Origin of the sequence: Streptomyces sp. PTY087I2 (assembly GCF_001687325.1) — a bacterium.
Taxonomy (GTDB): domain Bacteria; phylum Actinomycetota; class Actinomycetes; order Streptomycetales; family Streptomycetaceae; genus Streptomyces.
In genome coordinates, this window is sequence record NZ_LZRD01000005.1 from 164,305 (window position 1) to 221,975 (window position 57,671).

The 57,671-nt window shown below is 71.9% G+C and carries 45 protein-coding genes and 3 pseudogenes (1 of these 48 running past the window's edge); 18 read left to right on the plus strand and 30 right to left on the minus strand.

Annotation, left to right across the window (positions count from 1 at the left end):
- Positions 1-4,698, plus strand: a pseudogene (locus tag A3Q37_RS37680) (hypothetical protein); the annotation flags it as partial.
- A gap of 77 nt (positions 4,699-4,775) precedes the next feature.
- Positions 4,776-5,189, plus strand: coding sequence for an FKBP-type peptidyl-prolyl cis-trans isomerase (locus tag A3Q37_RS06975; protein WP_065479154.1), 414 nt, complete (start codon positions 4,776-4,778; stop codon positions 5,187-5,189).
- Here the strand turns inward: A3Q37_RS06975 and A3Q37_RS06980 are convergent.
- The 4 genes from A3Q37_RS06980 to A3Q37_RS06995 all read right to left on the minus strand — a co-directional run bounded on the left by A3Q37_RS06980 (position 5,174) and on the right by A3Q37_RS06995 (position 9,758).
- Positions 5,174-5,788, minus strand: coding sequence for a TetR/AcrR family transcriptional regulator (locus tag A3Q37_RS06980; RefSeq protein WP_065479157.1), 615 nt, complete (start codon positions 5,786-5,788; stop codon positions 5,174-5,176). The genes A3Q37_RS06975 and A3Q37_RS06980 overlap by 16 nt on opposite strands.
- A gap of 131 nt (positions 5,789-5,919) precedes the next feature.
- Positions 5,920-7,512: a succinic semialdehyde dehydrogenase gene (locus A3Q37_RS06985; RefSeq protein ID WP_065479160.1), complete on the minus strand. Its 1,593-nt coding sequence runs from the start codon at positions 7,510-7,512 to the stop codon at positions 5,920-5,922.
- A 17-nt stretch (positions 7,513-7,529) separates the two neighbouring features.
- Positions 7,530-8,456 (minus strand): acetoacetate decarboxylase family protein, encoded by a 927-nt coding sequence (locus tag A3Q37_RS06990; RefSeq protein WP_065479162.1) that lies wholly within the window; start codon positions 8,454-8,456, stop codon positions 7,530-7,532.
- A 54-nt stretch (positions 8,457-8,510) separates the two neighbouring features.
- The gene (locus A3Q37_RS06995; RefSeq protein WP_065479166.1) at positions 8,511-9,758 is read right to left on the minus strand and encodes an NADH:flavin oxidoreductase/NADH oxidase family protein; all 1,248 of its coding nucleotides are present in this window, start codon (positions 9,756-9,758) and stop codon (positions 8,511-8,513) included.
- A 207-nt stretch (positions 9,759-9,965) separates the two neighbouring features.
- Here A3Q37_RS06995 and A3Q37_RS07000 point away from each other — a divergent pair, with 207 nt between their 5' ends.
- The 5 genes from A3Q37_RS07000 to A3Q37_RS07020 all read left to right on the plus strand — a co-directional run bounded on the left by A3Q37_RS07000 (position 9,966) and on the right by A3Q37_RS07020 (position 15,025).
- Positions 9,966-11,000, plus strand: coding sequence for a DUF3533 domain-containing protein (locus A3Q37_RS07000; RefSeq protein ID WP_065479175.1), 1,035 nt, complete (start codon positions 9,966-9,968; stop codon positions 10,998-11,000).
- Positions 10,997-11,710: a type 1 glutamine amidotransferase domain-containing protein gene (locus A3Q37_RS07005; protein ID WP_065479177.1), complete on the plus strand. Its 714-nt coding sequence runs from the start codon at positions 10,997-10,999 to the stop codon at positions 11,708-11,710. The genes A3Q37_RS07000 and A3Q37_RS07005 overlap by 4 nt, the downstream gene beginning before the upstream one ends.
- A 120-nt stretch (positions 11,711-11,830) precedes the next feature.
- On the plus strand, positions 11,831-12,799 hold the full coding sequence (locus tag A3Q37_RS07010; protein WP_065479180.1) for an NAD(P)H-quinone oxidoreductase: 969 nt from the start codon (positions 11,831-11,833) through the stop codon (positions 12,797-12,799).
- Between the two features lie 208 nt (positions 12,800-13,007).
- Entirely contained in the window at positions 13,008-13,979 is a 972-nt protein-coding gene (locus tag A3Q37_RS07015; RefSeq protein WP_065479183.1) for an alpha/beta hydrolase, read from the plus strand.
- A gap of 212 nt (positions 13,980-14,191) precedes the next feature.
- Positions 14,192-15,025 carry a PIG-L family deacetylase gene (locus tag A3Q37_RS07020; RefSeq protein WP_065479539.1) on the plus strand — a complete coding sequence of 278 codons (834 nt, stop codon included), beginning with the start codon at positions 14,192-14,194 and terminating at the stop codon, positions 15,023-15,025.
- A gap of 73 nt (positions 15,026-15,098) precedes the next feature.
- Here A3Q37_RS07020 and A3Q37_RS07025 read toward each other — a convergent pair whose 3' ends face one another.
- The 3 genes from A3Q37_RS07025 to katG form a co-directional block, all read right to left on the minus strand.
- Positions 15,099-15,992 carry an oxygenase MpaB family protein gene (locus A3Q37_RS07025; RefSeq protein WP_065479186.1) on the minus strand — a complete coding sequence of 298 codons (894 nt, stop codon included), beginning with the start codon at positions 15,990-15,992 and terminating at the stop codon, positions 15,099-15,101.
- Between the two features lie 120 nt (positions 15,993-16,112).
- Positions 16,113-17,624: a DUF4246 domain-containing protein gene (locus A3Q37_RS07030; RefSeq protein ID WP_079137690.1), complete on the minus strand. Its 1,512-nt coding sequence runs from the start codon at positions 17,622-17,624 to the stop codon at positions 16,113-16,115.
- A gap of 184 nt (positions 17,625-17,808) precedes the next feature.
- Positions 17,809-20,064 (minus strand): catalase/peroxidase HPI, encoded by a 2,256-nt coding sequence (katG, locus tag A3Q37_RS07035; RefSeq protein ID WP_065479189.1) that lies wholly within the window; start codon positions 20,062-20,064, stop codon positions 17,809-17,811.
- 388 nt (positions 20,065-20,452) lie between these two features.
- On the opposite strand from katG, the gene A3Q37_RS07040 reads away from it, so the two are divergent.
- Positions 20,453-20,863, plus strand: coding sequence for a Fur family transcriptional regulator (locus A3Q37_RS07040; protein ID WP_065479192.1), 411 nt, complete (start codon positions 20,453-20,455; stop codon positions 20,861-20,863).
- Between the two features lie 61 nt (positions 20,864-20,924).
- Here the strand turns inward: A3Q37_RS07040 and A3Q37_RS07045 are convergent, their stop codons facing one another.
- The 11 genes from A3Q37_RS07045 to A3Q37_RS07095 all read right to left on the minus strand — a co-directional run bounded on the left by A3Q37_RS07045 (position 20,925) and on the right by A3Q37_RS07095 (position 33,515).
- Positions 20,925-21,821, minus strand: coding sequence for a sucrase ferredoxin (locus A3Q37_RS07045; protein WP_065479197.1), 897 nt, complete (start codon positions 21,819-21,821; stop codon positions 20,925-20,927).
- Positions 21,818-23,047, minus strand: a complete 1,230-nt coding sequence (locus A3Q37_RS07050; RefSeq protein WP_065479204.1) for a cupin domain-containing protein — start codon at positions 23,045-23,047, stop codon at positions 21,818-21,820. Before A3Q37_RS07050 ends, A3Q37_RS07045 begins: the two co-directional genes overlap by 4 nt.
- The gene (locus tag A3Q37_RS07055) at positions 23,044-23,457 is read right to left on the minus strand and encodes a BatC protein (protein WP_218064545.1); all 414 of its coding nucleotides are present in this window, start codon (positions 23,455-23,457) and stop codon (positions 23,044-23,046) included. Before A3Q37_RS07055 ends, A3Q37_RS07050 begins: the two co-directional genes overlap by 4 nt.
- Before the next feature lie 156 nt (positions 23,458-23,613).
- Positions 23,614-24,552 carry an SAM-dependent methyltransferase gene (locus tag A3Q37_RS07060; RefSeq protein WP_065479210.1) on the minus strand — a complete coding sequence of 313 codons (939 nt, stop codon included), beginning with the start codon at positions 24,550-24,552 and terminating at the stop codon, positions 23,614-23,616.
- A 72-nt stretch (positions 24,553-24,624) separates the two neighbouring features.
- Positions 24,625-25,713: an NAD(P)-dependent alcohol dehydrogenase gene (locus A3Q37_RS07065; protein WP_065479214.1), complete on the minus strand. Its 1,089-nt coding sequence runs from the start codon at positions 25,711-25,713 to the stop codon at positions 24,625-24,627.
- On the minus strand, positions 25,710-27,059 hold the full coding sequence (locus A3Q37_RS07070; RefSeq protein ID WP_065479217.1) for an aldehyde dehydrogenase family protein: 1,350 nt from the start codon (positions 27,057-27,059) through the stop codon (positions 25,710-25,712). The genes A3Q37_RS07065 and A3Q37_RS07070 overlap by 4 nt, the downstream gene beginning before the upstream one ends.
- Positions 27,060-27,067: 8 nt before the next feature.
- The gene (locus A3Q37_RS07075; protein ID WP_065479220.1) at positions 27,068-27,820 is read right to left on the minus strand and encodes a (5-formylfuran-3-yl)methyl phosphate synthase; all 753 of its coding nucleotides are present in this window, start codon (positions 27,818-27,820) and stop codon (positions 27,068-27,070) included.
- 179 nt (positions 27,821-27,999) lie between these two features.
- On the minus strand, positions 28,000-28,713 hold the full coding sequence (araD, locus tag A3Q37_RS07080) for an L-ribulose-5-phosphate 4-epimerase AraD (protein WP_065479223.1): 714 nt from the start codon (positions 28,711-28,713) through the stop codon (positions 28,000-28,002).
- 50 nt (positions 28,714-28,763) lie between these two features.
- Positions 28,764-30,290 carry an L-arabinose isomerase gene (gene araA / locus A3Q37_RS07085; protein ID WP_065479227.1) on the minus strand — a complete coding sequence of 509 codons (1,527 nt, stop codon included), beginning with the start codon at positions 30,288-30,290 and terminating at the stop codon, positions 28,764-28,766.
- Positions 30,291-30,352: 62 nt separating this feature from the next.
- Entirely contained in the window at positions 30,353-32,065 is a 1,713-nt protein-coding gene (gene araB / locus A3Q37_RS07090) for a ribulokinase (protein ID WP_065479232.1), read from the minus strand.
- 403 nt (positions 32,066-32,468) lie between these two features.
- A complete protein-coding gene (locus A3Q37_RS07095; protein WP_065479235.1) occupies positions 32,469-33,515 on the minus strand; it encodes a LacI family DNA-binding transcriptional regulator in 1,047 nt (348 codons plus the stop codon).
- A 276-nt stretch (positions 33,516-33,791) separates the two neighbouring features.
- Here A3Q37_RS07095 and chvE point away from each other — a divergent pair, with 276 nt between their 5' ends.
- The 4 genes from chvE to A3Q37_RS07115 all read left to right on the plus strand — a co-directional run bounded on the left by chvE (position 33,792) and on the right by A3Q37_RS07115 (position 39,867).
- The gene (chvE, locus tag A3Q37_RS07100) at positions 33,792-34,901 is read left to right on the plus strand and encodes a multiple monosaccharide ABC transporter substrate-binding protein (protein ID WP_065479238.1); all 1,110 of its coding nucleotides are present in this window, start codon (positions 33,792-33,794) and stop codon (positions 34,899-34,901) included.
- Between the two features lie 65 nt (positions 34,902-34,966).
- Positions 34,967-36,538 carry a multiple monosaccharide ABC transporter ATP-binding protein gene (gene mmsA / locus A3Q37_RS07105; protein ID WP_218064546.1) on the plus strand — a complete coding sequence of 524 codons (1,572 nt, stop codon included), beginning with the start codon at positions 34,967-34,969 and terminating at the stop codon, positions 36,536-36,538.
- A complete protein-coding gene (mmsB, locus tag A3Q37_RS07110) occupies positions 36,528-37,766 on the plus strand; it encodes a multiple monosaccharide ABC transporter permease (protein WP_065479244.1) in 1,239 nt (412 codons plus the stop codon). The genes mmsA and mmsB overlap by 11 nt, the downstream gene beginning before the upstream one ends.
- 133 nt (positions 37,767-37,899) lie before the next feature.
- Positions 37,900-39,867, plus strand: a complete 1,968-nt coding sequence (locus A3Q37_RS07115) for an acyl-CoA dehydrogenase (RefSeq protein ID WP_065479248.1) — start codon at positions 37,900-37,902, stop codon at positions 39,865-39,867.
- A gap of 71 nt (positions 39,868-39,938) precedes the next feature.
- On the opposite strand, the gene A3Q37_RS37160 is transcribed toward A3Q37_RS07115, so the two are convergent.
- From A3Q37_RS37160 to A3Q37_RS35485, 3 genes and pseudogenes are all read right to left on the minus strand, one after another.
- A complete protein-coding gene (locus tag A3Q37_RS37160; protein ID WP_176711365.1) occupies positions 39,939-40,091 on the minus strand; it encodes a hypothetical protein in 153 nt (50 codons plus the stop codon).
- Positions 40,060-41,421 carry an OFA family MFS transporter gene (locus A3Q37_RS07120; RefSeq protein WP_065479252.1) on the minus strand — a complete coding sequence of 454 codons (1,362 nt, stop codon included), beginning with the start codon at positions 41,419-41,421 and terminating at the stop codon, positions 40,060-40,062. The genes A3Q37_RS37160 and A3Q37_RS07120 overlap by 32 nt, the downstream gene beginning before the upstream one ends.
- A gap of 112 nt (positions 41,422-41,533) precedes the next feature.
- Positions 41,534-41,918, minus strand: a pseudogene (locus A3Q37_RS35485) (TetR/AcrR family transcriptional regulator); the annotation flags it as partial.
- Here A3Q37_RS35485 and A3Q37_RS35490 point away from each other — a divergent pair.
- A pseudogene (locus A3Q37_RS35490) lies at positions 41,878-42,142 on the plus strand (oxygenase MpaB family protein); the annotation flags it as partial. The pseudogenes A3Q37_RS35485 and A3Q37_RS35490 overlap by 41 nt on opposite strands.
- A gap of 180 nt (positions 42,143-42,322) precedes the next feature.
- The gene (locus A3Q37_RS07125; protein ID WP_065479255.1) at positions 42,323-44,599 is read left to right on the plus strand and encodes a protein kinase domain-containing protein; all 2,277 of its coding nucleotides are present in this window, start codon (positions 42,323-42,325) and stop codon (positions 44,597-44,599) included.
- Positions 44,600-44,835: 236 nt separating this feature from the next.
- Here A3Q37_RS07125 and A3Q37_RS07130 read toward each other — a convergent pair whose 3' ends face one another.
- Together A3Q37_RS07130 and A3Q37_RS07135 are read right to left on the minus strand one after the other, a co-directional pair.
- Positions 44,836-46,602, minus strand: coding sequence for a siderophore-interacting protein (locus A3Q37_RS07130; protein ID WP_065479258.1), 1,767 nt, complete (start codon positions 46,600-46,602; stop codon positions 44,836-44,838).
- Complete coding sequence (locus A3Q37_RS07135; protein ID WP_065479261.1) at positions 46,602-47,588, minus strand: ABC transporter substrate-binding protein; 987 nt, start codon at positions 47,586-47,588, stop codon at positions 46,602-46,604. The genes A3Q37_RS07130 and A3Q37_RS07135 overlap by 1 nt, the downstream gene beginning before the upstream one ends.
- 137 nt (positions 47,589-47,725) lie before the next feature.
- On the opposite strand from A3Q37_RS07135, the gene A3Q37_RS07140 reads away from it, so the two are divergent.
- From A3Q37_RS07140 to A3Q37_RS07150, 3 genes are all read left to right on the plus strand, one after another.
- A complete protein-coding gene (locus A3Q37_RS07140; RefSeq protein WP_065479264.1) occupies positions 47,726-48,469 on the plus strand; it encodes an AraC family transcriptional regulator in 744 nt (247 codons plus the stop codon).
- Positions 48,470-48,573: 104 nt separating this feature from the next.
- Positions 48,574-49,632 (plus strand): iron chelate uptake ABC transporter family permease subunit, encoded by a 1,059-nt coding sequence (locus tag A3Q37_RS07145; RefSeq protein ID WP_065479267.1) that lies wholly within the window; start codon positions 48,574-48,576, stop codon positions 49,630-49,632.
- Positions 49,629-50,663 carry an iron chelate uptake ABC transporter family permease subunit gene (locus A3Q37_RS07150; protein WP_065479270.1) on the plus strand — a complete coding sequence of 345 codons (1,035 nt, stop codon included), beginning with the start codon at positions 49,629-49,631 and terminating at the stop codon, positions 50,661-50,663. Before A3Q37_RS07145 ends, A3Q37_RS07150 begins: the two co-directional genes overlap by 4 nt.
- A gap of 58 nt (positions 50,664-50,721) precedes the next feature.
- On the opposite strand, the gene A3Q37_RS07155 is transcribed toward A3Q37_RS07150, so the two are convergent.
- The 3 genes from A3Q37_RS07155 to A3Q37_RS07165 form a co-directional block, all read right to left on the minus strand.
- Entirely contained in the window at positions 50,722-51,249 is a 528-nt protein-coding gene (locus tag A3Q37_RS07155; protein ID WP_065479273.1) for a GNAT family N-acetyltransferase, read from the minus strand.
- A 94-nt stretch (positions 51,250-51,343) separates the two neighbouring features.
- Entirely contained in the window at positions 51,344-52,861 is a 1,518-nt protein-coding gene (glpK, locus tag A3Q37_RS07160; protein WP_065479276.1) for a glycerol kinase GlpK, read from the minus strand.
- A 28-nt stretch (positions 52,862-52,889) separates the two neighbouring features.
- Positions 52,890-53,735: an MIP/aquaporin family protein gene (locus tag A3Q37_RS07165; RefSeq protein WP_065479279.1), complete on the minus strand. Its 846-nt coding sequence runs from the start codon at positions 53,733-53,735 to the stop codon at positions 52,890-52,892.
- 323 nt (positions 53,736-54,058) lie between these two features.
- Between A3Q37_RS07165 and A3Q37_RS07170 the strand changes: the two genes are divergently transcribed.
- On the plus strand, positions 54,059-54,982 hold the full coding sequence (locus A3Q37_RS07170) for an AEC family transporter (RefSeq protein ID WP_065479281.1): 924 nt from the start codon (positions 54,059-54,061) through the stop codon (positions 54,980-54,982).
- 12 nt (positions 54,983-54,994) lie between these two features.
- Here A3Q37_RS07170 and A3Q37_RS07175 read toward each other — a convergent pair whose 3' ends face one another.
- The 4 genes in view from A3Q37_RS07175 to A3Q37_RS07190 are tightly spaced (at most 58 nt apart) and all read right to left on the minus strand, a layout consistent with a single transcriptional unit that may run on beyond the window.
- Positions 54,995-55,927 (minus strand): ABC transporter substrate-binding protein, encoded by a 933-nt coding sequence (locus tag A3Q37_RS07175; RefSeq protein WP_065479549.1) that lies wholly within the window; start codon positions 55,925-55,927, stop codon positions 54,995-54,997.
- Positions 55,928-55,985: 58 nt separating this feature from the next.
- Positions 55,986-56,657 (minus strand): ABC transporter permease, encoded by a 672-nt coding sequence (locus A3Q37_RS07180; protein ID WP_065479284.1) that lies wholly within the window; start codon positions 56,655-56,657, stop codon positions 55,986-55,988.
- 3 nt (positions 56,658-56,660) lie between these two features.
- On the minus strand, positions 56,661-57,311 hold the full coding sequence (locus A3Q37_RS07185) for an ABC transporter permease (RefSeq protein ID WP_065479287.1): 651 nt from the start codon (positions 57,309-57,311) through the stop codon (positions 56,661-56,663).
- On the minus strand, positions 57,308-57,671 hold the 3' end of the coding sequence (locus A3Q37_RS07190; RefSeq protein ID WP_065479551.1) for an ABC transporter ATP-binding protein. The gene runs 704 nt beyond the window's last position; only the last 364 of its 1,068 coding nucleotides appear in the window; the start codon falls outside the window, past its right edge — the gene reads right to left on this strand; it ends in the stop codon at positions 57,308-57,310. Before A3Q37_RS07190 ends, A3Q37_RS07185 begins: the two co-directional genes overlap by 4 nt.

Genomic DNA, 57,671 nt, shown 5'->3' on the forward strand with positions numbered 1-57,671 from the left:
GAGCCGCCCGTCCACCGCAGCCACGCCACCCCGCCCTGGCTGCCGCCCGCCGATGCCGACGGCCCGCGCTACCGCCTGGACCGCGACGGCCTCCTCACCGCACCCGACGGCGCCACCTACACCCAGGGCGCCCCGGCGGGCCGGGGCAACGGCTTCTTCGCCGCGCTCTCCACGGCTCTGCGCCACGCCGCCGAACAGCCCGGCCGCGACCCGCGCGCGGCGGCCCGACTCCGGACCCGCGCCGGGGCGTCGCCCACGCAGCTGATGCGGCTGAACGGGCTCCCCGGCGAACGGGCGGAGCGCGACGCGCTGTTCTCGCCCCCGCCGCCGCCGGAACGAGCGGGCGAGCCCGCCCCGAGCCAGGACGCCCGCGACGGCCGGCTGCGCCGCCACCTCGCCCACGCCCCCTGGGGCCCGGACGCCGACCGCGCGGTGGCCGAGTGGGCGGCAAGGGCGACCGGCGCCACGGTCACCCTGATCGAGGAGAACGGCACCGCCCACACCTACGCGGGCCCCTCCGCCGACGCGCCCGTCCTCCGACTCCGCCGCCGGGGCGGGGACTTCGTACCGCTGCTGCTCCGGACTCCGGCCCCGGCCCCGGCCCCGAAGCCGAAGGTGCCCACGGACAGCGATGTCCCAGGGCTGCCCGGAGAAGAAGAGGCGTACGAACTCAGCACGCTGTCCGGCGCGGAGCCCCAGCCCCAGCCCCACGACAACACGGGCAGCCACTCCGACTCCGACTCCGAGGACGAGCAGGACACCCCGATCTGGGCCGACCCCGAGTGGCTGACGGCCGTCTTCGGGCCGCAGTGGAACAGGGCCCCGCGCACCCGGCTCCAGGAGACCTCCGAAGCCCTCTACGCGCTGGTCGAGGAGGCGGCGGGCGGCCGTCCGACCCGCGACGGGCTGGCCGATCTCATCCGGCACGTCCTGCATCTGCCGCACCGGGCCCGGGTGACCAACCAGGACGTCCTGGACCTGGGAGCGCTGGCGCTGGAGGCATCGTCGGACGACCTGGCGACCGCCGACGACCTCGCCGGGTACTTCGTCGACCGGCAGATCGAGACCCGGCGGGACGCCCTCGCCGAAGAGACTCTGCTGCGTACGGCGGAACGGACCCCGGCGGGACGGGACTTCACCGGAGCGGACCGGGGGCTGCCAGCCCCGGACTCGTACCTCGCCGAGCGTTCCGGCCGGGCGGCCGGGCAGAGCGCGCCGTGGCGGAACCCGTACCTGTTCGTCGCCGAGGCGGCGGAGGGCGGCGGCGTCGAGATCGTCACGCCGTGGCGCACCTTCGTCGTCCGTGACGCCGAGGAGATGGCCCGGATCATCTCGTACGACTCGCGGCGGCCGGGCGGTGCGGACATCGTCCTCGCCCTGCCCCCGGCGTTCGCCGCGCGCGTCGCCGACCTGGTCGCCGGTACGACGGCCCGCCCGGTCTGGTATCCGCTGGGACCGGCCGAGGTGGCCACCCACCCCACCACCGGGGTCGCCCACCTCGTGGTGCACCGGCGGGCCGGGGAGACCGGGCCGGACTGGACCACGCCCCCGCCACCGCAGGAGCCCGGTCTGCCCGGCGCCCGCGACCTCAGCAGTGACAGTGACAGCGAGGGCGAGAGCGACAGCGGCTCCACCAGCGACGGCGACGCGGAGTTCGACCGGCTCGCCGACCGGGCACAGTGGGAACGCCGCATCGACGCGCTACGCGCCCGCCCTTTGGTCACCCGCGATTACGAAGTCGTCGACGACGGCGGCACCGGAACGCTGTTCACCGAGCCCGGCCCCCGGACGGTCGGCGAAGTCCGCACGGGATCGGGCGCCGAAGAACCCGCGCTGGTCCTGCCTCATCAGAGCCAGGACACCGTCCCCGCCAGCGCCCGGCCGCCGCTGCACATCTCCGAAGACCGGACCGTCGCGCTGCTCTCGGCCGGGGACGACACCACCGGACGCGGTCGGCAGGTGTACGCCACCCGGGCGGCGATCGCGTCCTCCTCGGCCCGCCTGGCCGCCGCCGGAGCCGGGGTGCGGCTGGCGGCCGACCCGTCGGTGCGGGTGGTGCTCGCGCGGGAGGACGGTACGCCCGGCGAACCGCTCTTCCGGGTGGAGCCCCGGTTCCTCACCGCCTCCGGTGCATCCGAGTACGCCTTCACCCGGGACTTCGCCCGGACCGTCGCCGGAACGGATGCCGCGCCGCTCTCCCACCTCGCCTTCCGAGCCCCCGGCGGTACGGTCGCCACGGCTCCGGTCAACGGGCTGCACGGCCGGGAGGTCACCGGCACCCACCACCTGGCCCAGGCGCTGACGGAGGTCGCCGACGGCACCCGTACCGCCACCGATGTCACCCCGGGCTGGGCGGCCCGGCAGGCGGGCCGGGACCCGCGCTTCACCGGCGGAGTGGTGGGCGCGCCCACCCCGGGCGAGGCGTACGGGCAGGCCCTCAGCCACACCCAGGACAACGCGCTGCGCGGGCCGTTGACCCGGGCCGCCGCCCGGACCGGGGTCAACGAGTACGCCTGGGCGGAGGTCGGCGAGGGCTATCTGATCCAGTCGGTCAGCACCACCAACGACGGCGGCGCCCAGCTCTTCACCCACAACCACGCCAAGCCCGGCGACCCGGTCGGCCCGCACGCCCCGTACCACTTCGCGCAGGTGGTGCTGGCAAGCGAGGACGGCAGCCACCAGATCACCCTGGAGAACGAGACCCACTCCCGTACACCGATCTCCACGGACCAGCTCGACGCGGTCGTCGACGAAAACCTCGACCGCTACGACGAAGACCAACTGAACGAGCTGGCAAGGGAGTCCGAAGAGCGCGCCGAGACCGCCCGGCGCGATGGCGCTGCCCCGGCGGAGATCGCCCGCCTTGACGGCTTCGCCCGCGCGGCCCGGGCCCTGGCCGCCGTACACGAAGCCGAGCACGTCCGGTGGTACTTCACCGACGACCGCCCCGAACACGCCCTGGCCCAGCGCGAGGTGGACCAGGCCCGCACCCGCGCCCGGGACGCCGTACGGGCGGCCGCACCGGTCCTGGACGACAAGGACCAGTGGTTCTTCCGGGCCTACAGCAAGCGCCCCGGTGAGTCCGCCCACGAGGTCAACGCGGCACTGTTGTCGGAGCGTTCGCCCGCCGTGTCCAATCCGCTCACCACGGTCGCCCTGCACGGCCACGCGCCCCGCCCGGACCGGAGGACCGTACGGTTCGCCGAGCAGCAGCACACCCCGTCGGCGGACGCGGACGAGAACCTGGACGCCCTGGCCCTGTCCCTGGCCCGGGCCGGCCTGTGGAACCACGCCAACGGCCTGCCCCTGCCCACGGTCACCGTCACCGGGCACGGCAACCGCTCCCGGGCCAGCGGCCAGAAGCGGGCCGAGGCGGTCGGCAAGGCGCTCGGGGACCGGCTGGCCCGGCTGCTGAGGACCTTCCAGGACGGCGCCCCGGGCCCGCACGTCCGGCTCTCCGACTTCACGCTCACCCTGGACGCCCAGCGGGTCCGCAGCGCCACCGACCCGGACCGGGGGCGGGTGGTGACGGTGGACATCGACGACCACCGGAACACTTCGTCACCTGTACCTGGCCGCCCCGGACCAGCTGGGGAGCCGTTCCGCACCGAACCGCCCGCGCCGCCCCGCCCGACGGCCGAGCCCGCCGTGCCCGGGATGTCACGGCCCGCCGGTACGCACCGCCGGTCCGCGACGCCCAGCCCCGACCGTGGCGCACCGGTGCCCGCGTGGGTCCAGGCCCGCATCCGGTACGCCGAGGAGTCCGTGGCCTTCGAGCGGCGACTGGCCGAACATCTCGCCGAGAACGAGGCGGTGACGGAGGAGTTCCGCAAGATGGCGCGCGCCGCGTGGGACCGGGCGCGGCAGCAGTACCCGCGCGCCCTCGCCACCTTCGGCAGCGAGAACCCGAGCATGCCCGGGACGGTCGGAACCAGCAGGCCCGCCCTCCAGCAGGTGCTGCGGACCGGCAACCTGAGGGAGCTGGTGACCTTCCTGTTCCAGGGCATCTCCAGCGACCTGGTGCCCGAGATGCTGGGCGGCAGGGAGGCCCCGAACCCGGAGATCGAGCGGGAGCGGCCCAGCCGCCGACAGGCGGAGGCCCGCGCCGAACTGGAGCGTCTGGCAGCGCAGTTGAACCTGGACGACGCCCTCTCCGTACCGGAGAAGCAGGCGGCGCTCGCGCGCGCCACCCGGGAGCACACGGTCCGGACCGACCCCGACGACGTACGCCCGCCGCTGAGCCGGGCCGAGCTGCCCTTCGCGGTGAACGACCTCGGACTCACCTGGATGCCCGCGTCCTCCGTCTACGACCTCGCCATGAGCACCGGCCTCCAGGGGGCGTCCGAGGACACGGGAGGCCTGGTGCTGACCGGCACCGCCGGTTCGACGTACCGCTTCCTGGTGCACGCGGCCCGGATGCGGGACCAGTGGGGGATCGACCTGGATCTCGGGCTGATCCGGGCCGGGATGATCGCCATGTCGCTGTCGGCGGGCCACCACTCGTTCCACGAGGTCATGCGCGGCGCCCAGTTGGCGCTGAACTCCCTGCCCGGCCATGACCCGGCGCTGGACTACCAGGACAACTGGGGCCGGTACTGGAAGATCCACCCGCTCACCGAACAGGAGCTGCGCGAGCACGTCGCCCGGGACGGCCTCTTCCCCGACGAGCACGCCCGGGCCCTGCTCGACGTAACGTGACCTCCTGCCGCATGGAAGGACCGTGCGGATCCGGTCGGCCCGTGCGCGGGGTTCCGGAGGCGAGCGAGGGAACCGTGATGAGCGAACTGACGAAGCCGGTGGTCGAGGTTCCGGAGGGGGACGCGCCCACCGAGCTGACGATCCGCGACCTTGTGGTCGGGGACGGGCCCGAGGCGCTCCCGGGCAGGGTCGTCCGGGTTCACTACGTCGGCGTGACGTTCGCGTCCGGGCGCGAGTTCGACTCGTCCTGGGAGGAGGACCGGCCGTTCAAGTTCGCCGTGGGCGGCGGCCGGGCCATCAAGGGCTGGGACCGGGGGATCAGGGGCATGAGGGTCGGGGGCAGGCGCGAGATCATCGTTCCCCCGCGCCTCGGTTACGGCAAGCAGTCGCCCTCCGCGCTGATCCCGCCGGGCTCGACGCTGATCTTCGTCGTGGACCTGCTGACGGTGGTGGGCGGCCCGCAGGCGACAGCCGCTCAGACCCCTGGCTGAGCGGCCGCAGCCGTGCCGGACATCGCCGGGGCGGCGTCGAACAGCGCGCGGACGGCGGAGGTGACCTGGGCGGCGACGATCTCGGGGGTGGAGGAGTCGAGCTTGCCGTCGAGGTGCAGGAACGCGAGGCCGTGGACGAGGGCCCACACCGTGGTCGACAGGGCGTCCGCGTCCACGCCGGGGAAGGTCGCCTTGACGATGGTGCGGACGTACTCCGAGATGGCGGCGGTCGCGGCGACGCGTTCCTCGCTCGTGGGGTCGCAGGGCTCCGCGAACATCGCCCGGAACAGGGCCGGGTGCTCCAGTGCGAACCGTACGTACGCGACGGCGACCGCGGCGAGTTCATCGGGTGTCGAGGGCGCGGGATGGGCCTGCGCCAGGTGGGTGGCGAGCTCGCGGTACCCCTCGGCGGCCACCGCTGAGACCAGGGCCTCGCGGTCGGCGTAGTGACGGTAGGGGGCCGTCGCCGAGACCCCGGCCCTCCGGGCGACCGCGCGCAGCGAGAGCCCGGCGCTGCCGTCCTCCTCCAGGAGCTCACGCGCGGCACGCAGGCAGGCGGCGCGCAGATCGCCGTGGTGGTACGTACTGCTCGGGGCCATGGGGTGCGCTCCTTATGTTTGCCATGTCCACATCTCCTCCCTGATGTGAACGTTGTATACATCTTAGGTGATCGGAAAGGGAGAGGGAAACGAGGGGAGGGGACAGCCGGTGCTGGTGCCGCTGCCGCTGTTCAGCGCATGCCGATGGTTTTCATGGTTTTGAGGGCGCGGGTGAGGAGGTCGGCCCAGGTTTCGGGGGTGATGTGGGTCGGGGGGTAGAAGCCTTGGATGCGTTGGTGGGCGATGGTTTGGGGTTCGGTGTATTTGAGGATGCCGTCGGCGCCGTGGCGGCGGCCGAGGCCGGAGTCGCCCATGCCGCCCATGGGGGCGTCGATGCTGCCCCAGGCGGCGGCGAAGGCTTCGTTGACGTTGACGGTTCCGGCGTGGATGCGGGCGGCGACGGCGCGGCCGCGGGTTCCGTTGCGGGTCCAGACGCTGGCGTTGAGGCCGTAGGGGGTGGCGTTGGCGAGGGTGACGGCTTCGTCGACGTCGCGGTAGGTGTAGATGGAGACGACCGGGCCGAAGGTTTCGTGGTCGTGGAGGGTCATGTCGGGGGTGACGTCGGTGAGGATGGTGGGTTCGTGGAAGAGGGGGCCGAGGTCGGGGCGTGCGTTGCCGCCGGCGAGGACGGTGGCGCCCTTGGTGACGGCGTCGTCGATGTGCTCGGTGACGGTTTTGAGCTGGGAGGGTGTGGTGAGGCTGCCGACGTCCACGCTGTAGTCGTAGGCCGCGCCGATGCTGAGCTTCTTCGTGCGCGCGGTGAATGCGGCGATGAATTCGTCGCGGATGGATTCGGGGATGTAGAGGCGTTCGACGGAGACGCAGAGCTGTCCGGCGGAGGGGAAGCAGGCGTTGACGGCGCCTTCGGCGGCTTTGTCGATGTCGGCGTCGTCGAGGACGATCATGGGGTTCTTGCCGCCGAGTTCGAGGGAGGCGCCGATGAGGCGCTTGCCCGCGTCGGAGGCGATCTGGCGGCCGGTGGCGGTGGAGCCGGTGAACATCATGTAGTCGGCGTTGTCCATCAGCGGGGTGCCGATGGAGCTGCCGCGGCCGATGACCATCTGCCAGACGTCGCGGGGGAGTCCGGCTTCGTGCATGAGGTCCATGGACCACAGGGCGGTCAGCGCGGTCTGGGTGTCGGGCTTCTGGACGACCGCGTTTCCGGCCATCAACGCGGCGATGGTGTCGCTGGCCGCCATGCTGAGCGGGTAGTTCCAGGGGGAGATGACGGTGACGACGCCCTTGGGGTGACGCAGCTCGGTCGTGTGCGTGAGCAGGGGTATCGCACCGCGGCGGCGCTTGGGGGCCAGGTACTTGGCGGCGTTGCGGGCGTAGTAGCGCGAGACGATGCCGATGTCGACGACTTCGAGGTGGGCGTCGCGGCGGGTCTTGCCGTTCTCGGCCTGCATGAGGTCGAGGGCTTCTTCCCGGCGGTTGAGGACGAGGTCGTGGTAGCGCAGCAGGATCCTCTTCCGTTCGCTCAGTGGGGTGGCGGCCCACGCCTTCTGCGCGATGCGGGCGCGGGCGAAAGCCGCCTCGACCTCTTCCGGCGTCGAGACCGGGAGGTCGGCCAGGGGGAGGCCGGTGTAGGGGGCGGTGGTGGTGACGCGTGCGGCGTCCGGCGCGGCCGAGACGAGTGCGGTCAGGCGCCTGAGCAGGGCCGGAGTGATGGACGCGGGCAGAGCCGGGCTGTTGGGGGCGGTGGTGGTGTGTTCGGTGGCCATGGCACGGGCTCCTTTGCTTACTTCTTCCGGGGCGGAACGGAGGTGGGGACGGGCATGTGGAGGGCGGCCTGGCCTTCGGTCATGACGTCGAACTGGATGGTCCGCTTCGGCTTCAGCGAGCGCAGGTCGTCCGACATGCGGCCTTCGCCGAGCTGGAGGGTGACGCCGCGGGTGTTGCGCGTTGTTCCGGCGTTGAGGACGTTGGTCTGGTTGAGGGTGGAGTGCCAGCCGCCGTTGATCTTCGTGTAGGAGGTGAGCGAGCCGACGCGTTCCCCGCTGACGTACGCCTTCTGGGTGGGGGTGGGTGCGGAGAGGGTGAGGTCGGCTCCGCCGGTGTCGTTGGCGACGCGGGCGGTGGTGCGGAGGTCGTTGATGTCGACGTCGAGGTCGGTGACCCACTTGGGGAAGCCGTAGCCGTCGTGGCCGCGGACCTGCGCGATGTCCGAGTTGACGGGCAGGGACAGGACGTAGGCGTCGAGGTGTTCGTTCTTCAGGCCGGTGACGAGGTCGAAGAAGCCGAGCTTGCCGTGCCGGGCGGGCTTCACGGCGATGCCGACGGTGGCCTCGGTGTAGAAGTCGATGTCGCACACGTCGTAGCGGAAGAACATCACCGAGACGAGCCCGAGTCCGGGCACGATCTCCAGCGGGGAGAGCTCCCCGGGCAGGCGGGTGCGGATCGCCTTGGAGGGGGCGAGCATCGTGAGGCGGGCGGTGGACATCGTGTAGTAGAAGTTCGGGGTGAGCGTCGGACCGATCGGGGAGTCGACCTTGATCTTGGGCAGCCGCCGGAAGAAGTCCACGCCGCTGACGCGCGGGTCGCGGGCGATCGCGTCCAGGTCGGGGTTCATCCGGTACCGGTCGTACAGGCCGCCCTTCGGGACGGTGACCTCACGGCCGCCCAGATCGACCTTGACGGTGTCCTGGTTCTTCGGTGTGGAAGACATGGTGCGGGTTCCTCTCATGTTTGCGATGTCTGCATTGCGGTAGGGGGCGGTCGCTCAGGCCCTGGTGCCCCGGGGCTCGGCGAGCCACGTGCGGTAGCGGCGCAGGGCGGTGCGCTGCTTGCGTTGTTCGGCGACGAGGGCGAGTGCGGGGTGGGTGCCGGGCCGGGTCCTGCTGCCGCGGGCGAGGCGGCGCATCTGGTGGCGGACCTGCGCCATGCTGGCGGCGGAGGCGAGGGCCTTGTCGGACCAGGTGACCGCGCGCATCCGCCGGTCCGCCTCACGGCCGCCGCGCCAGCGGTCGGGCAGGTCGGGGGTGACGGCGAGGGCGGTCCCCATGCCGATGACCGCCACACCGCTGTCGAGGACCTTCTGCGCGGTCGCGCGCCGGGTGATGCCGCCGGTGAGCATCAGCGGGATCGGGCTGGTGATGACCAGATCCCTGGCCAGGTCCAGGAAGTACGCCTCACGGGCCCGGGTGCGGGTGTCAGTGGAACGGCCGGTCATCGCCGGGCTCTCGTAGCTGCCGCCGGAGAGTTCGACGAGGTCGACGCCGAGGGGTTCGAGCATCTCGATGACCTGGCGGGCGTCCTCGGCGTCGAACCCGCCGCGCTGGAAGTCGGCGGAGTTCAGCTTGACCGCGACCGCGAACGACGGTGAGACGGCGGCGCGTACGGCGCTGACGATGTCGAGGAGCATGCGGGCGCGGTTCTCCAGGGGTCCGCCCCACTGGTCGGTGCGCTTGTTGACCAGCGGTGAGAGGAACTGCGACAGCAGGTAGCCGTGTGCGGCGTGGATCTCTACGCCGTCGAAGCCGGCCTTCTCGGCCCGGTGGGCGGTCACCGCGTACCGGGTGACGGTGTCGTGGATCTGCTGGGCGGTCATGGCGGTGGGCTTGCCGAACCGGCTGCTGTGCTTGCCCAGGCTGACGCCGATGTCGGACGGGCCCCAGACGACTCCGGGCATGTCGGAGGCGACCTGGCGGCCGGGGTGGTTGATCTGCATCCAGATCGACCCGCCACCGGACTTGCCCGCCTGTGCCCACTCGGCGAACGGCTCCAGCGGGGCGTGCTCGTCCAGGACGACACCTGCGGGGCCGGTCAGGGCCTCGGCGTGGACCATGACGTTTCCGGTGATCAGCAGGCCGGTCCCGCCGGCCGCCCACTGCCGGTACAGCGTGAACAACTGCTCGTCGGGCAGCTGGCCGTCGCCGGCCATGTTCTCCTCCATCGCCGCCTTCGCGATCCGGTTCCTCACCACCTGCCCCGAACGCAGATGCAGCGGTGAGAACAGCTCGCCGGTCATATCGGATCCCTCTTCCTTCGTGATCACCTACGATGTGTACACCACTCACATTAGCCCAAGAATGTAATCACCGTAAACATGGGGTGGTGTGGGGTACGTCGCACCGGTCGGCGGCCGACGGTCGGCGGACGGGTGTGGAGGGCGGGTCACCAGCCGTTCGGGCGCTTCCCGCCTGCGGGGCCGCCGGTCGTCCCGGACTGTGGAGCCATGAAACAGAGCACCTTGTCCGAGGTGAAGAGCGCCGTCACCCCCCGGGCCACGCTCCTGGTGATCGGGGTCGTCGCCCTCCAGCTGTTGTTCGTCGTCTCCTATGTGGGCGCGCTGCACGAGCCCAAGCTCAGAGACGTCGCCTTCGGAGTGGTGGCCCCGCCGGCCGCGGCCGAGCGGACGGTGCAGCGCCTGGACGAGCTGCCCGGCTCGCCGCTGGACCCGCGCGCCCTGCCCGACGAGGCGGCGGCGCGGAAGCAGATCGAGAACCGGGACATCGACGGCGCGCTCGTGGTGAACCCCGGCGGTACCACCGACACCCTGCTCGTCGCCTCGGGCAGCGGCAGGGCCCTGGCCATCGCGCTGGGCTCGCTCACCGACACCGTGCTGGAGGCCCAGGGACGTACCGCGCGGACGGTCGACGTGGCTCCCGCGTCCCCGCACGATTTCAACGGGCTGTCCTCGTTCTACCTGGTCATCGGCCTGTGCGTCGGCGCCTATCTGTGTGCGTCGATCCTCGCGATCAGCGCCGGTGCCCGCCCGGCCAACCCGACGCGCGCGGCCACCCGTCTCGGCACCATGGTGCTGGTCGCCCTGGCCGGCGGACTCGGCGGCGCGATCATCGTCGGACCGATCCTGGGCGCTCTGCCGGGCAGTGTGTGGGCGTTGTGGGGGCTCGGCGCGCTGCTCGTCTTCGCCGTCGGTGCCACGACGCTCGCCCTGCAAGGACTCTTCGGCGTCATCGGCATCGGCCTGGCGATCCTGATCGTCGTGATCATGGGGAACCCGAGCGCGGGCGGGGCCTTCCCCGCGCCGATGCTGCCACCGTTCTGGGAGGCGATCGGCCCGGCCCTGCCACCGGGAGCGGGCACCTGGGCGGCCCGCTCGATCTCCTACTTCGACGGCAACAACATGACCTCGGCCCTGCTGGTGCTGTCGGCCTGGGCGGTCGCCGGAGTCGCCGTCACCATGCTCGCCTCTGTACTGCGGCAGCGTCGCGCCACGGAGCCGAGCATGCCCGAGGAGGCGTCATGACGAAGGTGCTGTTCGTCGTGTCGGCGGCCGATCGCTGGACGCTGCGGGACGGAGAGGTCCATCCCTCGGGGTTCTGGGGTGAGGAGCTGGCGATGCCGCACAAGATCTTCACCGAGGCGGGCTGGGAGACCACCGTCGCGACGCCCGGCGGGAAGATCCCGACGCTCGACCGGCTGAGCATGTCGAGGACGGCGGGGTGGCCGTCGAAGCTGCGCGAGGTGGCCGCGTATCTGGACGCCATCGACGCGCAGCTCAAGCACCCCCGGGTGCTGAGCGAGATCGATCCGGACGCGTTCGACGTCGTGTTCTATCCGGGCGGGCACGGCCCGATGGAGGATCTGCCGGTCGACCCGGTCTCCGGCGCCCTCCTGACCCGGGTCCTCGCCTCGGGCAAGCCGCTCGCGCTGCTGTGCCACGCACCGGCGGCGGCGTTCGCCGCGAAGAACGAGGACGGGTCGTGGCCCTTCGCGGGATACCGCATGACGGGCCTTTCGAACCTGGAGGAGAAGTTCAACAGCTTCGGCCGCAAGGCGATCTGGCTGCTGGAGGACCGCCTGCGGGAGAGCGGGGCGGAGTACTCCAAGGCGCGTCTGCCGCTGCGGCCGTACATCGTCGTCGACCGCAACCTGTACACGGGGCAGAACCCGCCGTCCTCCGAGCGCCTCGCCCACCGCATCGTCGCCGATGTGAACGCGGCCGCGGTGCGCTAGAGGGCAACTGGTCCGCTGTCCGGGCCACCCCTCGATGTTGACAGTGCACACTCCTCGACGTAATGTGAGCATCGTAAACATCGTGTGCGATGCGCACGGCTCACGCGAAGGAGAAGCGCCGTGAAGGCTGTATCGATCAAGGAACCGGGTGGTCCCGAGGTGCTGGAATGGGTGGAGGTCGAGGACCCCGCGCCCGCGCCCGGCGAGGTGGTCATCGATGTGGTGGCAGGCGCACTGAACCGGGCTGATGTCATGCAGCGGATGGGGCTCTACCCGCTCGCGCCGGGCACCTCGCCCTATCCGGGCCTGGAGGTCTCCGGTCGCATCAGCGCCCTCGGCGAAGGGGTCACCGGATGGCGGGTGGGTGACGAGGTCTGCGCCCTGCTGACCGGCGGCGGTTACGCGCAGAAGGTCGCCGTCCCCGCCGGGCAGCTGCTCACCGTCCCCGAGGGGATCGGTCTGGTGGAGGCGGCCGGACTTCCCGAGATCACCGCCACGGTCTGGTCCAACCTCGTCATGACCGCCGGCCTGAAGGCGGGCGAGACGGTCCTCGTGCACGGCGGTGCGGGCGGCGTGGGCACGATGGCGATCCAGGTCGCCAAGGCGCTCGGCGCCCGTGTCGTCACCACGGTCGGCGGCCCGGAGAAGGTCGCCCGGGCGCGCGAGCTGGGTGCCGACGAGGCGATCGACTACCGGACCGAGGACTTCGCCGACCGCGGGCCCTACGACGTGATCCTCGATGTCATCGGCGGCGACTACCTCGAACGCAACGTCCGTTCGCTGGCCGCCGACGGCCGCCTGGTCGTCATCGGTCTCCAGAAGGGCCTGGAGGGCTCGCTCAACCTGGCCGAGATCGTCTTCAAGCGGGCGTCCGTGTACGGCACCACGCTGCGCACCCGGTCGAAGGAGCAGAAGGCCGAGATCGTCGCCCAGGTGCAGCGGAACGTCTGGCCCCTGATCGAGAACGGCTCCGTGCGGCTGGTCGTCGACCGGACCGTACCCATGGCCGACGCGGCCGAAGGTCATCGCCTCATGGAGGCCGGCGGCCATGTCGGCAAGATCCTCCTGGTCAACGACGAGACCGAGTGATGAGGGGCGGGCCGCCGCTGACGGGGTCCACCGGGGGATGAGCGCCTGACCGGGTTCCGTGCCGGTTGCGGGGGATGAATGGGGCGCAAAGGATGGAACCGCTCATTGCCGTCCGGGGTGCGCATCGCTTCGACGGCCGGCACTTCAGCGGGCGGCCGACGGGGCCGCGCGCACCGGGCACACGGCGTGCCCACGACAGGGAGTCGACATGACCGAGCTACCCCCTCCGATCACCCCCTACCTGGAACCGGCGGCGAAGGAGCTGTGCGAGGCCACGGACCCGCATCCGCGGATCTACGAGGTCCCCCCGGAGAAGGGCCGCGACATCCTGCTCGGCCTCCAGAGCGACGCGAGCGTGCCCCGCCCGGACGTCGACGAGGAGTGGGTCGACGTGGACGCCGGCCAATGGGGCACGGTCCGCACCCGGATCATCCGGCCCAAGGGGGCCACCGGGCCGCTGCCGGTGGTCTTCTACATCCACGGCGCCGGCTGGGTCTTCGGCGACGACAAGACCCACGACCGCCTCTTCCGCGAACTCGCCGTCGGCGCCGGGGCCGCCGGGGTCTTCCCCGTCTACGACCGGGCGCCCGAGGCCAAGTACCCCACCCAGGTCGAGCAGAACTACGCCGTGGGCCAGTGGGTCCTGGAACACGGCGCGGAACACGGACTGGACACCTCACGGATCGCGGTCACCGGCGAATCGGTCGGCGGCTGCATGTCAGCGGTCTTCGCGCTGATGAACAAGGAGCGCGGAGGCATCGACCTCAAGGCCCAGGTCCTGCTCTACCCGGTCACCGACGCCGACTTCAACACTCCGTCCTACCTCCAGTTCGCCGAGGGCTACTACCTCACCCGCGACGCCATGAAGTGGTTCTGGGACGCCTACATCGGCAACCCCGCCCACCGCACCGAGGTGTACGCCGCGCCGCTCCACGCCACCCTGGACCAGCTCCGGGGTCTGCCGACCACGCTGGTCATCACCGACGAGGCCGACGTCCTGCGCGACGAGGGCGAGAAGTACGCCAACCGGCTGCGCGAGGCCGGCGTGGACGTGACCTCCGTACGGGTCGCGGGCATGGTCCACGACTTCCTCCTCCTGGACAGCCTGCGCGACACCCGCGCCGCGAACGTCGCCCGCACCCTCGCCGTCGACGCCCTCAAGAAGGTCCTCCACGACTGAGCGTCATGAGGGCAGTGACGAACGGCTGGGGCGCGTACGAAGGGATCGTCGCGGCGGGGTCGGAGTCGGAGTAGTCGGAGTCGAAGCCGGGCCCCGGGAACAGCGGGCCCGGCGGGCGCAGTTACCTCCTGCGAGGGGCCGAGCCCGAGAAGTGCGGTATGCCCGCCGCGAACTCGGACCACCCCGACCCGACTCCGTGGAAGGACCTCTTCATGACCGACCGGCCCCTGACGCTCATGGCCGTGCACGCCCACCCCGACGACGAGGCCACGGGAACCGGAGGAGTGCTCGCCCGGTATGCGGCGGAAGGCATCCGCACGGTTCTCGTGACCTGTACCGACGGCGGTTGCGGAGACGGGCCGGGAGGCGTCAAGCCCGGCGACCCCGGGCACGACCCGGCGGCCGTCGCCGCGATACGCCGTCAGGAACTCCGCGCGAGCTGTGACGTCCTGGGCGTGAGCGATCTGGAGACGCTGGACTACGCGGACTCCGGGATGATCGGCTGGCCGAGCAACGACGCCCCCGGATCCTTCTGGCGGACCCCCGTGGAGGAGGGCGCCGCCCGGCTCGCGGAGCTCATCCGGCACTACCGGCCCGATGTGGTCGTCACCTACGACGAGAACGGCTTCTACGGTCACCCCGACCACATCCAGGCCCACCGCATCACGATGGCGGCGCTGGAGATGACCACGCTGACGCCGAAGGTGTACTGGACGACGATGCCCCATTCGGCGATGCGCACGTTCGAGAAGACCATGCGCGAGTTCCATGAGGACATGCCGGAGCCGGACCCCGCCGAGGCCGCCGCGATGGCCGAGATCGGTCTCCCCGACGACGAGGTCACCACCTGGGTGGACACCACCGCGTTCAGCGGCCAGAAGTTCGACGCGCTGGCCGCGCACGCCAGTCAGGGCGAGAACATCTTCTTCCTCAGGATGGGCAAGGAGAGGTTCGGCGAGTTGATGGGCACGGAGACCTTCGTCCGGGTCAAGGACACGACGGGCGCGGCCCTGCCCGAGAGGGACCTCTTCGCCGGACTCCGCTGACCCGCCGCCCGCCGGGGCCCGTACGTACGGCATCCGCCGGGGCCTGTACGTAGGGCAGGGGCGTACGTCCTCGTCACTCCTGCCGCGTCCCCGCCAGCCGCCCCCGTGCCGCCGCCTGGATCTGGGACGGGCCGAGCCCCCACTCCAGGGTGCGTCCGACGGCCGTCGCCAGGGGCCGGTCCCAGCAGACGCGGACGGGGGCCGGGCGGCGGATGGAGAGTTCGGTGCGGGCCCAGTCGGGGAGGAGCCCGGTCGAGGCGTTGGTGAGCAGCCGGACGGCCAGCCGCTCCCGTGGCGTACGTCCGAAGCCGCGGAGGAACCGCACCGAGTCCAGCGCGGCCGGGGTGGCGTGGAGTCGGGGACGCATACGGGTCAGATAGCTCTCCACCTCGGACACGGTACGCGGCACCTCCCGCGCCCCCAACTCCTCTGCCACGGGGGCGGCCTGGCGGTAGTACGTGTCGCACTCGGCGCGGGTGAGTCGCTGCGGCCGGGGCGCGTAGGCCTGGTGGCCGGCGAGGAAGCTGCGCACCTCGGCGGTGTGCACCCAGGTGAGCAGATCGGGATCGTCCGCGCGGTACGGCCTCCCGTCGGGGGCCGTACCGCGCACCCGGGTGTGGATGCGCCGGACGAGACCGATCACCTCGCGGGCGGCGGGCGAGGAGCCGAAGGTGGTCGTGGTGATGAACCGTACGGTTCCGTTCAGCCGCCCGACCGGATCGGCGCGGAAGTCCGAGTGCTGGTCCACCCCGGCCATGGCCAGCGGATGCAGCGACTGGAGCATCAGGGCGGCGAACCCGCCGGTGAGCATCCCGGTGGCCTGCCCGTGCACCCGCCACAACGGGTCCGCCGGGATGATCCCGAACAGCCCCGGATCGCCGGGCGGAGCCGCGTACCGCTCCAGCTTGAGATCACCGCCGTGCAGGGCCGCCGTGAGCTCCGCCGCGATCCGGTCCCGCAGTCCCACCGACGCCTCCCGGTTCCCGACTCCCGCTACCTGTGTCCCTCGGCCGAGGGTACCGAGCCGCCCAGCCCCACCCGCTCCCGGACGCCGGGCAAGGCGCCACGGCGACCATGCCCACGGCGTTCAGTGCTCGCAGAGCGAGAACTCGCGTTCGTAGAGCTGCTCGTTGTGTTCGTCGACGAAGAACTTGCGTTCCCGCATGAGCTCTTCGCGATAGCCTTCGGCCTGCTCGCGCGTCATGGTCGACGTGGCGAACCCCGGCTGCTGCGGCGGTACGTCGGAGGTCGAGACGATCTTCTTCGACGGGTCGACCAGGAAGAACGCGAGGATCTTGCGATGGCCCGGACGGGTGGGGTCCGCGAGGCGGAACGAGCCGACGCGGTGCTGGAGGATGTTCGGGAACGCCAGGCACCGGCCCGCGGGGGTGGCCGCCGACCCCAGCGTCTGGTTCAGCGCCTCCTCGTCCTCCAGGCCGTAGACCTCCCGCATGCCGTTGTCGTCGTTCTGCTCGTAAGTCGGGTAGTCGAGGGCCGTACGGAAGCTCAGCCGGCTCTCCGTGATGTTCTCGCTGTCCCAGTAATAGATGCCGGTCGAGACGATCCGCTCGTTCAGCATGCCCTCGACATGCCAGGAGCCGCCCGCGTACTCCGGCCTGTCCGGGGTGAGGTGGATCGTGGCGAGCTTGACGATGACCTGGAGGCGGCGGCCGCGCAGGTCCACCCGGGCCGACGCGTCGGGTATCGGGAGCGGGGCGAACTCCGGGGCGTCCGGGATGACCGGGCGGCGGTTCTCCCACCACTCGTCCTGGGCCGCCCCCCAGTCGCGCAGGGCCTCCTGGTAGGCCGCGTCATCGGCGTACGACGCCTTGTCCGGGTACTCCGGCTCCGAGTCGTACCACCCGAAGGGATCGGGCTCGATCCGCAGGGGCCGCGGATGGCGCAGATCGGTGAGCACGTTCTCCAGCAGAGGACGCATGCGCGTGAACACGTCCGGCAGGACAGCGGCCAGTTCGCGATGGGTCTCGGGGTGGACGTTGTTGACGTACGAACGGAACACCGCGTCTCCGCCGGCGGTGACCTCGACGTCCGTGGGCAGCCACTGGAACTTCTCGGAGAACTCGTAGGCCGCGTAGCGGTTGTCGGTCTCGTTCCGCCAGGCCCGCTCGGGCGCCTCGCTCACCCCTCGTACCAGACAGAACAGCGAGGGATGCACCAGGTCCAGCACCTGCCCGTCGGAACCGGGATGCCAGTCCCGCTCCGCCGCGGGGACCTCTTCCAGGACTCGGACCGCCTCGCGCAGCCGGGACCTGAGCGCGTCGTCGACCAGGGTGTCCGACTGCCACACCCCGTCGACCGCGGACACCTCGATCCCCGTCCCGGCGTCCCGCAGCGCGGCGTAATGCGCGAGCTCGGCCAGCACGTAACGCACCTGCGCCTCGGTGAGACCCTGCTCGACCGCTTCCCGCGTCCACCTGGCGACGATCCCGGCATCGTTCATCTTGTCGAACCAGCCGGGCTTCGCCCTGAGGTGCGCGCTGCATCGGATCATCTCCAGCTCCCGCAGCGTCCGCGGTGTCGCGAGCGCCGGGGAACGGGAGGTGTGAAAGGGCAACGGGAAAGCAGACAGGCCGGTCAACGTTCGTGATCCTCCGCGTCGGTGGGTGGTGGCCGGAAGACTACGTCAGCGGACTGACACCCCCGCCGCGGTCCCCATCGGCGCCGACCGGAACCGGAACCGGCGGTGGGGCCGGTGCGCGAACGCACCGGCCCCACCTATGGGGCAACCCGGCCACGCCCGGAGCAGGCGTGGCCGGAGGCTGTCAGACCAGGTCGTACCGGTCGAGGTCCATGACCTTGGCCCAGGCCGCGACGAAGTCCGTCACGAACTTCTGGCGCGCGTCGTCGCTCGCGTAGACCTCGGCGAGGGCGCGGAGCTCGGAGTTGGAGCCGAAGACCAGGTCGGCGCGGGTGCCGGTCCACCTGACCTTGCCGGAGGCGTCGCGGGCCTCGAACTCGTCCTGCGTCGACGACGTCGACTTCCAGGTGATGCCCAGGTCGAGCAGGTTCACGAAGAAGTCGTTGGTCAGCGTGCCCGGACGGTCGGTGAGGACGCCGTGCTTCGAGCCGCCGGTGTTGGCGCCCAGCACCCGCAGACCGCCGACCAGCACCGTCGTCTCCGGGGCGCTCAGCGTCAGCAGGTTCGCCCGGTCCAGGAGCAGGTACTCGGCGGGCAGCCGGGCCGCCTTGCCGGTGTAGTTGCGGAAGCCGTCGTACGCGGGCTCCAGCGCGGCGAAGGACTCGACGTCCGTCTGCTCCTGCGTGGCGTCGACGCGGCCCGGGGTGAACGGCACCTCCACCTCGACACCGGCGTCCTTGGCCGCCTGCTCGACCGCCGCGCTGCCCGCGAGGACGATCAGGTCGGCCAGCGAGACCTGCTTGCCGCCCTTGGCGTTGAAGGACTCCTGGATGCCTTCGAGGGCGCGCAGGACCTGGGCCAGCTCGTCCGGGTTGTTCACTTCCCAGCCGCGCTGCGGCTCCAGACGGACCCGGGCGCCGTTGGCGCCGCCCCGCTTGTCGCTGCCCCGGAAGGACGCGGCCGAGGCCCAGGCGGCCGAGACCAGCTGCGCCACCGTCAGGTCCGTGCCCAGCACCTGCTCCTTGAGCGCGGCGATGTCCGCCGCGTCCAGCACCTCACCGGTGCGCGCGGGCAGCGGGTCCTGCCACAGCAGCACCTCGGAGGGCACCTCGGGGCCCAGGTAGCGCTGGATCGGGCCCATGTCACGGTGCGTCAGCTTGTACCAGGCACGGGCGAAGGCGTCCGCGAACTCCTCCGGGTTCTCCTGGAAGCGCCGCGAGATCTGCTCGTACGCCGGGTCGAAGCGCAGCGACAGGTCGGTGGTGAGCATCTGCGGCTTGTGCTTCTTCGACGCGTCGTGCGCGTCCGGGATCGTCGCCTCGGCGTCCTTGGCGACCCACTGGTGCGCGCCGGCCGGGGACTTGGTCAGCTCGTACTCGTACGCGAAGAGGTTGTGGAAGAACTCGTTGCCCCACTTCGTCGGCGTGCTGGTCCAGGTCACCTCCAGACCGCTGGTGATGGCGTCCCCGCCCTTGCCCGACCCGTACGAGCTGCGCCAGCCGAGGCCCTGCTCCTCCAGCGGGGCGCCCTCGGGGTCCGCGCCGACGCTCTCGGCCGGGCCCGCGCCGTGCGTCTTGCCGAAGGTGTGGCCACCGGCGATGAGGGCGACGGTCTCCTCGTCGTTCATCGCCATCCGGCGGAAGGTCTCGCGGATGTCGCGGGCGGCGGCGATCGGGTCCGGGTTGCCGTTGGGGCCCTCGGGGTTGACGTAGATCAGACCCATCTGGACCGCGCCGAGCGGGTTCTCCAGCTCACGGTCGCCGGTGTAGCGCTCGTCGTCGAGCCAGGTGGTCTCCGGGCCCCAGTAGACGTCCTCCTCCGACTCCCAGACGTCCTCGCGGCCGCCGGCGAAGCCGAAGGTCTTCAGGCCCATGGTCTCCAGGGCGACGTTGCCGGTGAGGATCAGCAGGTCGGCCCAGGACAGCGCCTGGCCGTACTTCTTCTTGACCGGCCACAGCAGCCGGCGGGCCTTGTCCAGGTTGCCGTTGTCCGGCCAGCTGTTCAGCGGGGCGAACCGCTGCTGACCGGCGCCCGCGCCACCGCGGCCGTCGCTGATGCGGTACGTGCCGGCGCTGTGCCAGGCCATCCGGATCATCAGGGGCCCGTAGTTGCCGAAGTCGGCCGGCCACCAGTCCTGCGAGGTGGTGAGCACCTCGGCGATGTCCCGTTTCACCGCGGGCAGGTCCAGCGCCTCGAACGCGGCCTTGTAGTCGAACTCCTCGCCCAGCGGGTTCGCCACGGCGGGGTTCTTGGCCAGGATCTTCAGGTTGAGGCGGTCCGGCCACCACTGGCGGTTACCGCCGCCCTGCGTGGGGTGCGGCGCGCGGCCGTGCGCCACGGGGCAGCCGCCCGCCTGCGCCTCGGGCACCTCCGGGACGGCCGTCTCGGGCGAATCCGGGGTGACGGGGTCGAAGACGTGAGACTCGTTGTTCTCGGTCATGGGGCAATCCTTCCGGACCCGGCGGGTCGTGGGGCGCTGAACGGGGGAGGAGGATTCGGGCCGTACAGAAGGGGCACGCTGATGTCGGGTCCCGTCGCGGGGCGCCCGAGCGCTTCGCGGACCACCGCACCCGGCGATCCCGGGCGGTGCGACGACGACGGCGCTGGGCCGACGGGCGGCATCGCGCGGTCGACCGGTGATGTCGCGTCGCGTGTCTCTGCTGCCGTACCGGAGTCTTCCTGTCTCTTGGATGTCGCCGGGATCGATCCTACGATGGACTTCGTCCAAGTCAAGAAGCAAGCTAAAACCATAACGACAGGGGCGTGGCGTCGGCGGATTCTTTGCCCGGGCCGCCCGCCCCTCCGGCGAGCGGAGCAGGTGAAACGAGATGAGCGACCTCCTTGGGCGGCTGCGGGGCCGTGGCTGGCGCATGACCTCCCAGCGGCGTGTCGTCGCGGAGGTCCTCGACGGCGACCACGTCCACCTGACGGCCGACGAGGTGCATCTGCGGGCCGCCGAGCGCCTGCCCGAGATCTCCCGCGCGACCGTCTACAACACGCTGGGCGAGCTCGTCGCGCTCGGCGAGGTGCTGGAGGTCTCCACCGTGGGCCGCGCCAAGCGCTACGACCCGAACGCGCGCAACCCCCACCAGCACCTGGTCTGCTCCGGCTGCGGCACGGTCCGCGACGTCCATCCCGTCGGCAACGCCATCGGCGATCTGCCCGAGGAGGAGCGGTTCGGGTTCGCGGTCGGCTCGGTGGAGATCACCTACCGCGGGCTGTGCCCGGCCTGCGCCTGACCGGGGCGGGGTCGGCCTGCGCTTCACCGGGGCGGGGCCGGCCTCGGGAGCGGGGCGTCCGTCAGCGGTCGCGGATCGACGTCACGTCGTAGACGAGGGCGGAGCTGTTCGCAGGGCCGCGGCAGGTCAGTTGGCGGGCCCGCGTGCGCCGGGCCCGTACCTCGACGTCGAGCAGCCTCGCGTGCGGTGCCCGGCCGCTGACGCGGACGCGCCAGCCGTCACCCTCGGCGACCGTCGCGGTGACCGCGTAGTCGTGCCTGCCCGCCGGGCCGAAGCGCCGGAGCACCGCGGCCACCGCCGCCTGCTGCGGCGGGCGGAGGGTGGTGTAGCCCCGCAGATGGTCGGCGCGGATACGGTCGGCGAGGTGGTCCTCGACCACGGTCACCGCCGACCGGGCGTCGAGATTGCCGTAGTAGACCCCGTCGGGCACGACGACGACATTGGCGGCGAACCGGTCGCCGCCCACATGCGTGCACTCCCACACCAGGTCCGGCCAGCGCGCGCCGAGGGCCTGGCCCACGGGCCGGCCGCGCACCGCGCAGCAGGCGTCGTGCAGGCCGTGGGCACAGACGAGGACGACGGGGGCGAGGCCCGGCTCCCCCGGGGCGTCCAGGGCGGTCACGATCCGCGCCAGGTCCTGGTCGCGGTGCCAGCTGCCCCACCGCTGGCGCAGCGCGCCCGAGCCGTCGTGATGCAGCACCGCCCACCGGTCGCTCCCCTCAAGGCGGCGGCGTCCGTGCCGCCTGACGAGGAGGATCCGGGCCCGGTTCGCCCGGGCCGCGGCGAACACCAGGGTCTTGGTCTCCGGATCCAGGTCGAGTCCGTCGAAACCGTTGGCGGGCCAGGCACGCCGGTACTCGATGAGGACCCAGACGGAGCCGAAGGGAGCCGTGCCGACGAACGGGTCGCGGCGGGCCCTGGCCGCGTCGGCGCAGAAGAACCGGTCCGGCGGGATCACCGGTCCGCGGGCACCAGGACGCCCGCCCGCAGCAGCCGCCCGGCGAGCGCGAGGCCCAGGTCACCGGCGGTGCGCACCCGGCCGTCCAGCAGCCGCGCCACGGGTACGAGATCGGGCGCCGGGAAATCGAGGTGCCCGACGCGGGTGTGCAGGCGTGACCCCTCCAACCGGGGCTCCAGCGCCTTCCGCAGCCGTACGGGTGAGGTCGTCCCGAGGCCGGTCAGCGCGGCGAGCTGGGCCACCGGACCCAGCGGCGCCGGGCGCGCCTGGGACCGTTGGGCGCGGTGGAACAGCGGGGCGGGATCAGCCTCGGCGACGGCGGCCAGCAGGCGCTCACGGACCAGGCCGAGGACGTCGTCCGGACCGATCCCGCTACCTGGCTCGTTCGGGTCCGCCAGAGGAAGCGACCGGCGCATGGACGGGTCGTCGCCCAGTGCGGCGAGGGCGGCCCGGGTCAGCTGTTCGGCCAGCGCGTAACGGGTCCAGGCGTGGACCCCCAGCGTCAGATGGATCGAGACCTCCCCCTGGGCCTGCGCCGAGTGCAGCCAGCCGCGCGGCAGGTACAACACATCGCCGGGGCGGAGCATCGTGTCCAGATGGGGCGTGCTGTGCGCGGCCCGGTCGGCCACGGCCGCACGGTGATCGGTCCACGGCTGGTCGCGCAGCGGGTCCGGCAGCACGGGCTCGTGGATCACCCACCGCTTCGCCCCCTCGATCTGGAGGACGAACACGTCGTGCACGTCGTAGTGCGCGTCGAACCCCCGGTTCTGCGGCGGGGTGACATAGGCGTTCGCCTGTACGGGATGACCCAGCTCCGTACTCAGTCCGGAGACCAGGTCCGCCACCGGCTCCCAGGTGCGGTGCAGCGCCTGAAGTACGAGCGTGGCGCCGTCGGCGAACGCACGCCACAGGGCCGTGTCGTCGAGCTGGTCGGCGACGGTCGCCCCGACTCCGGCGGGTGCGGTGAAGGACGAGGAGGGCAGCGTGGCGCCGTCCTTGGCGACCCGGAGGAACGGGGTACGCAGCCCGCGGCGGGAGATCAGCTCGTCCACGGCGGACGGGGAGAAGACGTCGGAGAAGTCGCTCGCCCGCCGCGTCAGCGACGCTGTGCGTCCCCAGACGTCACGGGCGAATTCCTCGCGGCTGAGCCCGGTCAGCCGCGATTCCAGGACCCCGGCGCTTTCACGCGCGCCGGAATCCTGGAGCTCGGTGCGGGGCAGGCTCAAGAGCGGCTGCCGGCCCCGCCGTCGGCGCCACCGTCGGCTCCTCCGTCGTGGACGCCGGGGGTACCGGCCGCGCCACCGTCCGCAGGCCCTTCGGCGCCGCCGTCGGCTCCTCCGTCGTGGACGCCGGGGGTACCGGCCGCGCCACCGTCCGCAGGCCCTTCGGCGCCGCCGTCGGCTCCTCCGTCGTGGACGCCCGGGGTGCCGGCCGCGCCGCCGTCGGCGGGCCCTTCGGCTCCGCCGTCCGCGCCGCCGTCCGCCCCGCCGTCGTGGACGCCGGGCGTACCCGCCGCGCCGCCGTCCGCAGGCCCCTCCGCTCCGCCGTCCGCGCCGCCGTCATGGACCCCGGGCGTACCCGCCGCTCCGCCGTCCGCAGGTCCCTCGGCTCCGCTCGCGTCGTGCTCGGTCATCATTCCTCCTGGGATCACACCATGGGGACGATGGTTTTCCGCTGTCCGGAAACCCGGTCGCCGGGACGTCGATCTGGGCCAAAATGGCCAGTAATCACCGTATCTCTGCGGCTGGAAAACATCGATTCGAGCGGTGCGAGGTGGTCCGAATGCCGGACCTCACACCCCGGGTCCGCCACCCGCGGGGTGTGGCTTCTCGGCGAACACCCACCGGTTGCCCGCCAGGGCGTCGTTCGGCTCGGGCAGGGGGCCGCGTCCGTGCAGGCGGGTGAAGTCGAAGGGGGTGTGGACCGAGGTGGACCAGCCCCGGTCCGCCAGGCGGCCCGCCGAATCGGGGCGGGGCGCCAGATCGAACAGGTCCAGCAGGTCGATGCCGATCTGCTCCCTGGTGGCCGTGTACAGCGGGCTGTCGCGGTACTCCAGCAGGTCCTTCTCCACCTTGACCTCGAATGCCAGCGCGCTTCCCCCGGTACTCAGCCCCTCCACCGTGTCGATGAGGTAGGTCTCGGCGGCCGGCGGCAGGTAGAACAGCAGCCCTTCGACCAGCCAGACGCTGGGCGCTGCCGGGTCGAAGCCGACGCGGGGCAGCGCGTCGGCCCAGTCGGCGCGGAGATCCATCGCGACCGGGACGCGCGCCGCCTTCGGGGTGGCCGGAAGACCGCCGAGCACCCGGTGCTTGAAGGCCAGCACCTCCTGCCGGTCGATCTCGAAGACCACACAGCCGGCGGGCCAGTCGAGCCGGAACGCCCGTGTGTCCAACCCCGCCCCGACCAGGACCACTTGGCGGGCGCCCCCGACGCGTACCGACCGGAGGAGGAAGTCGTCCAGGACCCGGGTCCGCAGGCCGAAGTACCGGGCGAACCGGCCCCACAGCGGGTTCGCGTCCCCGCCCTCGACCTCCCTCGGGTGGACCGGCCAGTCGGCGGAGGCCGGGGCCGCGCGTACGAAGTGCTCCGCGTGGACGTCCCGGGCCAGGCTGTCGGGGCGGTGGGTCTCGAGCGCCCGCGCCGCCGCGACCAGGAGAGCGGTCACACCGACCCCTCCCGCCACGCCCTCCACGCCCGTGTCGTCGGTGTTCCGATGTGCTGTGTCGACCATGTGCACTCCTTTGATGCGCGCAGGTGATACGCGTGGGATGCGTGGGACTTGTCGTACGTGGAAGGGGCGGGCTTACGGAATCAGTACCGGTTTCACCACACGGCCCGCCTCGCAGTCCGCCTCGGCCTCGTTGATGTCGGTGAGCGGGTACGTACGGATCAGCTGGTCGAAGGGGAACCGCCCGGCCTGCCACAGCCCGGTCAGCCGGGGGATCATCAGAGCCGGGACCGCGTCCCCCTCGCAGATGTGGGAGATCCTCCGACCCCGGTCCAAGGTCCCCTTTTCCAGCGGGAGTTCGTCGTTCAGTCGGGCCACCAGGCCGAGGTGGCCCCTCGGGCGCAGCGACCGGAGCGCGTCGTTGATCAGCCGGGCGGAGCCCGTGGTGTCGAGGGCGTACTGCGCGCCGCCGTCGGTGAGCCGCCGGACGCGGCCGGGCAGATCGTCCGAGGCGGCGGGCAGCGGGATCGCGTTCAACTTCTCGGCCAGGGCCAGCCGTTCGGGGTGCCGGTCGACCGCCACCGCGACGGCCCCGGCGGCGGTGGCCGCCATGACCGCCGCCAGGCCCACCGCTCCGGCGCCGAAGACCGCGACGGTATCGCCGGGGCTCGCGCCGAAGGAGTTGAGGACCGCCCCGGCCCCCGTGAGAAAGCCGCAGCCGAGCGGCCCGAGCAGTTCGAGGGGGAGCGAGGGGTCGACCCGTACGGCGTTACGGGCCGGGACCATCGCGTACGCGGCGAACGAGGACTGGCCGAACCACCGGGGCGCCAGCCCGCCCCCGGCCGCGTCGGTGAACCGTGCCGCGTTCTCGGCGCGTCCCCCGAAGAGGTTGAGCGCGGCGAACTCGTCGCAGTAGGCGGGGGCCGCGCCGAGACAACTCCGGCAGTGCCCGCAGGAGTCGAAGCTCAGCACGACGTGGTCGCCGGGGCTCAGGGCGGTGGCCGGGCCGCCCGTCTCGACCACCACTCCGGCCCCCTCGTGGCCGAGCACCGCGGGCAGCGGGGAGCGGCCCGCCGAGCGCCGGACGGCGAGATCGGTCCGGCACATGCCGCACCCCGCGATGCGGACCAGGACCTCACCGTCGCCCGGACCCGCGTTCAGGGTCACCTCCTCGACGGCGAACGGGTCCTCGTACGAACGCAGCACCGCGGCATCGAACCTCATGGCCGGGCCTCCTGGGGGCGGTGTACGCCAAAGGGGCTGAGGTTGCCGTACAGCCCCCACGGTCCGCCCGCGACGCCGACGCCGCTCTCCTTCACCCCGGCGAAGGGCTGGGCGAGGGAGAGTTCGGCGTGGTGGTTGATCCAGGCCGTCCCGCACTCCAGCCGGCCGGCCACCGCCTCGGCCCGGTCCAGGTCGGTGCCCCACACCGAGCCGCCCAGCCCGAAGCGGGTGGCGTTGGCCGCGTCGACACTCCCGTACGGCAGCACCGGCAGGACCGGACCGAACTGCTCCTCCGCCACCACCGGGCTGTCGGGCGGGACATCGGTCAGGACGGTCGGGGCGTGGAACCAGCCCGGCCGGTCCAGCCGGTGGCCCCCGGCCACAGCCCTGGCCCCGTCCGCGAGGGCCCGCGCCGTGTACCGCTCCACCCGGGCCGGCTGGGCGGCGTGGTTGAGCGGCCCCAGCTCCGTACCCTCGTCGAGATCCGCCCCCACGACCACCGCCTTCGCCCGTTCCGCCAGGGCCTCCACCACCCGGGCATGGAGACGGGCCGGGGCGTAGACGCGTTTGACCGCCATGCAGACCTGCCCGCAGTTGCGGAACGCCGCCCGGAACAGCCGGTCCGCGATCCGCTCCACGTCCACGTCGTCCAGCAGGATCGCCGCGTCGTTGCCGCCCGGCTCCAGGGTGACCCGGGCGAGGCCGGACGCCGCGCCCGCCGCGACCGCCCGCCCGGTCGGCACCGAACCCGTGAACGTCACATGGCGGATCCCCGGGTGGGAGGCGAGGAGCGCGCCGAGAGGTTCGCGGCCGGTGATGATCGTCAGCACGCCCTCGGGCAGGGCGGCGGACATGACGGACCCCAGCAGCCGGGTCGCCAGCGGTGTGAACGGGGAGGGCTTGAGCACCACCGTGTTGCCCGCGGCGAGCGCGGGCGCGAACTTCGCCGAGGCGAGCTGGAGCGGGAAGTTCCACGGGACGATGGCGGCGACGGGCCCGAGCGACCGCCGGCGGGCCGACGCGGCGAACCACCGCAGCCGGGCCGCCGTGCGGGCGACTTCCGCGTACGACTCGGTCAGAGGTTTGCCCTGCTCACGGGTGAGCAGGGGCGCGAGCTGTGCCCCGGCCGCCTCCACGGCGTCGGCCGACGCGAGCAGCGCGGCCGCGCGGGCGGTGGGGTCGGACCGCCAGCTCCGCCAGGCCTCGTACGCCCGGTCGACCACCGCGTCCAGCTCCTCCGCCCGCTGGTCGGGAGCCTCGTCGAAGACCTCGCCCGTCGCCGGGTCGAGCACGGTGAAGCGCTCACCGGGGGCCGCCGGGGCCGGGCCCGGCTGATGCGGCGCCACGCCGGCGGTCAGCTCGCGGCCGGGGTCGCCGCGTGGTCCCGGGCGTGCCGGTCCATCTCCGCCCGGAAATCGGCCACCAGCCGCGGCTGGATCCGCCCCGCGTTGCGGTCGCCCCCATCGCAGACCGCCCCGCGTACGCCGACGATGTCCGTCCCTATCCGGGTCAGCAGGGCGAGATCCTCCCGCTTCACACTGCCCGCGAGCGCGGCGAGCAGCCCCGCGTCATGGGCCAGCCGGACGAACTCCCCGCAGGCTTCCGCCGGCACATGGTCGAACAGCCGGGTCCCGTCCTTGATCGCGGTGTCGAGCATCGCCGCGTCGGAGCCGGAGCGGCGGGCGATGTCGGGCAGCGCGAGCGGGCTCACACAGCCGATCCGGTGGGCGTCGGCATAGCCCGAGGCGACGACGAACGCGTCCGGCCGGAAGTCCTTCACGGCCCGGACCACTCCCCGCATCACCTCGATGGCCTGGTCGGGCGTCGTGCACCCGTAGAGGCCGACCTTGATGTACGTGGCTCCGGAGACCGCCGCGCCGAGTGCCGCCTGCGCCACCGTGCCCGGCTTGTACGGGACGTCCCCGACCGTCGCCGACACCGGCTTGTCCGCCGGGACCGCCCCGCGGATCTCCCGGATGACCCAGGGGAAGTTCGCACCGAGCGAGCCCTCGTCGGGCTTCTTCACATCGACGATGTCGAGATGGTCCGCCGCCTTCGCGCACGCGAGGGCTTCCTCGACGCCGTCCGGGGAGATGAGCAGCAGCAACGTGGATTCCTTCCACCGCGGGACACCCCCTGGGAGGTGCCTTGCCGATCAGGTCCGGCTCATCCTCGCCGCGCCACCCGACCCCTGGCAGGGCGCGAGGGATGGCGAACGGAGCACTGCTCCGACGCCCTCACGCCCCCCGCGCGACGCGCCGTTCACCTCAGCCTCTGCCCCTCGGGTCACACGGCACCCGGGTTGCCGTAATAGGCCCCCGCGCCGTGCTTACGGGTGTAGTGACGGTCCAGCAGATGCCGAGGTGGCTCCGCTGCCCCCAGGGCGAGGGTGTGCAGCGCCATCTCCGCGACCGCCTCGCAGATCACCGCGTGCTCCAGCGAGGCGTCGGCGTCCGCGCCCCAGGTGAAGGGCCCGTGGTGCGCGACGAGGGCGGCGGGCACGGCCCGGGCCCGTTCGTCGTCGCCTTCGAGCAGCTCCACGATGACCTGCCCGGTGTTGAACTCGTAGTCGGCCGCGCACTGTTCGGCGCTGAGCGGCTCGGTGACCGGCACCGGTCCGTCGAACGTGTCCGCGTGCGTCGTGCCGAGCACCGGGATCGGACGGCGGGCCTGGGCGAAGGCCACGGCGTGCGGGGAGTGGGTGTGCGTGATCCCCCCGATGGACGGGAAGGCCCGGTAGAGGCTCCGATGCGTCTCGGTGTCGGTCGAGGGGCGCAGATCCCCCTCGACCACCCGGCCGTCGTCCAGGGCCACGACGACGAGATGCTCCTCGCGCAGCCGGTCGTACGGCACCCCCGACGGCTTGATGACGAACACGCCGGCCTCCCGGTCGACCCCGCTCACGTTGCCCCAGGTCAGGGTGGCCAGACCCGCTCCCGGAATGCGCAGATTGGCGGCCAGGACCTCGCCGCGCAGCGACGCGAAAGCGGAGCGGGACATGGCGGGGCCTCCTGGCCGGGGTGAGGGAGCGGTCGCTCGGGCGGTGCCGCTCACAGGGCGTCGGCCAGTCGGTGGTAGGCCTGGTTCCAGCGGAGTTCCTGCGCGAACCGGCGTACGGTCGTGTCGGCGTCGATGAACGCGAGCTCCACGGCCAGCATGTCGGCCAGATCCTCGAACTCCTCGCGGCCCAGGGCCGTCGTGAGCACCGTGTGGTGCGGAGCCCCTGCGGTCAGCCACGCCTCCGTGGACGTACGCAGATCGGGTTCCGGGCGCCAGACCGCGCGGGCCACGGGCAGCAGGGGCAGTGGTTCGGGCGGCCCGACCACATCGATCCGGTTGGCGACCAGCCGGAACCGGGAGCCCATGTCGGCCAGCCCCACGACGACTCCGGGGGCGGGGGCCGCGTCGAACACCAGGCGGACCGGGTCCTCACGCCCGCCGATGCTCAGCGGGTGGATCTCGCAGGAGGGCGTGGCGGCGGCGAGGGACGGGCACACCTCCAACATATGGGCCCCCAGGACGAGTCCGCTGTCCGGAGCGAGGTCGTAGGTGTAGTCCTCCATGAAGGAGGTGCCGCCCGGCAGGCCGTACGCCATGGCCTTCGTCGCCCGCAGCAGCGCCGAGGTCTTCCAGTCGCCCTCGCCCCCGAAGCCGTAACCGTCGGCCATCAGCCGCTGGACCGCGAGACCGGGCAACTGCCGCAGGCCGCCCAGGTCTTCGAAGTTGGTGGTGAACGCGGTGAAGCCGCCGTCGGTGAGGAAGCCGCGCAGTCCGGCCTCGATCCGGGCCGCGTACCGCAGGGACGCGTGGCGCTCCTTGCCGGGAAGCAGCTCGGGAGCCAGGGCGTAGAGGTCGGCGTACTCCTCGGTGAGCGCCGCGACGGCGCTGTCGTCCACGGCGTCCACGGCCGCCACCAACTCGTTGACGCCGTACGTGTTGACGGACGTGCCGAACCTGAACTGGGCCTCGACCTTGTCCCCTTCGGTGACCGCGACATCCCGCATGTTGTCCCCGAAGCGGGCGAGGCGCAGCCGGGCGAACTCGGCGCGTCCGACGGCGGCCCGCGTCCAGGCCGCGATGCGGTGGGCCACATCGGGGGAGGAGACGTGCCCCGTCACGGTCTTGCGGGCGACACCGATACGCGACTGGATGTGGCCGAACTCGCGGTCCCCGTGAGCCGCTTGGTTCAGATTCATGAAGTCCATGTCGATCGTGGACCAGGGGAGACGGCGGTTCGCCTGGGTGTGCAGATGAAGGAGGGGCTTGCGGAGGGAGGCGAGGCCGGTGATCCACATCTTGGCGGGGGAGAAGGTGTGCATCCAGGCGATGAGACCGATGCAGCGGTCGTCCGCCTCGGCGTCCAGACACAGTCGGCGGATCGCGTCCGCCTCCGTCAGAACGGGCTTCCACACGATGCGCACGGCCGGACCGGCAGCCCCGCCGGCATGGACATCGGCGGCGATCGTCTCGCATATCTGCCGTGACTGGGCGGCCACTTGGGCGAGGGTGTCCTCGCCGTAGAGTGACTGACTACCAGTCAGGAACCAGATTTCGCTGTCGGTGGGGGCGAGAGGCATGGGCATACTCCCTGGTCGGGGGCGGGGCGGAGTGTGTGGGGTGGTGCGAGGTTCGCGGGAGGTCAGCGCGCGGTCCCGTGGGCCCTGGCGCGGTTGCGGAGCCTGCGCAGCCGGTGCAGCAGGAGGTCGCCGCCGGTGCCGAAGTGGTCGTGCAGCGCACGGTATTCGGCGTACAGCTCGTCGTAGACGTCGGCGTTGTCCGGGTCGGGGACATACGCGTTCCGTTCGACGCCACCCATGCGGGCGGCGGCCGCGCGGACGTCCGGGTACGCCCCGGCCGCCACCGCCGCGTGGATCGCCGAACCGAGCGCGGGACCCTGGTCGGAGGTGGCGAGCGACACGGGGCGGCGCAGGACGTCGGCGTAGACCCGCATGAGCAGCGGGTTCTTCTTGAGCCCGCCCGCCGCGATGAACTCCGTGACGGGCACCCCGTGTTCCTCCAGGGCCTCGACGATCACGCGGGTGCCGAAGGCGGTCGCCTCCAGCAGGGCGCGGTAGACGTCCTCGGGGCGGGTGTCGAGCGTGAGGCCGACCAGGACCCCGGAGAGATGGTGGTCGACGAGCGTGGAACGGTTGCCGTTCATCCAGTCGAGCGCGACCAGACCGTGTGCCCCGACCGGCTGCCCGGCGCTGAGCCGGGACAGATGCTCGTGCAGATCCTCACCGGCGGCCTCGGCTGCGGCGCGGTAGTCGTCGGGCACGCCCTGGCGCAGCCACCAGGCGAAGATGTCGCCCACCCCGCTCTGCCCGGCCTCGTAGCCGTACGCGCCCGCGACGATGCCCCCCTCGACCACCCCGCAGACCCCGGGGACGTCGGCCAACTCGTCGCTGTTCACGACATGGCAGGTGGAGGTGCCCATGATGGCGAGCAGATGCCCGTTCTCCACCGCCCCGGCCGCCGGGGCCGTGACATGCGCGTCGACGTTCCCCACCGCGACCGGGGTGCCCGGCCTGAGCCCGGTGCGGGCCGCGGCCTCTGCGGTCACGGTCCCGGCGAGGGAGCCGAGGGGGAGCAGCGGATGGTCGAGCCGGGTGGCGGGGAAGTCCGCGAAGTCCGGGTGGAGTTCGGAGAGATACGCGGGCGAGGGGTACGCGCCGTCCTGGTGGATGCCCTTGTAGCCCGCGGTGCACGTGTTGCGGGACTCGGTGCCGGTCAGCTGCCAGACGATCCAGTCGGCCGCCTCGATCCAGCGGGCGCAGGCGGCGTACACCCGGGGATCCTCTTCGAGGACCTGGAGCGCTTTCGCGTACTGCCACTCGGCGGAGATCCGGCCGCCGTACCGCCGGATCCAGGGCTCGCCCCGCTGATGCGCCAGGGCGTTGATGCGGTCGGCCTGGTCCTGGGCGGCGTGGTGCTTCCAGAGCTTCGGCCAGGCGTGGGGGCGGTCCGCCCAGGCGGGCTGCTCGGCCAGCGGCACGCCGTCCGCGGTGGTCGGCAGCACTGTGCAGGAGGTGAAGTCGGTCCCGATGCCGATGACTTGGGACGGGTCGACGCCCGCCGCCGCGAGCGCTTCCGGTACGGCGGTGTTCAGCGCCTCCCGCCAGTCGCGCGGGTCCTGGAGGGCCCAGTCCGGGGGCAGGGGGGTGTCCGAGCCCGGGAGGCTCCGGTCGATGACGCCGTTGCGGTAGGTGTGCACGGCGGAGCCGAGCTCCGCACCGTCGCGGACACGGACCACCACGGCACGCGCCGAGAGCGTGCCGAAGTCGACGCCGACCGTGCAGGCGTCGGGCGACCGGTCGAGAGGGCTGCCGGGGGAATCGGGCTGAGGGGTCACGAGCGAGACTCTCTGCTGCGGGAGTGGGTGCGGGGAGCGTCACCGCCCCCTGATTGTTAGCGCTCACAATCACTGGAGGCAAGAGGCCCGGGCTTGCGAAGTGGCGTGATCCTGGACTTTCGGGGTCGCGCGAGCCGTGACTTCGGATTGGCGCGAGCCGGGACTTGCAGGGGGCGCGTGCCGTACGGATTCCGGAGCGGCATACGGCGCGGAATCCGGGAGCGATGTCCCGTGGGATTCCGGGGGTGGCGCGCCGAACGGGCTCCGGGCTCCTGCGCCGTACGGATCGAGGCGCTGCGTACGGGACGGATTCCGGTAGCGGCGTGCCGTGGAATTCCGGGGGTGGCGCGCCGAACAGATTCCCGGGCTCCTGCGCCGTACGGATCGAGGCGCGGCGTACGGCTCAGGCGCCGTCCTGCGACCGGGTGCTGGCCCGGACGATCAGCTGCGGTTCCACCACGATGTGTTCCACGCCGCCCGCCGTGCCCTCGATGTGCTCCAGCAGCAGCTGGATGCTCCGGCGGCCGATGGCCGTGAAGTCCTGGCGCACGGTCGTCAGCGGGGGAGGGAAGAACCCCGCCTCCGGGATGTCGTCGAAACCCGCCACGGCCACCTGCTGCGGCGTGCGGATCCCCGCCTCCCGCAGCGCGCGCAGCACCCCCAGCGCCATCTGGTCGTTGGCGACGAAGGCCGCCGTCACCGGGGCCGCGCCCCGGCCCGCCAGGGCCAGCCCCGCCAGCTCCTGCCCCGCGTGGTAGCCGGACAGCGGGCTCCAGTCGCCCCGCAGCACGCGCGGCGGGCGGATCCCGTGCTCCTCCAGCACGGCGCGCCAGCCCTCGGTGCGGGCGGCGCTCTCCAGCCAGTCCTCGGGCCCCGCCACATGCCAGACCGTCTTGTGACCCGTGGCCAGGAGGTGTTCGGTGACGAGGCGGGCGCCCAGCTCCTGGTCGAGGGAGACGCCGGGGATGTCGAGCCCGTGGCTGCCCTCGACCGTGACGACGGGAAAGGGCGGGGTCAGCCGGGCCAGGGCCTGCACGCTGGAGCGCTGGGGGGTGATGGCGACGGCGCCCTCCACGCCCCAGGCCGCCAGATGGTCGAGCGCGTCCTCCAGGGCGTGGCCGCCGCCGCTGCGCAGGGTGACGGTCGAGACCAGGTACCCCTCGTCGCGGGCGGCCTCCTGGAGGCCGGCCAGGGTGCTCGCGGGCCCGTAGAGCGTCGGGTCGACCGCGATCACGCCGATGGTCCGCGAACGCCGGGTGACCAGCGCCCGGGCCGCGGAGTTGCGGCGGTAGCCGAGCCGTTCGATGGCGGCCGTCACCTGCTCCCGGGTGCTGGCCCGGACATTGGGATGGCCGCTGAGCACCCGGGACACGGTCTGGTGGGAGACCCCGGCCTCCCGGGCGACGTCCGCCATCGTCGGTGGGCGGAGGGCCTCGGTGGGGCGGGTCATGCCTTGCTTCCTCCGGACGAAGGGCGCGGCCCGGTCCGGCCGCGGGACGCCCCGCGAGGGCGACGGGCCCACCTCGAATTCGAGAAACAGCTTAACGCCTCTTGCCCCCAACGTGTGTGAGCGCTAACAATCCAGTGGCCGGTGGGCGGATCCTCGGCCGACGGCGCCCGCGCGCCGCGACGACGGGGCGCCCGCCGGCTTCTCACCCCTGCCCGGAGCCACCCCGACACCCCGCCCCCAGAGCCGCCCCAACGACGGGAATGCCAGGTAACGACCATGACGAACCGACGAGCCGCTCTTCCCCTCCTCGCCGCCGCGACCGCGTGCGCCCTCCTGCTGACCGCCTGCGGTCAGAACAGCGAGGGCGGAAGCCGTGAGAAGTCCGGGGACGACGCCCGGACCATCGGCATCGCGATGCCCACCAAGTCGTCCGAACGCTGGATAGCCGACGGCAGGAACATGACCGCCAGCCTGAAGAAGGCGGGCTTCCGCACCACCCTCCAGTACGGCGAGGACGACCCCGACCAACAGGTCTCCCAGATCGAGAACATGATCACCCAAGGGGTGGACGCCCTGGTCATCGCCGCGATCAACGGCGAGGCCCTCTCCAACGTCCTCCGGCAGGCCGCCGACGCCGACATCCCCGTCATCTCCTACGACCGGCTGATCCTCGGCTCCGACCACGTCGACTACTACGCCTCGTTCGACAACGAGAAGGTCGGGGAGCTCCAGGCGGGCTACATCGTCGACAAGCTCGAACTCAAGGACTGGCCGGACGAGGGCCCCTTCAACATCGAGCTGTTCGCGGGGTCCAACGACGACAACAACACCAAGTACTTCTTCAACGGCGCCATGAAGGTGCTCAAGCCCTACATCGACGACAAGCGCCTCGTCGTCCGCTCCGGGCAGACCCGCCTCAACCAGGTCACCACCCTGCGCTGGGACGGCGGCACCGCCCAGAAGCGCATGGACGACCTGCTCACCTCCACGTACTCCAGCGCCCGGGTCGACGCGGTCCTCTCCCCGTACGACGGCATCTCCATCGGCATCCTCTCCGCTCTCAAGTCCGACGACTACGGCAGCTCCGCCAAGCCCCTGCCGGTCGTCACCGGACAGGACGCGGAAGCCGCCTCCGTGAAGTCGATCATCGCGGGCGAGCAGACCCAGACCGTCTACAAGGACACCCGCGCCCTCGCCCAGGTGGCGTCCGACATGGTCGAAGCGGTCCTGGACGGGAAGAAGCCGGAGACCAACGACACCACGACGTACGACAACGGCAAGAAGGTCGTCCCCGCGCATCTGCTGCCGCCGGTCAGCGTGGACAAGTCCAACTACCAGTCCGTGCTCGTCGACTCCGGCTACCTGAAGGCCGAGGACCTGCGGTGACACCGAAGGCCCCGACCACCGGCCCGGGCCCGGAGCGGGACGCGTCCGGCGGCCTCGTGCTCGACATGCGGTCCATCAGCAAGACGTTCCCCGGCGTGAAGGCGCTCAGCGAGGTGAACCTGCGGGTGCGCCGCGGCGAGGTCCACGCGCTGTGCGGCGAGAACGGCGCGGGCAAGTCCACACTGATGAAGGTCCTCTCCGGGGTTCACCCGCACGGCAGTTACGAGGGAGAGATCCGTTACGAGGGCGAGGAGTGCCGGTTCCGCGACATCCGCGCCAGCGAGCGGTCCGGCATCGTGATCATCCATCAGGAGCTGGCCCTCGTGCCCCAGCTCTCGATCGCCGAGAACATCTTCCTCGGCCACGAGCCCGCCCGGCGCGGCGTCATCGCCTGGCCACAGACTCTGCGCCGGGCCGCCGGACTCCTGCGCCGGGTGGGGCTCGACGAGCATCCGCAGACCCGGGTCGCCGACATCGGGGTGAGCAAGCAGCAACTGGTCGAGATCGCCAAGGCGCTGGCCAAGGACGTCGGACTGCTGATCCTCGACGAGCCGACCGCCGCGCTGAACGACGAGGACAGCGCCCAACTGCTGCGGCTCATCGGCGAACTGAAGCACCAGGGCATCACCTCGATCATCATCTCGCACAAGCTGGGCGAGATCGCCCAGGTCGCCGACACCGTCACCGTCCTCCGCGACGGCCGCACGGTGGAGACCCTCGACCTCAAGGACCCGGGGACCACGGAGGAGCGCATCATCCGCTCCATGGTGGGCCGGAGCCTCGACAGCCGCTTCCCCGACCGCACCCCCTGCGCGGCCCCGCCCGCCTCCGCCCCGGCCCTGGAGATCCGCGACTGGACCGTGGGCCACCCCGTCGACCACCAGCGCAAGGTCGTCGACGGGGTGTCGCTGCGGGTGGAGCGCGGCGAGATCGTGGGCATCGCCGGGCTGATGGGCGCCGGCCGCACCGAACTCGCCATGAGCGTCTTCGGCCGCTCCTACGGGCGCCACCTCTCCGGAACGGTGCTCAGGGACGGGGCCGAGGCCCGGACCCGTACCGTGCCGGAGGTCGTCGACGCGGGCATCGCCTATGTGACGGAGGACCGCAAGCACTACGGGCTCAACCTCCAGGACTCCGTCAGCCGGAACATCTCCCTCGCCTCGCTGTCCCGGCTGGCCCGGCGCGGGGTGGTCGACGCCCACCAGGAGCGCGTCGTCGCCGAGGAGTTCCGCCGCACCATGAACATCCGGGCCCGCACGGTCTTCGAGCAGGTCGGCCGGCTGTCCGGCGGGAACCAGCAGAAGGTCGTCCTGAGCAAGTGGATCCTCGCCGGGCCCGAGGTCCTCATCCTGGACGAACCGACCCGGGGCGTCGACGTCGGCGCCAAGTACGAGATCTACACGGTGATCGACCGGCTCGCCGCCGAGGGCAAGGCGGTCCTGATGATCTCGTCCGAGCTGCCCGAACTCCTCGGCATGTGCGACCGCGTCTACACGATGGCGGCCGGCCGGATCACCGGCGAGAGCTCCCGCGCCGAGGCCGACCAGGAACTGCTGATGCGGTACATGACGCACGACCCCGCCGTCCCCGCGCCCCGGCATCCCGCACCCCACGAAGGACTCACCGATGAGCACTGACCTCAGCCCCACCCCTCCGGCCGCCGCGGACCCCGGGTCACGCGGGGCCGCCCCGGCGGTGGCACGCCTGCTGGTGGACAGCGTCCGGCGCAACAGCCGGCAGTACGGGATGCTGTTCGCGCTGGGGCTCATCGTGCTGCTCTTCCAGATCTGGACGGGCGGCGACCTGCTCCTGCCGCGCAACGTCTCCAATCTCGTCCTACAGAACAGCTACATCCTGATCCTCGCCATCGGCATGATGATCGTCATCATCTCCGGCCATATCGACCTCTCCGTGGGATCACTGACGGCCCTGGTCGGCGCGGTCGCCGCCGTCCTGATGGTGCAGCACCAGCTCTCCTGGCCGATCGCCGTGGTGGTGACCCTGCTCATCGGCGCGGCCGCGGGAGCGGTCCAGGGCTTCTTCATCGCGTACGTCGGCATCCCCTCGTTCATCGTGACCCTGGCCGGCATGCTGCTGTTCCGGGGGCTGACGGAGATCTTCCTCCAGGGACAGACCCTGGGCCCCTTCCCCGAGGGGCTTCAGAAGGTGGCGAACGGCTTCCTGCCGGAGGTCGGCCCCGTCACCAACTACCACAACCTGACCCTGCTGCTGGGGCTCGGAGTGATCGCCCTGGTGGTCAACCAGGAGATCCGCAACCGCGCCCGGCAGGCGGAGTTCGACCTGACGCCCCTGCCGAAGAACCTGTTCGTCCTGAAACTCGTGGCCCTGATCGCCGCCATCACGGTCGCCACGCTCCTGCTCGCCAGCTACAAGGGCGCGCCCGTCGTCCTGATCGTCCTCGCGGTCCTGCTGGTCTGCTTCGGTTACGTGATGCGCAACGTGGTGATCGGACGCCACGTGTACGCCATCGGCGGCAACCTGCCCGCGGCCAAGCTGTCGGGCGTCAAGGACCGCAAGGTGACCTTCGCGGTCTTCCTGAACATGGGGATGCTGGCGGCCCTGGCCGGGCTGGTGTTCGCGGCGCGGTTCAACGCGGCCTCGCCCAAGGCGGGCATCAACTTCGAACTGGAGGCCATCGCCGCGGCCTTCATCGGAGGGGCGTCGATGAGCGGCGGCGTGGGCACGGTGCTGGGCGCCGTCATCGGCGGGCTGGTCCTCGGCGTCCTCAACAACGGGATGAACCTCGTGGGCATCGGCACCGACTGGCAGCAGGTGATCAAGGGCCTGGCGCTGCTGGCCGCGGTCGGCTTCGACGTCTGGAACAAGCGCCGGGCGGGCTCCTGACCGGGGCCGGCGGGTTCCTGACCGGGCCCGGCAGGCTCCTGGCCGGAGCCGCGCGAGCTTCTGACCAGGGCCGGACAGGGCTGACCGGGGCAGCGGACCGCTTGATCGTCTCCGGGCGGGGTAGCGAAACGGTATGACCACTGACAGAACATCGCCCGCGACCGGCGGGTACGTGCGGCCGGAGATCGACGTCCGGGCGCTGACCGAGGTGCTCGACGGCGAGTACGCGGATGTCCGTGACCTCGTCCGGACCAACCTGGTGACGCACGCTTCCGTGCTGGACGAGGCCGACGAGCTCGGCATCGACGCGTACCGCGAGCGGGTGCGCGAGCTCGTGGTCGAGATGGCGGCGACGGGCCAGACCGGCATGGGCTTCCCGAAGCGGTACGGCGGGGGCGGCGACGTCGGGGCCTCGATCGCCGCGTTCGAGACGCTCGCCTTCGGCGATCTGTCGGTGCTCGTGAAGGTCGGGGTGCAGTTCGGGCTCTTCGGCGGCGCGATCCTGCATCTCGGGACCGAGCGCCACCACGACGCCTACCTCCCCGGTCTGATCACCGGGGAGCTGATGGGCTGCTTCGCGATGACGGAGACCGGGCACGGCTCCAACGTCCAGGCGCTCGGCACCGTCGCACGCTACGACGCCGACGCCCAGGAGTTCGTCATCACCACCGAGGGCGACCAGGCGCGCAAGGACTACATCGGCAACGCGGCCCGCCACGGCGAACTGGCGGTCGTCTTCGCCCAGCTGGAAGTGGGCGGCGAGTCCCAGGGGGTGCACGCGTTCGTCGTGCCGATCCGGGTCGGCGGCGAGTCGGCGCCCGGGGTCCACATCGAGGACGACGGCCGCAAGATGGGCCTCAACGGCGTGGACAACGGGCGCATCCGGTTCGACGACGTGCGGGTGCCACGCGAGGCGCTGCTCAACCGCTTCGCCGACGTCACCCCCGAGGGCGTCTACGAGAGCACGATCGACAACCCGAACCGTCGCTTCTTCACCATGCTCGGCACCCTGGTCCAGGGCCGGGTCAGCGTCGGCGGCGCGGGGGTCGGCGCCGCCAAGGTCGCCCTCGCGATCGCCACGAAGTACGCCCTGCGGCGACGGCAGTTCGCGGCCGGCCCCCAGGGGGAGGAGCAGTTGCTCCTCGACTACGGGCTGCACCAGCGGCGTCTGCTGCCGCTCATCGCCCGTACGTACGCACTGCACTTCGCCCAGGACGTCGTCCGCAACCGGCTCCACGACGTCTTCTCCGGCCCGGAGGACGACCCGCAGGCGCGCCGCCTGCTGGAGGCCCGGGCCGCCGGGACCAAGGCGCTCGCCACCTGGCACGCCACCCGGGTGATCCAGGAGTGCCGCGAGGCGTGCGGCGGGGCGGGCTATCTCGCCGTCAACCGGTTCGCCGCGCTCAAGGCCGACAGCGACATCTTCACCACCTTCGAGGGCGACAACCACGTCCTGCTCCAGCTCGTCGCCAAGGGCCTGCTCACCGACTACGCGAGCGAGTTCGAGGACCTGGACCAGCTCGGCATGGTCCGTTACGTCACCAACCTCGCCGTCGAGACGGTCATCGAGAAGACCTCCGCCCACAAGCTGCTCGAACGGGTCCGCGACCTGCTGCCGGGCGGCGACGAGTGGGACCAGGAGGCCGGACTGCTCGACTCGGAGTACCAGCTCGCCATGGTCCGCTACCGCGAGGAGCACATGCTCGCCGGGGTGGCCCGCAGGCTCAAGGCCGGCATCGACCGCAAGCGCGATCCGGGCGCTGTCTTCTCCGAGGTGCAGGACCACGTCATCGCCGTCGCCCGTGCCCATATGGAGCGGCTGGTGCTGGAGGCGTTCGTCGAGAAGATGCGTACGCTGCCCGAAGGCGGCAACAAGGTCGCGCTCGGCCTGCTGTGCGACCTGTACGCCCTGTCGACGATCGAGGCGGACCGGGCGTGGTTCATGGAGCACGGCCGGCTGACCGTCCAGCGCTCCAAGGCGATCAGCCGCGAGGTGAACGACCTCTGCCGCAAGATCCGGCCGCTCGCTGCCGACCTCGTCGACGCCTGGGGGATCCCGGACGCCATGCTGCGCGCCCCGGACCTGGTGGGCGGGGCCTGAAACCCTGCGGTGACCGTGACCCCGGGCCCGTCGGGTCCGGGGTCGGTCGCTGAACGTCGGCCGGTGAACCGTCAGCCGGTGAACAACTGGGTGGCCTTGCGGATGAGTTCGTACAGCCCGTAGGCGAGCGGGGCGCCCACCCACAGCCAGGTGAGGGCGATCAGCGGCCGCCGGTCCTTCCCCGCGGCGGCGTCAGGCGGACTCTGACTGCTGCTGTCGGACATCGGGCGCTCCCTTCTGCGCGGTCACGGCGGCGAGATGGTGGGACGGGTGGACCGGGCGGACCAGTTCGTTGGCCACGAAGCCGATGACGAGCAGGGCCATCATGATGAGGAGCGACGTCCCGTACAGATCCGCGCCGTCCTTCCCGGCCTCCTCCTGCCGGTCGGCGATCCAGTTCACGATCAGCGGGCCCAGGACCCCGGCGGTGGACCAGGCGGTGAGCAGACGGCCGTGGATCGCGCCCACCTGGTACGTACCGAACAGGTCCTTGAGATAGGCGGGGATCGTCGCGAAGCCGCCGCCGTAGAAGGAGAGGATGACCAGCGCGCACAGCACGAACAGCGGCTTGGACGAGTCGCCGACCAGGGCGATGAGCGCGTACATGAGCGTGCCCGCACCGAGATAGACGCGGTAGATGTTCTTGCGCCCGATCAGGTCGGAGGTCGAGGACCAGCCGATCCGGCCGGCCATGTTGGCGGCGGACAGCAGCGCGACGAACCCGGCGGCCGCGGTCACCGACACGGGCGTGGAGGTGTCCGCGAAGAAGTCCGTGATCATCGGCGCGGCCTTCTCCAGGATGCCGATGCCGGCCGTCACGTTCATGCAGAGCACGACCCACAGCAGCCAGAACTGCGGGGTGCGCAGCGCCTGACGCGCCGACACCTGAGGCCCGGCGGCGGTGGTGGCGGCGATGACGGGGCCGCCGTCCGCCCGCTGTTGCTCCGTACGCGGACGCGGCACCCGTACCAGCAGGACGCCGAGCAGCATGAAGACGGCGTAGGACAGGCCGTGCACCAGGAAGGCGAGGGCGATGCCCTTGCTGTCGCTGCCGAAGGACTCCAGCATCTGCGCCGACCAGGGCGAGGCGATCAGAGCGCCGCCGCCGAATCCCATGATGGCGATGCCGGTGGCCATGCCCGGACGGTCGGGGAACCACTTGATGAGCGTCGACACGGGCGAGATGTAGCCGATGCCGAGACCGATGCCCCCGACGAAGCCGTACCCCAGGACGATCAGCCAGAACTGCTGGGTCGCCGCGCCGAGCGCGGAGAGCAGGAAGCCGGAGGAGAAGCAGACGAGGGCGACGGTCATGGCCCACCGGGGCCCGCGGCGTTCGACGAGCGTGCCGCCGAAGGCGGCGGAGAGGCCGAGCATGACGATACCGAGCTGGAAGGGCAGGGCGCTCTGCGTGCCGCTGAGGCCGAGCGCGTCCTCCAGCGGTGGCTTGAACACGGACCAGGCATAGGCCTGGCCGATGGAGAGGTGGATCGAGAGGGCGGCGGGCGGTACCAGCCAGCGACTCCAGCCCACGGGGGCGATGGGGGGACTCATGGGTCCATCACCGTAGTGAGGGGGAATCCGGTTGAGAAGCCTGTTGGTTAAACTTTCACCTTGTTCGATTCGGGTGATGGGTGTGCGTGTCGGCGACACGTGCCGGGGACGGCTACTTCCCGGACGTGGACGTGGTCGCCGCGAGTACCAGCTCCACGCAGTGCGCCTCCAGCCGCTCGCGCGGTACGTCGAGCGTGCCGTGCAGCCACCCCGCGAAGAGGTTCGCCAGACCGCCGAGGAGGTGGGTGAACACCGGCATGAGCAGATGGCTGCGGGCCCCCAGCACCGGATCGGCGAAGGGCTCCAGGAGCAGCAGACGGCCCTTGTGCGGCGCGTCCAGGACCAGGGCGACGAAGGCGGAGACGGCGGCCCGGGCCCGGCAGATCGTCGCGGCCGGTGAAGCTCTCGTAGAAATAGCGGTCCGTCAGACGCGCCTCGCGGCAGACGGACCGGACCGTGACGGCCGCGCACTCACGCTTCTTCGAGGAGCGCTGGGAGCGCCTCTTCCGCTCGCTGTACCCGATCGGGGGAGTGGTGTACGACGGCCTGCTCGTCGCCCGTACTCTTCGGCGAGCACGTCCGCTGGTACGCGCTGTACGGCCTCTCGATGAAGCCCGTCCCCGGCAGCTGGGAGGAGTTCCAGCGGTACGGGGACCACATGTGCGCCGACGTTCTGGAGGACAACCGGCCGACCCGGGACGTCCTGAACATGCGGCGCATCGCCGGGGCGGGCTGGGACCGCGACTGAGGCGGCCTCCGGGCGAGCCCCGAAGCGTCCCGCTCCCTGTCGGTCACCCGCTTCGCTCCGCCGTACCGCCCTGCGGCTAGTTTGGGTGCAGCACAGATGAGCAGGCCCGTGGCGGCAGAGACGGACGCACGGGGGGACGGGAGGTCGGGGAGAGTGTCGCTGCGCGGAGGTGATCCAGCCGAGATCGGCGGTTATCCGCTGGAGGAACGGCTCGGTTCGGGTGGCATGGGCACGGTCTTCCTGGCCCGGACGAGCTCCGGCCGGCCCGTCGCGATCAAGCTGATCCACCAGCATTTCGCGGGGGACGACGAGTTCCGCATCCGGTTCCGGCAGGAGGTGGCCGCCGCACGCCGGGTAAGCGGAGCGTTCACCGCCGCCGTGGTCGACGCCGCCCCCGAGGCCGACCAGCCGTGGATGGCGACGACCTACATCGAGGGGCCCACGCTCGCCCAGCGCATCACCGACGACGGCCCCCTGGACGGGCCGGAGCTGCGGAGCCTCGCCATCGGTCTCGCGGAGGCGCTGCGCGACATCCACCGGGTGGGCGTCGTCCACCGCGACCTGAAGCCCTCGAACGTCGTGCTCTCGGCCGAAGGGCCCCGCGTCATCGACTTCGGCATCTCCCGCGCCGTGGACCAGGAGACGCTGACGATGACCGGGCGGGTCATCGGTACGCCGCCCTTCATGTCGCCCGAGCAGTTGCAGGCGCCGCGCGGTGTGGGGCCGCGCTCCGATGTCTTCTCGCTGGGGACGCTCCTGGTGTACGCGGCGACGGGTCACGGGCCCTTCGACGCGGACAGCCCCTATATAACGGCGTACCAAGTGGTGCACGAGGAGCCGTCGTTGGGCGCGGTGCCGGACGCCCTGCGCGCGGTCGTCGAACCGTGCCTGGACAAGGAGCCCGAGGGGCGTCCCTCGGCGGACGAACTCCTCGTGCTGCTGCGGGATCTGCCGGCCGACCTGGGCGGGGCCGCCACCGGCGGGCCCGGGGCGGGCCGGACCCGCGACATGCTCACCCAGCACCACCTGATGACCCCGGAGACCCCACCGCCGACGACCCCCGCACCGGCAGCTCAGATCACGCCTGCCGCTCCCGACGCGGGCAGCACCGGCACCGCGATCGGCGGCCGACTGCGGCGCCGGTGGCGGCCCGTGCTGGCGGCGGCGGTCGCGGTGGCGGCGATCGGCGGGGGAGTCGCGGCGCTGACGACGAGCGGTGCCGACGGGAACGGCGACGGCACGGATGGCCGAGGCGGCACGGAGACCGGGCGGAGCGTCGCCGCGCCCGGCGGCACCCTCCCGGACGGCTTCGAGCCGTGGCGCACGACCGTACCGGGCGGCCGCGAGGACATCCCCGACGAGCTGCGCTGTGTCGCCCGCGACGACGCGCTGTTCTGCGGGGGAGGCGGCGTCATCGCGACCCGGGTGAACCCCGCGGACGGTTCGCCGGTGTGGACCGCGAAGAGCCCGGGCGTCCCCGCCCAGGGCATGCACATGGTGGGCGCCACCGACGACACCGTGATCGGCTACCGCATCGCCGACCAGGACGCCCCCGAGGGCCCGCCCACCGAGGTCGTGGCGCTCGACGCGGACAGCGGCGAGGAGTTGTGGTCCACGCCGTCCGGCTCCCAGTCGACGGCCGTCACCGGCCGGACCCGGGACGCCGTCGTGGCCGGCTCCGCCGTGGTGACGGTCGACGCCTCCAACTCCCGCTTCGAGGCCCGGGACGCCCACAGCGGCGAGGTCGCCTGGACGGCGCCGTTTCCCGCCGGCACCCAGTGCGCGCCCGTCCCGGTGGGACCCCGGCTCCTCGCGATGTGCGCGACCGACGCGGAGGTCGACGCCCTCGAACCGCGCAGCCCCACCCTGCGTACGCTCGCCCTCGACTCCGGGGAGCTGGGCAGCCCCATCGAGGTCGAAGGACCCGTCGTGCCGGTCGGTGACGCCGACGGCTCCCTCGTACTCCTCTCCCAGTACCACGAGGGAACCGCGCGGGCCGGGTACGACGGGGTGGCCCGCGTCGACCCGGCCACGGGGAAGGTGACGCACTCCCGGCTCGACAAGGCGTACGACGGCACGCCCGGCATGGCGGACGGCACCCTCTACATCAGCGGGCAGACCGGTCTCCTCACGGCGTTCGACCCCGCGACCGGCCGGAAGAAGTGGGAGCGGCAGACGGGTGTGGAAGGCGCGTCCGGGCCCGCGACGGGTGACGGCGCGGTGTACTTCAGCTCGGCCACCGGCCGGGTGGTCGCGCTGTCGCCGAAGGACGGGAAGACGCTGTGGTCGACGGACCCGCAGGCCGACGGGCTGACGGGCCAGGAGGGCGCGAGCTCGCGCGTGACCGTCGCAGGACGCGCGCTGTTCGTGGCCGCGGCGAAGAACACCCTCTTCGCCTTCGACGCGGGGAAGCCGCCGAGGTCGAGCTGACCCCCGGCTTTTCGCCTCGACGCGCGGATGCCGCCGAGGTCGGATTGCTTCCGGCTCTTTGCCTTCGACGCGCGGATGCCGCCGAGGTCGGATTGCTTCCGGCTCTTTGCCTTCGACGCGCGGAAGCCGCCGGTGGTCGGGCTGACCCCGGCTCCTCGCCTGTGACGCACGGAAGCCGCCGAGGCCGGACTGCCCCGGCGGCTTCCCCGCCCGCCCCACCCCCGTGGGGGCGGTGTTCAGGCCCGGCGCAGGACCGTGGCCTCCGCGCCCCAGCCGAGTGCGACGGTCCGCTCGACCCGCCAGCCCGAGCGCTCCGCGAGAACGGCGAGCGCGGCGGAGTCGCGCAGCGGGCTGCCGGTCGCGGTGAACGCGTGCAGCGCCGCCTCGGCCGCGTGCGGGCTCAGTCCGTCCGGGCGCGAGGCCTCCACGAGCACCGCCGTGCCCGTCCACTCGGCCAGCCGCGCCAGGAGCCGTACGGCCTCCTCGTCGGTGCGGTACGCCAGTGCCTTCGCGGCGACCGCGACGTCCGCGGGCCCGGCCGTCCAGTCGATCCGGTCCGGCGCCGGAACGTGTCCGCGCAGCACCTCGGTCGGTACGCCCTCCTCCGCGATCCGCAGCCGCGGCCGCCGTCCGGCGTCGTCGAGGGCGGCGACCATCGAGGCGCTGCCCGGACCGGTCAGGAGGCAGGTCCCGACGCCGTCCCAGAGGGGATCGGCCGTCAGGCCGGTGAGCAGGAACACCAACTGCTCGCACTCCTCGACCAGTTCGCCGTAGCGTTCCGCGTCGTGGGCCACCGTGTCGTGCAGCGTGGCACCCGAGGCGAGCCGCCACGGCGATGTGCCGTCCCGGAGCGCGGGGGCGAGGTGCGCGAGGGCGAGCAGCAACTCGGCCTCGTGGCCGGTGTACTCCTCGCGCTCGTGGTCGTCGAGAAGTTCCTCGCCCGCCGCGCCGAGCCGCAGCCCACCGGCGTCGGCGTCGACGACCACGTCGTACGCGGAGAGCAGCGGCAGCTGGACCGCGATCCCCGGACCGGGCACGCCCAGCCGGGCCGCGAGGGCGTCGGCGGAGAGCCCCGGCGTGTCGGCCACCGCGTCGACGACACCGAGCTGCAACGCGGCCCGGGCGACCAGCCACGGCAGCGGCGACGGAATCCCGGCAGGGGCCGCCGTGGCGGCGCCCGCGTCGGCCGCGGCCTCCGGCGCGGCGGGCTCCTCGTGGTGCCAGTAACCCGTGATGTTCACCCGGTCCTTGGGGAGCTTGCGCTCCCGCTGGAGATACCGGCGTACGGGAAGGAGCGCACGGCTCTCCGCCGCCGCCCAGACGTACCCCTCGCCCGGCGGCACCGGCAGTGCGCGCACGGCGGACTCCAGCGCCGCAGCGTCCCCCGGCTCCGCGAGCACCCAGGTGACCGAGTCACCGTCGCGCAGGGCCAGTTCCTGGCGTGCCACGTCGTCCGAGACGGTCACCAGGACGTGCGCCGGGACGTCGAGAGGGCGTTCGTCGAGGAAGCGGCCGATCGCGGGCAGCGCCGTCTCGTCGCCGACGAGCTGGATCCAGTCCAGCCGTTCGGGCAGCCGGAGCGAGGACTTGGGGCCGACGAACCACAGCTCGTCGCCCTCCCGGGCCGCGGCGGACCAGGACTCGGCGGGCCCGTCGCCGTGCACCACGAAGTCGAGGTGGAGCTCTCCCGCGTCGAGGTCCACCCGGCGGGGCGTGTAGTCGCGGGTCAGCCGGTGTTCGGCCGGGGTCCACTCGATGCCGTGCGGCAACTGGGCCGGGAGCGCCGCCCGGACGTCCCCGTCGGCGGCCATGATGAGCTTGATGTGGTCGTCGAACCCGGGCGCGGCGAAGCCGGGATGGTCGATCCCGTCACGGGTGAACGCCGCGAGGTCCGCGCCGCCGAGGACGACGCGCCGCATCCGGGGGGTCACCTCCTCGACGCGGCGCACGGTGACCCGGCGCAGGACGAGGGGGTGCGTCGTGTACGCGCGCCGGCCGGCCATCAGGAGAACTGCTTCTCGACGATGTCGAGCAGGGCCATCGACTCGTCGTAGTCGCCGCGCAGCACCCAGTGCGGCAGGTCGTAGGCGCGGTTCGCCTTGAAGGCGGGCAGCGCCTTGTAGACGGGGTTCTTCTTCAGGGTGGCGACGTCGGTCGTGTCGGCGTTGAAGCCCATCACGAACACGGACGGCTGGGTGATCGTCTGGCCCACCTTCTCGGTCGACAGCTCGAACATGTCACCGCCCTGCCCGTACACCTTGAAACCGCCGTCGGCGAAGACCGGGGCCGGCTCGATGCCGACCTTCTTCAGCTCGGTGGGCAGGCCCACGCTCTCCACCAGGCCGAAGGCGGTGCCGTCACCGGTGAAGGTGAGGAAGGAGACCGGGCCGGCCGGCGGCTTGATCGCCTTCTTCACCTCGTCGATCCGCTTGTCGTACGCGGCCACGTGCTGCTTGTAGACGTCGGGCTTGCCGAACACGTCGTCGGCGAGGAAGGAGAACTGGGCCCGCCAGTCGCCGAGCTTCTTGCCGACGAGCACGGTGGGGGCGATGTCGGACAGGTCGTCGTACACCTTCTCCGCCTGGAACAGCGGGAAGCCGATGCCGCCGCCGACGATGAGATCCGGGTCCAGGGCGAGGATCGCCTCCAGATCGAAACCGTCGACGCTCCACGGCAGGAACGTCGTGCCGTCCTCCTCCGCCTCCTTCGCCCAGTTCGGGGAGAACTCGCCCTTGCCCTCGGCGTCCTCGGGGATCGTCGCCGTGACCGGTACGTCGAGGTCGTAGAGGTACCCCGCCAGCGCGTGGTTCAGCACGACCACCCGCTTCGGCTCGGCCGGCACCTTCACCTGGCCGTAGTCGGTCGTGACGGTACGGGTCTTCGCGGCGGACGCCTTGTCCCCGTCGCCCGACGGGTCGGAGGCCGAGCAGCCGGTGAGGGCCAGCGCGGCGACGGCCGCGACGGCGAGAAGACGGGCAGGAGCAAACATGGGACCTCATGAGACTGGGCAGGCTCGACCGTTCGAGCTGTTGGTAAGGTGAGGCTAACCTCGCTGGTTCCGCTGCGTCGATCCGCGGACGACATGGTCGGTGACGGACACGACGCATCGCACAACGGGAGGCACGCTTGCCGTCGACATCCCTCGGCACGGTGGTCGCCGAGAACGCCATCCGCTTTCTGGGGCACGACACGCACCAGCACGACGCGCCCCATCTCGTCTACGTGGTGACGGGCAACGCCCGCCTGACCGCCGACGGCGAGGAGTGGCGGCTCGGCCGCCACGAGGCCGTGTGGCTCGCTCCCCGCGTGCCCCACGCGCTGCGGATCGAGCCGGGCGGCATGGCGCTCGGCCCCTTCCTCGACCCCGCTGACCAGCCACGATGCCGGGTTCAGCCGCTCGGGGCGGTGCCCGCGCTCACCGAGGTCATGACCACCGCGCTCGGGGCCGCGCCGACCACACCGGAGCAGGTCGAACCGTTCCGGCAGGCGCTCGGGCGCGTCCTGAGAGGCATCTCCCGGCAGTACTTCCCGGTCGTCCTGCCCGTCCATCCCGCCGTCCGCGCCCTCGCCCACGAGGCCCTGCGCACCCCATCGGCGACGCTGGAGAGCCTCGCCGAACGGCACCGGATGAGCGCCCGTCAGGTGCAGCGCGTCTTCCTCGACGAGACCGGACTGCCCTTCACACGGTGGCGCAACCGGGCCAGGATGAACGCCGCCGTCGAACACCTCCGCGGCGGGGGTGAGCTGACGGCGGCGGCCAGGGCGGCCGGTTACGCCACCCGGGCCGGACTGCTGCGCGGGCTGAGCCGTGAGTCCGGAGTGCCGGTCAGCGCGCTCACCACCGACGCGGTGGGGGCGCTCGGCGGCTGAACCCGGGGGAGCCCGGTCGCGGCGGGCCCAGCAGTACATGTACGTCGATCACGCACGGCACTCCGGCCTGTCCGGGTGGCGGGTTGCTCAGGGAGAACAGACGAATGGCACAGGCGCTCGCGATGAAGGACGCGCCACCCCCCACCGCACCGTCGAGGTCCACGCGGCGCAGGACGCGCCGGCTCATCGGCCTGGGTGCCGCCCTCGGCGCACTCCTTGTGGCGGTGCTGCTCAGCGTCGCGATCGGCTCGGCGCTGCTCCCGCTCGACGTGGTGTGGCAGGCGCTGACCGCTCCCGACGGCTCCGCCTCGCACGCCACGGTCAGCGGCGCCCGCGTGGACCGTACGCTGCTGGGCATCGTCGTCGGCATGTCCCTGGGCGTGGCGGGAGCGCTCATGCAGGCGCTGACCCGTAATCCGCTCGCGGACCCCGGTGTCCTCGGCGTCAACGCCGGGGCGGGGTTCGCCGTCACCCTGGGCGTGGCCGTCCTCGGCGTCACCCGCATCGAGCAGTACCTGCCGCTCGCCCTCGTCGGCGCCGTCGCCGGATCGGCGTTCGTCTACCTCGCCGCGAGCGGCGGAGGGGGCGGGCCGACCCCGGTGCGCCTCACGCTCGTCGGGGTCGCCTTCACGGCGGTCCTCGTCGGCATCTCGCAGACCCTCGCCCTGATCGACACGGAGACGTTCGACCGGATGAGGTTCTGGGGGGCGGGCACCATCACCGACCGCCCGATGGGCACCGCCGGCGACATCCTGCCGTTCGTCCTGGCCGGTCTGCTGGTCGCCGCCCTCTGCGCCCGCCCGCTCAACGCGATCGCCCTCGGCGACGACGCGGGACGGGCCGTCGGGCTGCGGGTCGGCGCGGTGCGGTGCGGCGTGGTGGTCGCGGTGGCCCTGCTGTGCGGTGCGGCGACGGCAGCGGCGGGCCCGCTGATGTTCGTCGGGCTGATGGTGCCGCACGCCGTGCGATGGCTCACCGGCCCCGACTGGCGCTGGATCCTGGTCTTCTCCGCCGTCCTCGCCCCGGTGATCGTGCTGATCGCCGACGTCCTGGGCCGGCTGATCGTGATCCCCTCCGAACTCCAGGTCGGCGTCATGATGCCGCTCATCGGCGCCCCGGTCCTGATCCTTCTGGTGCGCGGAAGCCGGGTGAAGGAGCTGTGAGCGGGACATTCGTCATCAGAGCGGGCTCTCTGAGCCTGCGGGCGTCACGCCGCTCGGCGGTGGTCTGCGGACTGCTGGCGGCCGCGCTGATCGCCCTGGCGCTGTGGGCGTTCACCCTCGGCAGCTACGCGCTGAGCCTCGGCGACCTGATGTCGGTCCTGACCGGCACCGCCCGCAACAGCGTCCGCACCGTCGTCCTGGAGTGGCGGGCCCCGCGCATCGTCGCCGCCGTGGTCTTCGGCGCCGCCCTGGCGGTGGGCGGTGCGGTCTTCCAGTCCCTGACCCGCAACCCGCTCGGCAGCCCCGACGTCATCGGCTTCACCACCGGCTCGTACACCGGTGTCGTCCTCATGCTGCTGGCGGGCGCGACCAGTTACTCGGCCCTCGCGGCGGGCGCGCTCGTCGGCGGGCTCATCACCGCGTTCGCCGTGTATCTGCTGGCGTTCCGGCGGGGGGTGCGGGGCTTCCGGCTCATCATCGTGGGCATCGCGGTCGGGGCGCTGCTGTCCTCGGTCAACACCTGGTTCTCGGTGAAGGCCGATGTGGACACCGCGCTGCGGGCCGCTGTCTGGGGCGCCGGTTCGCTCAGCGCCATCGGCTGGCCCGCCGTGCTGCTGTCCTCCGCCCTGCTGGCGGCGGTCGCCCTGGTGGCCCCGGTGGCGCAACGCCGGATGCGCTGGCTCGAACTGGGCGACGACACGGCGGCGATGCTGGGCGTCCCCGTCGAGCGTACGAAGCTGCTGCTGGTGGTCCTCGGCGTCGCCGCGACCGCCGCGGTGACCGCGGCGGCGGGCCCCATCGTCTTCGTGGCCCTGGCGGCCCCGCAGATCGCCCGCCGGCTCACCGGCCGCGGCTCCACCGTCGACCTCGCCGGTTCGGCGCTCGTCGGATCACTTCTGCTGCTCGGCGCCGACATCGCGGCGCAGCACGCGATCGAGGGCGTGGTGCTGCCGACCGGCGCGGTCACGGTCTGCGTGGGCGGGGCGTATCTGCTGGTGCTGCTGGTACGGGAGTCGCGCCGGGGGCTCTAGGGGGTCCGGGGCGCCCGGCAGCCGGTCGGCCCGGCCCGGTACCTCGCTCGCGGCCCGCTCAGTCGCCGAGGATCCGCTCCCACAGCAGCCCGTCCCGCCAGCTCCCGTCGAGGAAGATCGCGGCGTGCGCGACGCCGTACGGGGTGAACCCGTTGCGGCGCAGCACGCGTTGGGAAGGCAGGTTCTCCAGGTTGGTGGACGCCTCGGCGCGGTGCAGGTTCAGCTCTTCCCTCATGACGCGGAGGGCGAGCCCGACGGCGTTCCCGGCGTGGCCCCGGTTCTGGGCGACGGAGGCGATCCAGTAGCCGACGGAGCCGCGGCGCAGATGCGGCTGCGGCAGGATGCCCCCGACGGTGATCTGCCCGATCACCTCGTCACCGGCGAGCACCACTCCCGGCCAGACCGTGCCGGCCCGGTACCCCGCCAACAGGCCCTCGATCCGCTCCGCCTGGCCCTGAGCGGTGAAGAAGTCGTCCGGCTGGGCCGGTTCCCACGGCCGGAACGCCTCGGCGTCCCGTACCCGGTGGGCGGCGATCGGGGCGGCGTCGGCGGGCTCTATCAGACGGATGCGGGTACTGCTGGGCATGGGCCGGTCCTCGTCGGTACGGCGGAAGGGACCGGCCCAACCTATGCGAGCGGGTCAGGGCCTGTGCGGGCGTGTCAGGACCTGTGCGAGCGCGTCAGGGCACCTTCACCCAGTCGAGGGTGCGCTCCACCGCCCGCTTCCAGCCCGCGTAGCCCTCCGCGCGCTGTTCCTCGGACCACTGGGGCGACCAGCGCTTCGACTCGTGCCACTGGGCGCGCAGCTCGTCGGTGTTCTGCCAGAAACCGGCGGCGAGCCCCGCCGCGTAGGCCGCGCCGAGAGCGGTCGTCTCGGCGACGACGGGACGGCTGACCTCGACGCCGAGGACGTCCGACTGGATCTGCATGCAGAGGTCGTTGGCCGTGACGCCGCCGTCGACCTTGAGCACGTCCAGATGGACCCCGGAGTCCTGCTCCATCGCCTCGACCACATCGCGGCTCTGGTAGCAGATGGCCTCCAGCGTGGCCCGCGCCAGATGGGCGTTGTCGTTGTACCGGGCCAGGCCGACGATCGCGCCGCGGGCGTCGGAGCGCCAGTACGGTGCGAACAGGCCGGAGAACGCGGGTACGAAGTACATCCCGCCGTTGTCCTGGACGCTGCGGGCCAGCTCCTCGCTCTCCGGCGCCGACTTGATGATCTTCATCTGGTCGCGCAGCCACTGCACCGCGGACCCGGTGACGGCGATGGACCCCTCCAGGGCGTAGACCGCCGGTTCGTCGCCGAACTGGTACGCCACCGTGGTGAGCAGCCCGTTCTCCGAACGGACCAGCTCGGCACCGGTGTTGAGCACCAGGAAGTTGCCGGTCCCGTAGGTGTTCTTGGCCTCGCCGGGGGAGAAGCAGACCTGGCCGACGGTGGCCGCCTGCTGGTCGCCGAGGACGCCGCCGATGGGAATGGCGGCGCTCAGCGGCCGGGAGGTGCGCGTGGAGCCGTAGGCGTCCGGGTGCGACGACGGGTTGATCTTCGGGAGCATCGCCCGGGGGATGCCGAAGAAGTCCAGGAGTTCCTCGTCCCAGTCGAGGGTCTCCAGGTTCATCAGCATGGTGCGGCTCGCGTTGGTGACATCGGTGGCGTGGATACCGCCGTTCGGGCCGCCGGTCAGGTTCCACAGGACCCAGGCGTCGGTGTTGCCGAAGATCGCGTGACCGGCCTCGGCCGCCTCCCGTACGCCGTCGACGTTCTCCAGGATCCACTGGATCTTGCCGCCGGAGAAGTACGTCGCCGGCGGCAGCCCGGCCTTGCGGCGGATGACCTCGCCCTTCCCCGAACGCTCCAGGTTCGCGGCGATGACGTCCGTACGGGTGTCCTGCCACACGATGGCGTTGTAGTAGGGCCGCCCGTTGCGCGGGTCCCAGACCACCGTGGTCTCCCGCTGGTTGGTGATCCCGATCGACACCAGGTCGGTCGGCGACAGACCGCCGTGCCGCAGGGCGTTCTGGATCACCGAGTTGGTGCGTTCCCAGATCTCCACGGGATCGTGCTCCACCCAGCCGGACCGGGGCAGGATCTGCTCGTGCTCCAACTGGTGCTTGGCGACCTCGTTGCCGCCGTGATCGAAGATCATGAATCGGGTGCTGGTGGTCCCTTGGTCCACCGCGCCGATGAAGTCCGCCATGATGTGCTGCCTCTCCGGACGCTGTGGTTCAGTCCTGGGACGCCGGGACCCGGCCCGGCGGTTCGGGTTCGGCGGACGGCAGGAAGCGTCCGACGAGGAACTTGTAGAGCCCCGCGCCCAACAGGCCGCCGAGCAGCGGGCCGATGATGGGCACCCAGAAGTAGATGTTCCCGTACTGGTCCCGCCACGCCCCGCCGTAACCGGTGAGGAAGCTCGCCAGCCGGGGGCCGAAGTCACGGGCCGGGTTGATCGCGTACCCGGCGTTCGTTCCCCACGCCATACCGATCGCGACCACGACCAGGCCGATGATGAACGGGCCCATGTTCGAGCCGGGCGGGGTGTTGAGCATGTCGGTGATGGCCAGGATCAGCAGCAGCAGGATGGCGGTGCCGATGATCTGGTCGCGGAACGCGCCCCACTCGTGCACCGGCAGCGCCGGGTTGCCGTTGGCGGGCAGGGTGGAGAACACCCCCTGCGTCTTGATGGTGTGCCCGGGGTCGGCCTTCGCCAGCGCCTCGCTGTAGTTCCAGCGGACGATCAGCGCGGCCACGAACGCGCCGGCCGTCTGCGCCACCGCGTAGGGGGCGACCTTCTTCCACGGGAACCCCTTGAACGCGGCCAGCGCCAGGGTCACCGCGGGGTTGAGATGCGCCCCGCTCAGCCGCGCCGCCACATAGACGCCGAGCGTGACGCCCAGCCCCCACGCCCAGGCGATGCTGTCGTGGTCCCCGAGCCCACCGGCCGGATCCGTCAGGGCTCCGCCCGCCACCACCTGGGCCACGACACCGCAGCCGAAGAGGATGAGGATCATCGTGCCCGCGAACTCGGCCGACATCTCGCCGACCAGTCCGGACTTCTTACGTAGCTCAGCCATGGAAGCTCGCCTTCCGCCGACGGCGCCGGCTGTCGACTATCCGAGCAGTGTCAGCAGGCTAAGACGATTCAACGAAAGGGGCATTTCGAGCGACAGTCCTTGGGTGGTCGGAGCGTGCGTTCCGTGGCATTCAAGCTACCGGTCGGTAATTTGATGGGGGCTCCATCAGGGGGAACGCGGGACGGTGCCGGGCGAGTCGACCGGACCATCTGCCGGCCGGGTGCCGCACCCACCCCGCCTCGGGGGCGCGAACACCCGTCTGAAACGCTGGCCACCTCCTCACCAGGCACCACGCGCGCCCCTGATCCACCCGCAAGGAAGACATGCAGGGAGTTCTCACCGGATTCACGGTGATCGCCACCGTCATCGCCGTCGGGTACGTCATAGGGCGCCGCGGCTACCTGGGGCAGGACGGCCGCACCGTGCTGACCCGGCTCGCCTTCAACGTCGCGACCCCCGCCCTGCTCTTCACGATGCTCGCGGGCGCCGACCTGTCCGTCGTCCTGTCACAGCGCCTGCTGGTCACGGCCATCGCCACGGGAGCGGCCGCCGCCGTGTTCATCGCGGTGGCCGGGCCGTTCCTGCGCTGGGACGCCGGGCGGGTCACGATCGGCGCCCTGTGCTCCAGCTACGTCAACGCCGGGAACCTGGGCATCCCGATCGCCGTCTACGTACTCGGCGACGCCTCGCTCGTCGCGCCGGTCCTGCTGCTCCAGCAGATCCTGGTGACCCCGCTGGCCCTGACCGTCCTCGACCTCAGCCGCCCGGGGGAACCGGTGTCGGTCCTGCGGCGGCTGACCACCCCTCTGCGCAACCCGATGGCGATCGGATCGCTGTCCGGGGTGGCGGTGGCGGCATCCGGTCTGACCCTGCCCGGTCCGGTGCTCGAACCGCTCGTCCTCATCGGCAACATGTCGGTCCCCGCGGTCCTTCTCGCCTTCGGGATATCCCTGCGCGGCGCCGAACGGCCGGGCCGTGGGGAGGACCGGGGCGCGCTGTATCTGTCCGCCCTCCTGAAGACGGTCGCCCAGCCGCTCGTCGCCTGGGCCGTCGGCGCGGGCCTCTTCCAGCTGCGCGGCGAAGCGCTGCTCGACGTCGTCGTGATCGCGGCCCTCCCGGCGGCCCAGAACCTCTTCACGTACGCCTCGCACTACCGGGTCGCCGAACGGTTCGCGCGGGACTCCGTCCTCCTGTCCACCCTGCTGTCGGTTCCGGCGCTCGTCGCCGTCGCGGCGCTGCTGGGCTGACGGCGGACGCGGCTACTTCTTGATGCCGTGCTCCGCCGCCCAGGCGTACGCGACGTCCTCGGGGTCCTTCCGGTCCTTGTCCACCAGGCGGTTCAGCTCGGTGAGGTCCTTCGTCGTCAGTACGGACCCGAGGCGGGCCAGCGCCTTGCGGACCGTCGAGTCGGCCTTGCGGTCGGCGATCAGCGGGACGACGTGCTGGCCGGGGATGAGGTTCTTGGGGTCGGTGAGGACGACCCAGCCCTCGGCGGCGATGTCGGTGTCGGTGGTGAACAGGTTCGCCACGTCCACGTCCCCCTTCTTCAGGGCTCCCTTGACCAACGGGCCCGAGGAGTCGAGGGACTTGAACTCCTTGAACTCCACGCCGTACACCTCCTTGAGGCCCACCGAGCCCACCGTGCGCTTCTTGACCTCGGGGGCCGCGCCGATGACGAGCTTGCCGTTGTGCTTCGCCAGGTCGGCCAGGGACTTGAGGCCGTACTTCTCGGCGGTCTCCCTGGTCACGGCGAAGGCGTCGGCGTTCTCCGCCTCGCCGTACGGGAGGACCTGGAGGCCGCTCGGCAGGAGCATGGCGAGGGCGTTCTGCATCGTGCCCTCCTCGGTGGCCGTCGCCTTGGTGTCGAGGTAGTGCAGCAGCGCGCCCTGGTACTCGGGCAGCAGATCGATGTCGCCGCCCCTGATCGCGGGGATGAGGATCTCGCGGGTGCCCAGGTTGGGGCGGACGGTGGTCTTCACCCCGGCCGCTTCGAGGGCGGCGGCGTAGAGGTACCCGAGGACCTGGTTCTCGGTGAAGTTGGCGGTGCCGATGGTGACGCCGCCCTTGCTGGAGCCGCCGCCCCCGGCACCGGCCCCCTCCCCGTCGAGGGAGGTGATGCCGCTGCTGCACGCGGCGAGCGCGGGGACGGTGGCGGCGGCGAAGAGCCCGCCGAGGAGAGCCCTGCGGTTCATGGGGTTCATGCGGGTCACGCGGTTCTCGCGGTTGGTACGGGTCATGAGGGGCCGACTCCTAGGACTGCGGGGCGGGGCGGTGGCGGAACAGGAAGCGCTGGAGCGCGGAGAGCACGAGGTCGAGGACGACGGCGACGAGCGCCACGAGCACGGCCCCGCCGAGGACCTGCACGAGGTCGCGCTGGGCGAGCCCGTCGAAGACGTACCGGCCGAGCCCGCCGAAGGAGACGTACGCGGCGATGGTCGCCGTCGCGACGACCTGGATCAGCGCGAGTCGCAGCCCGGTCATGATCAGGGGGAGCGCCAGGGGCAGTTCGACCCGGAAGAGGACCTGGTACCAGCGCATGCCCTGGCCGCGCGCCGCGTCCCGCACCTCCGGGTCGACCGCCGTCATCCCGGCGTACGTGTTGGTCACGATCGACGGGACCGCGAGCGCCACCAGGGCGATGTAGACCGGCCACATCGACAGTCCGCTGGCGAGGAAGACGAGAACCACGAGGCCGACCGTGGGCAGCGCCCGGCCGAAGCTCGACAGGTTGATCGCGACGAACGCGCCGCGCCCGGTGTGGCCGATGAGCAGACCGACCGGCAGGGCGATGGCGGCCGCGACGAGCGTGGCGAGCAGCGAGTACTGGAGGTGCTCGGCGAGCCGGTGGCCGATGCCGTCGGAGCCGGTCCACTGCTCGCTTCCGACCAGCCAGGAGCCGAGGCCTTTGAGGAGTTCGTACACGGTTCAGGCCCCCTGCTTCTGCCGGCGGTTCCACGGCGTCAGGACGTACTGGAGGGTGACGAGCAGCGCGTCCGCGACGATCGCCAGGAGCAGGGTCAGGACGACGCCGACGATGACGGGGGTGGGGAAGTTGCGCTGGAACCCGTCGGTGAACAGCTGCCCGAGCCCGCCGTCGCCGATGTACGTGGCCACGGAGACCAGGGAGATCGCCATCACCGTCGCGATCCGCACCCCCGCCATGATCACGGGCAGGGCGAGGGGGAGTTCGACGGTGAGCAGGGTGCGCAGCGGCCGGGTGCCCATGGCCTTCGCGGCTTCCTTCGTCCGGGCGGGGACCGAGTCCAGGCCCTCCACGGTGTTCCGCAGGAGCACGACGAGCGTGTAGATCGTCAGGCCGATGACGGTGGTGGTGCGGGTGAGCCCGGAGACCGGGAGGAGGAGCACGAACACCGCGATGGACGGGATGGTGAACAGGACGTTCGACAGGCCGAGGAGCAGCCCGCGCAGCCTGCGCACCCGGTGCGCCACGACGGCCAGCGGGAGCGAGATCAGCAGGCCGAGGAGGACGGCGGTCAGCGCGGCCTGGAGGTGGGAGAGCGTCAGGGTGGTGAGATCGTCGGTGTGGTCGGCTATCCACGACCAGTCGACACTCACGCCGCCACCGCGCTCGCCGCGCTGTGCACCTGGCCGGCGCGGGCGTGGATGTCCTCGCGGGAGGTGACGCCGGTGAGGACGCCGTCCGCGTCGACCCGGGCGACCAGGCCGCTCGGCGCGGCGATCGACTCGTTGAGCGCGGAGAGCAGCGAGTCGGTGTCCCGCAGGGGCCGGACGGGTATCTCCGCCCCGCCCTTGCTCTCGCCCGCGCCTTTGCTCTCGCTGTCGCGCCAGGCCAGCGGCCTGCGGGCGGCGTCCAGGGTCAGCTGCCAGCGGGCGCCTTCGGGCGCGGGGCCCTGCGCGACCTCGGCGAGCGTCGTCAGGGACAGCAGCTTCAGACCGCGCTCCGCGCCCAGGAAG

Excerpts from the sequence above, each read along its gene's own strand:
- A3Q37_RS06980 (WP_065479157.1), bottom strand. The coding sequence starts at position 5,788 with ATGGCCCCGAGCAGTACGTACCACCACGGCGATCTGCGCGCCGCCTGC.
- A3Q37_RS06985 (WP_065479160.1), bottom strand. The coding sequence starts at position 7,512 with ATGGCCACCGAACACACCACCACCGCCCCCAACAGCCCGGCTCTGCCC.
- A3Q37_RS07095 (WP_065479235.1), bottom strand. The coding sequence starts at position 33,515 with ATGACCCGCCCCACCGAGGCCCTCCGCCCACCGACGATGGCGGACGTC.
- chvE (WP_065479238.1), top strand. The coding sequence starts at position 33,792 with ATGACGAACCGACGAGCCGCTCTTCCCCTCCTCGCCGCCGCGACCGCG.
- A3Q37_RS07145 (WP_065479267.1), top strand. The coding sequence starts at position 48,574 with ATGGCACAGGCGCTCGCGATGAAGGACGCGCCACCCCCCACCGCACCG.
- mmsB (WP_065479244.1), top strand. The coding sequence starts at position 36,528 with ATGAGCACTGACCTCAGCCCCACCCCTCCGGCCGCCGCGGACCCCGGG.
- A3Q37_RS07165 (WP_065479279.1), bottom strand. The coding sequence starts at position 53,735 with ATGGCTGAGCTACGTAAGAAGTCCGGACTGGTCGGCGAGATGTCGGCC.
- A3Q37_RS06975 (WP_065479154.1), top strand. The coding sequence starts at position 4,776 with ATGAGCGAACTGACGAAGCCGGTGGTCGAGGTTCCGGAGGGGGACGCG.
- mmsA (WP_218064546.1), top strand. The coding sequence starts at position 34,967 with ATGCGGTCCATCAGCAAGACGTTCCCCGGCGTGAAGGCGCTCAGCGAG.
- A3Q37_RS07155 (WP_065479273.1), bottom strand. The coding sequence starts at position 51,249 with ATGCCCAGCAGTACCCGCATCCGTCTGATAGAGCCCGCCGACGCCGCC.
- katG (WP_065479189.1), bottom strand. The coding sequence starts at position 20,064 with ATGACCGAGAACAACGAGTCTCACGTCTTCGACCCCGTCACCCCGGAT.
- A3Q37_RS07000 (WP_065479175.1), top strand. The coding sequence starts at position 9,966 with ATGAAACAGAGCACCTTGTCCGAGGTGAAGAGCGCCGTCACCCCCCGG.
- A3Q37_RS07115 (WP_065479248.1), top strand. The coding sequence starts at position 37,900 with ATGACCACTGACAGAACATCGCCCGCGACCGGCGGGTACGTGCGGCCG.
- A3Q37_RS07020 (WP_065479539.1), top strand. The coding sequence starts at position 14,192 with ATGACCGACCGGCCCCTGACGCTCATGGCCGTGCACGCCCACCCCGAC.
- A3Q37_RS07005 (WP_065479177.1), top strand. The coding sequence starts at position 10,997 with ATGACGAAGGTGCTGTTCGTCGTGTCGGCGGCCGATCGCTGGACGCTG.
- araD (WP_065479223.1), bottom strand. The coding sequence starts at position 28,713 with ATGTCCCGCTCCGCTTTCGCGTCGCTGCGCGGCGAGGTCCTGGCCGCC.
- araA (WP_065479227.1), bottom strand. The coding sequence starts at position 30,290 with ATGCCTCTCGCCCCCACCGACAGCGAAATCTGGTTCCTGACTGGTAGT.
- A3Q37_RS07130 (WP_065479258.1), bottom strand. The coding sequence starts at position 46,602 with ATGGCCGGCCGGCGCGCGTACACGACGCACCCCCTCGTCCTGCGCCGG.
- glpK (WP_065479276.1), bottom strand. The coding sequence starts at position 52,861 with ATGGCGGACTTCATCGGCGCGGTGGACCAAGGGACCACCAGCACCCGA.
- A3Q37_RS07135 (WP_065479261.1), bottom strand. The coding sequence starts at position 47,588 with ATGTTTGCTCCTGCCCGTCTTCTCGCCGTCGCGGCCGTCGCCGCGCTG.
- A3Q37_RS07170 (WP_065479281.1), top strand. The coding sequence starts at position 54,059 with ATGCAGGGAGTTCTCACCGGATTCACGGTGATCGCCACCGTCATCGCC.
- A3Q37_RS07015 (WP_065479183.1), top strand. The coding sequence starts at position 13,008 with ATGACCGAGCTACCCCCTCCGATCACCCCCTACCTGGAACCGGCGGCG.
- A3Q37_RS07060 (WP_065479210.1), bottom strand. The coding sequence starts at position 24,552 with ATGGTCGACACAGCACATCGGAACACCGACGACACGGGCGTGGAGGGC.
- A3Q37_RS07120 (WP_065479252.1), bottom strand. The coding sequence starts at position 41,421 with ATGAGTCCCCCCATCGCCCCCGTGGGCTGGAGTCGCTGGCTGGTACCG.
- A3Q37_RS07175 (WP_065479549.1), bottom strand. The coding sequence starts at position 55,927 with ATGAACCGCAGGGCTCTCCTCGGCGGGCTCTTCGCCGCCGCCACCGTC.
- A3Q37_RS07055 (WP_218064545.1), bottom strand. The coding sequence starts at position 23,457 with ATGATGACCGAGCACGACGCGAGCGGAGCCGAGGGACCTGCGGACGGC.
- A3Q37_RS06995 (WP_065479166.1), bottom strand. The coding sequence starts at position 9,758 with ATGACCGGCGAGCTGTTCTCACCGCTGCATCTGCGTTCGGGGCAGGTG.
- A3Q37_RS07065 (WP_065479214.1), bottom strand. The coding sequence starts at position 25,713 with ATGAGGTTCGATGCCGCGGTGCTGCGTTCGTACGAGGACCCGTTCGCC.
- A3Q37_RS37160 (WP_176711365.1), bottom strand. The coding sequence starts at position 40,091 with ATGTCCGACAGCAGCAGTCAGAGTCCGCCTGACGCCGCCGCGGGGAAG.
- A3Q37_RS06990 (WP_065479162.1), bottom strand. The coding sequence starts at position 8,456 with ATGTCTTCCACACCGAAGAACCAGGACACCGTCAAGGTCGATCTGGGC.
- A3Q37_RS07040 (WP_065479192.1), top strand. The coding sequence starts at position 20,453 with ATGAGCGACCTCCTTGGGCGGCTGCGGGGCCGTGGCTGGCGCATGACC.